Here is a 56,765-nt window from a genome sequence, read left to right on the forward strand (position 1 = left end):
GAAGTCCTGGAGGGCGGCGTGCACGGAAGCGAGGAAGCCCGCGGGCTCCTGATGCGCTTCGAACGGTGCGATTGCCATACCTCAACGCTATAGAAAACGTCTTCGAGTAGCACGGGAAAAGCGGCAATGTGGAGGACTAGTGGTTTGTGTAGGAAGGAAGCGCGGTCCGGCCGCCTGTGGAGGCGGCGTGGAGCGGGCCTTGGCCTATTAAGCCTCTTGGCCGGTCTGTCTGACGGGCGCACGGCTGCGTCAGCAGAATCAGGCTGGAAATGGCCCGAAAGAGAAGGGTCGGGGGAGGAGCCGGCTACCAGGAAGGGGGGAATAGCCCGGAACTCCTCGCTTGAGGAGATAGCGCGTTAAATGCAAAAACGGCTCCGAGGGGAGCCGTTCTTTGTGGGCGATACTGGGATCGAACCAGTGACCTCTTCCGTGTCAGGGAAGCGCGCTACCGCTGCGCCAATCGCCCTGGATCCTTCAGCATCGGCGTCAAAGCACAATGATCGGATTGGAGCGGACGACGGGATTCGAACCCGCGACATCCACCTTGGCAAGGTGGTGCTCTAGCCAGCTGAGCTACGTCCGCATGGAGTGGTGCCGATAAACCGGACCATTTCCGTGGGCGATACTGGGATCGAACCAGTGACCTCTTCCGTGTCAGGGAAGCGCGCTACCGCTGCGCCAATCGCCCATAAAGGGTTTATTGCAATGCTAAGCAATACAGCTGCAAGCACTTTGAAGTACCGTAACCGAGGTGGGGACGGGATTCGAACCCGCGTATACGGCTTTGCAGGCCGCTGCCTCGCCTCTCGGCCACCCCACCGTGGCCTGCAGATTCAGGACCGGCCAGTAGAACTGGCACTTACAGTGACTTGCGAGCGGACGACGGGATTCGAACCCGCGACATCCACCTTGGCAAGGTGGTGCTCTAGCCAGCTGAGCTACGTCCGCATGTGGATTTCATCAAGTTTACCTCCGGTCTGACCGGAACGTTTTCTCGATTTCCAACGAGTAAAGACTCTATAGGACGTTTTCCGCTTCGTCCAATCGAGGGTTCGAGAGCCGGTTTTGCAGCTCATTCCCGCGTCCAGAAGGGGTGCGCAACACGGTCTGAAGTGATGTGAATCTGGACTGGTAGGCCGAGGCACTAGCGCGCCAGCACGACAAAATGCGCCGTTTTTGCGTCGGGGCGAACGTCGGCTAACATTCATAAACGATGCAGGTCCGGTTCGCCGGTGCGGGCATCCAGACGGGCGATTGGCGCAGTGGTAGCGCGCTTCGTTCACACCGAAGAGGTCACTGGTTCGAACCCAGTATCGCCCACCGTCAGAAGCCGGCCCCTTGTCTTTCCACAGGCAAGGGGCCGTTTTCTTTGCGGCAGGAAACCGTCAGCGGTCTCTGACATGATTCTTGGTATGACTGATCCGGCACTGGCCCACAAAACCGATTTCGGGCGGATGTATTCACGCTCAACCACTGAACTGCCCAGTGTGCCGTCCATAACCACCGTCATCTCCCAGGCGCCAGTGGATCTGGGTGGCTGGTTCTCCCATATGGCGGCCACCGCCATGGCGCAGGACCACCGGCTGGCAGAGGCGGCGGGCAATCCGGCGAAACTCCGGGCACTGGCGAAGGAAGCCTCGACGGCGGCGGAACGCTTCCGGGATGCCGCAGCACTGCGCGGCGATCGGGTACATAGCTATTGCGAGCAGGTCTCGCTGCGTGCCCTCGGCCGTCCGCACCGCATGGCCGAGGCCCGCGAGGAACTGAGGGCTAACGGTGAAGAAGCCTTCGCCGCGCGTTTTGACGAGTGGTGGGAGCTGTACCAGGTGGAACCTGTAGCGCCCGAAATCACCGTGTGGAACGCCGAGGTCGGATACGCCGGCACGCTCGATCTCGTAGCCCGCATCGGTGGCCGGCTGTGCCTGATCGATTTCAAGACCAAAGGCACGGACCGCAACGGTCAGGTCAAGCCCATGGACGAAAAAGTCGTTATGCAGCTGGTGGCGGGAATGAAGGCCCAGGAAAGCCTGGTCGACGCCCATGCCGGTAAGTGGGAACCATGGGCGCATGGTGACTCGCCATTGCTGCTGGGCGTTGCCATCGGTGAGACCGAGGTTCGGCCCATGCGGGCCAATCCGGAAGTGCTCAAGTACCACTGGTACAAGTTCTGCGCCTTGCGCCGGGTCTGGGACCTGCAGCTGCAGGTGACCGACGCCGGCCGTGCGCTGCTGCCCATCGGTCCGCCCGCTGCTGTGCTGCGGCCGGTTGCCGGATAAGGCCACTTAGACTGGAACGGACACCCGGCTGAGCGACAGTAAGGAAGATTCACGCATGACCGTCCTGAGTATTCGGATTATCGGGGACCCGGTGCTGCGCACCAAGGCAGAGCCTGTTCGCGACTTCGGCCCGGAGCTGGCCAAGCTGGTGGCCGACATGGACGAGACGATGGAAAGTGTGGAGGGTGCAGGCCTCGCAGCACCGCAGGTGGGGGTAAGCCTGCGGGTCTTTACTTATCTGATCGACGGACAGCGGGGCCACGTCATCAACCCCGTCCTGGAGAACAGCGATGACTTTCAGGAAGACCGGGTGGAAGGGTGCCTCTCGATTCCCGGCCTCGGTTACCCGGTGCAGCGGCGGCGCTGGTCCCGGGTCACAGGCGTGGATGTCAACGGCAACCCCGTTTCCTTGGAAGGCGAAGGCATGCTTGCGCGCTGCTTCCAGCATGAAACGGACCACCTGGACGGTGTCTTGTACATAGATCACCTCTCCGGCGACGATCGTAAAAATGCTCTTCGCTCCATCCGCGATGCCTCCTACAATTCCGTGGCCAAGGAAACAGAGGTTAAGCGCTCCTCCAGCGTTGGCTCCGGATTTACGCGGGGAACGTTCGGGCAGCCCTCAGCATGACGGGAACTCCCAGACCTTTTCGCGTTCTCTTTGCAGGAACGCCGCAGGTGGCGGTTCCATCTTTGGAAAACCTGGTTGAATCAGGTTTCGAGGTAGCGGCGGTATTGACGCGCGAGGATGCGCCGGTGGGACGTAAGAAGACTCTTACGCCCTCACCGGTAGCCGCCCGTGCACAGGAATTGGGCCTGCCTGTCATCCGGGCTAACCGGATTGATGACCAGGCCATGGCCGCGATCGCCAAAACCGAGGCGGATGTAGCCGCCATCGTCGCCTACGGAGGCTTGGTTCCGGAGCTGGCATTGCAGATGCTGCGGCATGGCTGGGTTAACCTGCACTTTTCCTTATTGCCTGCCTGGCGTGGTGCGGCTCCCGTCCAACATGCCGTCATTCATGGTGACGATGTAACCGGCGCATCGACCTTCCAGCTCGAAAAAGGCCTGGACACCGGCCCCGTGTACGGAACCTTGACGGAAACCATTCGGCCGGAGGACACCAGCGGCGAACTGCTGACCCGGCTCTCGAACAGCGGCGCTATCCTGCTCGCCCAAACGCTCTCGGCCATCTCGATGGACAAAGCAGTGGCCGTGCCTCAGTCAGGGGATGTGACCCTGGCTCCCAAACTAGGTCTTGAAGACGGTCATATCGACTGGAAGCAGCCTGCCTTGGCCCTGCGCCGCAGGATCAACGGCGTGACGCCGGAACCCGGCGCATGGACGATGCTGCAGGGGCAACGGTTCAAGTTAGGTCCCGTTGTCCTACGACAGGACAGGCAGGACCTGCGGCCCGGCCAGGTGGAACTGGCCAGCGGAGGCGCTGCCTCTGCCTTGGTGGGCACCGGATCCTGCGCCGTGCAGTTGCAGCAGGTTCAACCGGCAGGAAAGAAAATGATGGCGGCGGCCGATTGGGCGCGCGGTCTTGGACAACGTGAGGATGTGCACTTCGAGTGAGCGGACAGGACAGGCCGCAGGGCAACCGCAGGGGACAGGGCCCCGAACGGCGCCGTAATGCCGCCGGACGCGAACGCAACCGCGGGGGAGAGCGTTCCTTCTCCCAGTCCGCGCCGGCGCAGCGCACGCGCAAGGCGGATCCGGCGCGGCTGGTGGCGTTCGAAGTGCTGCGCGCTGTTGACGCCGACGATGCCTATGCCAACCTGGTGCTGCCTGTAAAGATCAGGCAGCACCGGCTCGACAAGCGTGACGCAGGGTTCGCCACGGAACTGACGTACGGAGCGCTACGCGGTCTGGGCACCTACGATGCCATTTTGGCCCGCTGCGTTGACCGCCCGCTGGCCGAACTCGATCCGGCGGTGCTCGACGCACTTCGCCTCGGTGTCCATCAGTTGCTGGCCATGCGGGTGCCCGCGCACGCCGCCCTGGACCAGACGGTCGGACTGGCCCGCGCTGTCATTGGAGCCGGTCCGGGCGCGCTGGTCAATGCCGTGCTGCGGAAAGTTTCTGCCAAGGAACTCGCCGGCTGGACCGAGGAACTTACTGCCGGACAGAAGGACCCGGTCGCCGCTGCAGCTTTAGTGCACAGCCATCCGGAATGGATAGTCAGGGCGCTGCGGCAGTCTCTCGTCGGACACGGCCGCAGCGTTGGGGAAATCGAGGAACTCCTGGCGGCGGACAATGCTGCACCGGTGGTGAATCTCGTGGCCCTGCCCGGGCTCGGCACACTGGACGAAGCGTTTCAAGCGGGCGCGGAACCGGGCTCCCTGGTACAGGATTCGGCGCTGTTCTCCGGAGGCGACGTGGGACGCCTGGAATCCGTCCGGACGGGAACAACGAGAGTTCAGGATGCCGGTTCCCAGCTGGTCGCCCGCGCCCTGGCCGAAGCCCAGACTCTGACCTCGGGTCCCGAGCGCTGGCTGGATCTTTGCGCCGGACCAGGGGGCAAGGCCGCCCTGCTGGCTGCCCTGGCGGCCAAGAAATCGGCGACCCTGCTGGCGAACGAACCGGCCGAACACCGGGCCGAGCTGGTACGGCAGTCTCTTCGACCCGTAGACAGTGAGGTCTGGGAAGTACGGACCGGGGACGGCCGCGACCTTGGCCAGTTGCAGCCTGAAGGGTTTGACCGGATCCTCGTAGACGCTCCCTGCACCGGCCTGGGTGCGCTGCGGCGTCGACCTGAGTCGCGCTGGCGGCGCAAGCCGTCCGACGTTGCCCAACTGGCGCCTTTGCAGCGCGAACTGCTTGATTCGGCCCTGGCTGCGGTGAAGCCCGGCGGTCTCGTAGCATACGTCACCTGTTCGCCGCACCCAGCGGAGACCACCGCCGTGGTCACCGACGCGTTGCGCCGCCATCCTGACATTGAACTACTGGATTCGGCGTCGGCGTTGGATGCAGTCAGCCTGTCGGGAAGTCTCCAGGCTGGCCATGCACAGACGGTAGGATCCACGGCCCAGCTGTGGCCGCATATCCATGGAACAGACGCAATGTTCCTAGGCTTGCTGCGCAAGAAGACCTCAGACAATTCAGCCGGAAACGCAGAGTAAGGGACCCCGATGGCACAGTGCTGCATACATCCAAGTATTTTGTCCGCCGATTTCGTCAATCTGGAGGCCGAGCTGGGGAAAATCAGCTCCGCCGACGCCGTGCATGTTGACGTCATGGACAATCACTTCGTGCCGAACCTGACCATTGGGTTGCCCGTGGTGGAGCGGATCCAGGAGATCAGCCGGCTTCCGTTGGACGCGCACCTGATGATCGCGGACCCGGACCGTTGGGCGCCGGCCTATGCGGATGCAGGCCTCAACTCGGTGACCTTCCACGTCGAGGCCGCATCCGCTCCCGTCCGTCTGGCACGTGAGCTGCGCAAGCGCGGCGCCAAAGCGGGCATGGCGCTGAAGCCGGGCACCGCCGTCGAGCCCTACCTCGATTTGCTCCCCGAAATGGACATGCTGCTGATCATGACGGTAGAACCCGGGTTCGGCGGCCAAGCCTTCCTCGATGTAACACTTCCCAAGATCCGCCGGGCAGCCTCGGCAATAGCCGGTTCGGGTCTGCCTGTGGCGATTCAGGTGGACGGCGGCGTGACCGAAGAAACGATCCAGCGGGCAGCGGAAGCGGGAGCTAACGTTTTCGTCGCAGGGTCGGCCGTATACGGTGCCGAAGATCCGGATGCCGCCATTTCCGCCTTGCGCAAGTCTGCCGAAACAGCTTGATGTGTCATGTATTACACGACATGACAGGAATATGATGCCTGCAATGCAGGTTGTGGCAGAATAACAACCACAAACAACGTGCTCCGGGGTCGGTGTAAGTCCGAACCGGCGGTTATAGTCCGCGACCCGTCGCCACGGATTCCGCAAGGAATCAGGGCAACGGTTGAGCCGGTGAAATTCCGGTACCGACAGTTAAAGTCTGGATGGGAGAAGCACGTACAGTTGGCAGAACAGCCAGCGGTACGGTTCCGTGCGGAACCACGTCCGCTGCCTGAACCTACCGCACTGTCGTTACCCCGGAGCCGCCGCGGCTTTCGGAAAGGAACGACATGGATTTTCTGCGGTGGCTCTTTGAAGCTCAGATTCCCGTCGCCGGCAGTTCATTGCTGCTGCGCGAAGTCGTAGGGAACATCTTCGGCCTCCTCAGCGCCCTCGGTGGCATGCGCCGCAAGGTATGGGCGTGGCCGGTCGGCATCATCGGCAATGCCCTGCTGCTTACGGTTTTTCTCGGTTCGCTGTTCGGCTCGGCCAATACTGCAAATCTGCTCGGCCAGGCCGGACGCCAAATCATGTTTATCGCTGTGGCGGTCTACGGCTGGCAGCGCTGGCGCCAGAGCAAGCAAGACGGCGCGGGCCACGCGGTAACCCCCCAGTGGGCATCCGGCAAAGCCCGGATCGGTCTGGTGGCAGGTTTGATCCTTGGCACCATCGCTCTGACTCCGCTCTTCGCCGCACTCGGTTCGTACGAACCTGTCTGGGCGGACGCCTGGACGTTTATGGGATCGTTGCTGGCCACCTACGGCATGGCACGCGGCTGGGTGGAATTCTGGCTGATCTGGGTTGCGGTCGACATCGTGGGAGTCCCGCTGCTGTTCAGCGCCGGTTACTACGCGTCGGCCTTTATGTACCTCTTCTACGGTATTTTCACCCTGATCGGGTTCTTCGTCTGGTGGCGGGCCAAGGAACGGTCCAAGCCCGAGGTTGAAACCCTTCTGCCGGATCCCCTCGTCGGCGCCGGGGGCCGATCATGAGCAGCCAGGGATTCTCGCCTGCGGAAAACCGGGCGATGGAGCTGGCACTGGACACCGCGAAGCTTGGATCCCGCGGCGCCAATCCTTTGGTTGGTGCGGCAGTTCTGGACAATACCGGTGAGGTGCTCAGTATCGGGTATCACAGTGGTGCGGGCTCGCCGCACGCGGAAATCGACGCGCTGGCCAACTTGCGCCACCGGATTTCCCAGCAGCAGGATCTTTCCGAGTGCACCATGGTGGTCACCCTTGAACCGTGCAATCACCAGGGCCGCACGGGACCGTGCGCGGCAGCCATCGTCGACGCCGGTATCGGCAACGTCATCTATGCGGCTGCGGACCCTACGCCGGAGGCCACGGGGGGTGGAGACTTCCTCCGCGAGGCCGGCATCGGCGTACGCAGCGGTCTGCTCCAGCAGCGGGCACTTGAGCTGAACCACAGGTGGGTCAGGGCCAAATCGGAAAACCGTCCGTTCACCACCATGCACATTGCCCAGACGCTTGATGGGCTGATTGCAGCGCCGGATGGAACAAGCCAATGGATCACCTCCGCGGAGTCGCGGCAGGACAGCCACGGTATCCGCAGCCGCGTGGGCGCGATCATCGCCGGTACCGGAACCGTCCTGGCAGACAATCCGCGGCTGACTGCTCGGGACGAATCGGGCGCAGCAACGAAGTCGCAGCCGCTGCGAGTGGTGATGGGACTGCGCGACGTTCCCGAAGACTCCGCCATCCGCGGGGATGACGGCCGGTTTGTGCAGCTGCGGACGCATGATCCGGCCGAGGTGCTTGGCGACCTGGTCGGGCGAGGAATCGGACATGCCATGATCGAAGGCGGTGCAGCCGTGGCGGGAGCCTTCCTGCAAGCGGACCTCGTCGACGAACTGGTCCTCTATCTGGCACCCATGCTCCTGGGTAATGGGACCCGGTCCACCGGCGATCTAGGCGTCCGGACGTTGGCTGAGGCCTATCAGTGGCGTTGGGACAACAGCGGCGGCGGCCGCACCTCAAATCTTGGCGCAGATCTGCGCCTTCATCTGGAACCGATGCCGCAAGGCATCCCAAGTGGCAGGAAAGGCCTCTAAATGTTTACCGGAATCATCACCGAGCAGGGCAGCGTGGAATCGCTCGTCCTGAACCCGGCGAAGGACAGCGCTGTCCTGACCATCAAGGCAGGGGAAGCGATCGCCGACCTTGAACTCGGCGGGTCCCTGGCCGTCAACGGCGTTTGCCTGACTGCCGTGGAATCAAAGCCGGGCGTTGTCAGCGTCGACGTCATGGGGGAGACGCTGACCCGGACCACCACCGGTGAGCTCAACGCCGGCGCCAGCGTAAACCTCGAGCGGTGCGTTCCAGCCGGGGGCCGTATGGATGGCCATGTGGTCCAGGGACACGTGGACGGTGTCGGTGCACTGCTCGAACGCGAAAATATGGGCGACTGGGAGCGGTTGCGTTTCAGCGTCCCCTTCCAGCTCGCCCGTTACGTCGCCGAAAAGGGTTCCATCGCGATCGACGGTGTCTCCCTGACGGTGACCACGGTTAGTCCGGTCGAGACAGAGGACGCCTTTTTCGAGGTGGGACTGATTCCCACCACTCTGGCCGAAACGAATCTGGGAGCCAAAGCCACCGGCGACAAGGTCAACCTCGAAGTAGATGTGCTTGCAAAGTACGCCGAACGGTTGCTGGCCTTCTCCCAAGCGGACAAGGCTGCCGCCCGCCACGTAGCAGGAGCGCACTCATGAGCGCGGCAGTGGAACCCCGGATCCGGCTCGACGCTATCGAGCAAGCCATCAGCGCCATCGCGGCCGGCCGGCCGGTTGTGGTGGTCGACGACGAAGACCGGGAGAACGAAGGGGACATCATTTTCGCGGCTGATGCCTCCACGCCTGCCCTGATGGGCTGGACCGTCCGGTACACCTCGGGAGTGATCTGTGTCCCGATGACCGGCAGCCGCGCTGATGAGCTTGGCCTTCCGCCGATGGTTGAAGTCAACCAGGACGCGAAGGGAACCGCCTACACGGTTTCCTGCGATGCCGCCACCGGGGTTACCACCGGCATCAGCTCCACCGACCGTGCACGGACGGCGCAGGTGCTGGCGTCTGAACTGAGTACTGCCAGCCAGCTGCACAGGCCGGGCCATATCTTCCCGCTCCGGGCTGTCGACGGTGGCGTCCTGGCGCGCCGGGGGCACACCGAAGCTGCCGTTGATCTCTGCCGGCTCGGCGGCCGGTCCCCGGTAGGCGTGATCGCAGAGCTCGTGCACGATGACGGGGAAATGATGCGGCTGCCCGCGCTGCGCGACTTTGCCAATGAGCACGGCTGCCCGCTGGTATCCATCGAGGACCTCGTCCAGTTCATCGCGGCGGAAGCAACGGGCCCACAAGCTAGGCAGTCCCTCCAGACACGTGAACCCGCCGGACAGGAGGCGCACCAATGACCACCAGAAACGACCCGTCGCCGGCCGCGGTGTCGGTTCCGCCGGCCTCCCTCGCGCAGGTGACCGGCGGTCCGGCCGTGCAGTTGCCCACGGCTTTCGGCTACTTCACGGCACGGGCATGGACCGACAGTGCCACCGGGGTGGAGCATCTGAGCATCACTTCGCCGGTGCGCCCCGACACCGCTCCGCTGGTTCGGCTGCATTCGGAATGCTTGACAGGGGATGTCTTTGCTTCCTTCCGCTGCGACTGCGGTGAGCAGCTGGACCAGGCCCTGGCTTTGATTGCCGAACAGGGCGGCACCGTGCTGTATCTGCGTGGCCAGGAGGGCCGCGGGATCGGACTGGCCAACAAGATCCGTGCGTACGCCCTGCAGGAGGACGGCGCAGACACGGTTGAGGCCAATGAACAGCTGGGCCTGCCGGTGGATGCGCGCGACTATTCTGCCGCGGCGTCGATCCTGCACGCCATGGGGCTGGGCAGCATCCGGCTTCTGAGCAATAACCCGGCCAAGAGCAGTACGCTCTCCGGCTATGGCATCAGCGTCGTGGAAATGATCTCCTCCGAAGTGCCGTCCCGGGAGCAGAACCTGCGGTATTTGCAGACCAAGCGGGATCGAATGGACCACCGGCTGGCCTTGCTTGAGGACCATCCGGTCCACCAAAGCTGACAACAGCGGCACCTTCCCAGTACTGAAGATGAACCCGCCGCCAATCCTGGCGGGTACGAACATGCACAGAAAGCAGAGAGTAGAAACATGAGCGGACACGGAGCACCGGTTATCGACGTCGCCGAGCTGAACGGCAATGCTGGTGAGCTGAAACTGGCCATCGTTGCAGCCAGTTGGCATACGCAGATCATGGACGGCCTGATCGACGGCGCCCTGCGGGCCGCCAAGGAAGCCGGCATCGCCGAGCCCGCGCTGGTTAGAGTTCCCGGCAGCTTCGAGTTGCCGGTGGCTGCTGCGCGGCTGGCACCGCACTATGACGCGGTGGTGGCCCTCGGCGTCGTTATTCGTGGTGGAACACCACACTTCGAGTACGTCTGCCAGGCAGCCACGGAGGGGCTGACCGATGTCAGCGTGAAAACCGGTACCCCGGTGGGATTCGGGGTCCTGACATGCGATACGGAGCAGCAGGGCCTTGACCGGGCCGGGCTTGAGGGTTCCAACGAGGACAAGGGCCACGAGGCCGTCACAGCCGCATTGGCGACGGCCGCCACCCTGCGCCGGCTCGGAGTCTAAAGGCCTCTGGACAAGGGCATTCGTCACATAGCCCGGGCCGGTTTGCGGCCCGGGCTATGTGCTGGCGTAATCTTGGGAGCGTGAAATCCTTCGAATCCCTTTTTGCCGAGCTGAGCGAGAAAGCGCAGACGCGCCCGGAGGGCTCGGGTACCGTAGCCGAACTGGACTCAGGTATCCATGGCATCGGGAAGAAGGTTGTGGAAGAGGCGGCCGAAGTATGGATGGCTGCGGAGTACGAGTCGGATGAAGCGGCGGCGGAAGAAATTTCCCAGTTGCTCTACCACCTGCAGGTCCTGATGATCGCCAAAGGCCTGACCCTGGCAGACGTATACAAGCATCTGTAGCGGGACACCGCGCCAGAGGTGTTCCGCCCAGCCTGCCCGGGGCAGTTTCCCCAAAACCGGCCGTAGTACGGCCAACCGATCCTCTGCAGAAAGTCATCTTCATGCTACGCGTAGCCGTCCCCAACAAGGGTTCCCTGTCCGAATCCGCGTCCGAAATGCTCACCGAGGCCGGATACCGGCAGCGTCGTGACAGCCGTGAGCTGGTCATGATGGATCCGGACAACGACGTCGAATTCTTCTTCCTCCGCCCGCGCGATATTGCCGTCTACGTTGGCAAGGGCACGCTGGACGTCGGTATCACCGGCCGCGACCTTTTCCTCGATGCACAGGTGGAAGCCGAAGAGCTCCTGAGCCTTGGCTTCGCCATCTCAACGTTCCGGTTTGCCGGCCCCGCTGGCGAATTCTCCGACGTGCAGCAGTTGCAAGGCAGGCGTCTTGCCACCAGCTACGACGGACTGCTGCAAAGCTATCTGACCGAGCGCGGCGTGGATGCCAAGGTTGTCCGGCTGGACGGCGCCGTGGAATCCTCCGTGCGCTTGGGGGTCGCCGACGCGATCGCGGATGTCGTGGAAACCGGAAGCACACTCAAGGCCGCCGGCATGGAGATCTTCGGCGAACCCATCCTCCGGTCCGAGGCCGTCCTCATCGGCCGCCGGGGCGAGGTGCCCGCGGGCCTGGAGGTCCTGATCCGTCGGCTCCGCGGCGTCATTGTCGCCCGCGAGTTCGTGATGATGGACTACGACATCCGCAAGGAACTGGTGGAGCAGGCTGCAGCCCTGACGCCGGGCCTGGAGTCGCCCACCGTCTCCCCGCTGCGCGACTCAGAGTGGGTAGCGGTGCGCTCCATGGTCAGCCGCACGCAGACCAACCGGATCATGGATGAGCTGTATGACCTGGGCGCCCGCGCCATCCTGGTCAGCACTATCCACGCCTGCCGCATCTGATCGGGAAGTACAAAGTGTCTGTAGCAATCCGCGTCATTCCTTGCCTTGACGTCGACGCCGGCAGGGTAGTCAAGGGTGTCAACTTCGAAGGCCTGCGCGACGCCGGAGATCCGGTGGAACTGGCACACCGCTACGACCGTGCGGGGGCCGACGAACTGACCTTTCTGGACGTGACAGCCTCCTCCGGGAACCGCGAGACGACGTTCGACGTCGTTGCGCGCACCGCGGAGGAAGTCTTCATCCCGCTGACGGTCGGCGGGGGTGTCCGCAGCGTCGCCGACGTCGACAGGCTGTTACGCTTCGGTGCCGACAAGGCTTCGATCAACACGGCAGCGGTGGTCCGTCCGGAAGTCATCGATGAGATTACCAACCACTTCGGCTCGCAGGTTTTGGTGTTGTCGCTGGATGCCCGGCGGACAGCTGATTCCTCGGTGCCTTCCGGCTTCGAGGTCACGACGCACGGCGGCAGGCAAGGCACGGGCATTGATGCAGTGCAGTGGGCCAAGGAAGCCGCCGACCGTGGGGTAGGGGAGATCCTGCTGAACTCCATCGACGCCGACGGCACTAAAGAAGGTTTCGATCTGGAGATGATCCGTACCGTGCGTGCCGCGGTGCAGGTGCCGCTGATCGCCTCAGGCGGCGCAGGCAAACCCGAGCATTTCCCCCCGGCCGTGGCGGCCGGTGCCGATGCCGTCTTGGCCGCGTCCGTGTTCCATTTCGGACCCGACGATGCCATCGCCCAGGTGAAGGACGCAATCCGCGCTGCAGGGTACCCCGTCCGCTGAGACCGGACACGTCCGGAGTCAGGGACCGATTTCGGCGCTCTGCAGCAATGCGACAGCATCGGGCTGGCCTTCGAAGGTTACGAGGGCGTGCTGGGTACGGCCATGGGCGTGCATGAGCAGTTCCCCCGGCTCTCCGACGATCGCTACCGACACCGAGGCACGCTTCGCAACGTGCCGGGGGCCATCGGGGCGCACCAGGACAATGCCCAGATCAACTCCGCGATACAGGAGAGCGGCCCGTTTGATTAGGTCGTCCCACAAGGCGTTGGAGTATTCCTCATCCAAGGCGCGCGGTGCCCATCGCGTGGTGGCACGCCTGACGTCTTCGGTGTGCACGAAGTACTCGATAAGGTTTGCGGCAGCATCGACCGATTTGAGCTTCAGCGGCGAGAGCCGGGGCGGGCCGGCGCGGAAGGCCTTCACCAATTTGCTGTAGCCCGCTGTTCCGCGCGATTTGTCCGCCAGCTTCCGGGTGGCTTCGTCTGAAACCTTGGACAAGGGCTTGAATGCCATGCCCAGTTGGGCCGTCAACCGGTGCTCGCGCAGATACAGATGTGCTGCCAGGTCGGCAGTCCGCCAGCCTTCACAGAGCGTGGCGGAGTCCGGGCCGGCTGCTAGCAGAGTCTCGGCCAGAACTTCACGGGACGGGTCAACGAAATGCATCAATCCTGAACCTAGCATGAAGCGGCCATTTTTGGGCCGCTCATAACGTTGTGTGGCCTCGTTGCCGGGCGGCAAACGGCCCACTGCCGAAGCACTAGACTTGAAGGGATGTCCTCCCAGCCTGAATCCCCGAATGTATCCTTGGCCGGCGCCGGCAGCGAAGTCCTGCCCTCCGCCGTTGCAGACCTGCTTAAGCGCGACGCAGCCGGCCTCGTCGCCGCCATCATCCAGCAGCACGACACCGCCGAAGTGCTCATGCTGGGCTGGATGGATGACGAGGCGCTGCGCCGTACGCTCTCCTCCGGGAGGGTGACCTTCTATTCGCGGTCACGCCAGGAGTATTGGCGCAAGGGCGATACATCCGGGCACGTGCAGTGGGTGAAATCCGTGGCGCTGGACTGCGACGGCGATGCCCTCCTGATCCAGGTCGATCAGGTCGGCGCAGCCTGCCATACAGGCACCAGGACCTGCTTCGATGGCCGCAGTGTCGACGTCGTTGTTGGAAACCGTGCCGAAGAAGAACCGCTAGCGAAAGAAAACAAGTAATGCAGGACCTTGGTGTCATCAGCCCCACGCTGGAGGAGTTCCGCTCCCTTGCCCGTGACCGGCGGGTTATCCCGGTCTCCCTCAAGGTGCTCGCTGATGACCAGACACCCATCTCCCTTTACCGCAAGCTCGGCGGCGGGCAGTCAGGAACATTCCTGCTCGAGTCCGCTGCAGTGGGCGGAGTCTGGTCCCGCTACTCGTTCATCGGCACCCATTCCAAGGCCACGCTGACCAGCAAGGACGGCCAGGCACACTGGCTGGGGGAGCCGCCGGCCGGCGTGCCGCTGGACGGCAATCCGGTCGAGGCGCTGCGGCAGACGGTGGAGGCGCTGCGGACGGAACGATTTGACGGGCTTCCGCCGTTAACGTCCGGACTCGTGGGCTTTGTGGGCTGGGAAGCAGTGCGCCGTTGGGAAAAGCTGACAAGCCCGCCCGAAGAGGACCTGCCGCTGCCGGAGCTGGCCATGTGCCTGGTTACGGATATGGCCGTCCACGACAACGCCGAAGGCACCGTTACCCTGATCGCCAACGCCATCAACTTCGATGGCAGCGACGAGCGGGCGGACGACGCCTGGCGCGACGCGGTGGAACGGGTCCGCCGGATGCTGGGCCAGCTCAATGAGCCGCTGGCCCAGCAGATCTCAGTACTGGAAAACAGCGCGCTGTCGACCGATGAACTGATGGATTCCGTCACGCACAGCTGGGCCGAGGAGCAGTACCTGGCGGCGGTCGACCGGGGCAAGGAAGCGATTGTCGACGGCGAAGTCTTCCAGGTGGTGATTTCACGCCGGTTCGAAACGGAGTGTTCGGCCTCGGCGCTCGACGTCTACCGGGTGCTGCGCAACCTCAACCCGAGCCCCTATATGTACCTGTTCAGCCTGGAGGATGCCGACGGCAACGCGTACTCCATCGTCGGGTCTTCGCCCGAGGCGCTGGTCACGGTGACCGGGGACGAAGTCATTACGCACCCGATCGCCGGATCACGCCCCCGCGGCAAAACGGTGGAACAGGACAGGGAGCTCGCTGAAGAGCTGCTCGCGGACCTCAAGGAGCGCGCCGAACACCTGATGCTCGTGGACCTGGCCAGGAACGACATCTCGAAGGTCTGCGATCCGGGAACCGTGGATGTCAGCCAGTTCATGGAGGTGGAGAAGTTCAGCCACATCATGCATCTCGTTTCCACCGTGGTCGGCAGGCTCTCCGATGATAAGTCTGCCTACGACGTGCTGGCCGCGACGTTTCCGGCAGGCACGCTCTCCGGTGCGCCGAAACCGCGGGCCCTGCGCCTGCTTGATGAACTCGAACCACACCGACGCGGCATCTACGGCGGCGTAGTGGGCTATCTGGACTTTGCCGGCGACATGGACATGGCTATTGCCATCCGTTCCGCCCTGCTGCGTGATGGCCGCGCGTATGTTCAGTCGGGCGGCGGAATCGTGGCGGACTCGGATCCCGCCACCGAAGCCATCGAATCCGTAAACAAGGCCGCCGCTCCGCTGCGCGCGGTGACCTTGGCCACTCGGCTGCATGCCGCCGATCCGGCAGCAATCGTCACCGGTGAAGGCAACTGATGGCTGACCGGACCGAAGTGAAGCCGCCGTCGAGATGGCAGCGCAAGAGCACCGTAGTGATGGCCTCCATCCTGGCCTCGCTGGCTGCCTTTGGCGCGACTACCCAGACCTGGCTCAACGTGAGGCTGCCGCAGAGCACGGTGCAGACGCCGGACTTGAGCGTGGCCGGCAGCGAGGCTGCCATCGCGGTCACGGCGCTGGCTCTGGTAGGACTGGCCGCGGCGCTGGCGGCCTCCATCGCCGGGCGGATTGCCAGAATTGTCATTGCGGTGCTGCTGGCGTTGGCCGGAACCGGGATCGCACTCTCCAGCTACCAGGTGATAGCGGATCCGACCGCTGCAGCCTCAACCGCCATTGGTGAGGCCACCGGACAGGTCGGGCAGGCCGCGGAAATCACATCCACTGTATTTCCCGTACTGGCGCTGTTGGCGGGTCTCCTGATGGCCGCTTGCGCGGTATGGCTGGTCCTTGCCGGCCGCCGCTGGCAGGCCAGCAGGAAGTACACCAGTGCAACCGCTCGGCGGGCGGACGGTTCGCCCTCCGACCGCGGCGGTCCGGTGGACGAGAGCGACAGCTGGGACCAGCTCAGCCGGGGCACGGATCCCACAGACTAGGGGACCGGGCAGGCCTAAAGTCATAGTGGCCGGTCCGCTGAAAATCAATGGCAGAATATAGGCAGTACCGTTTCTTCAGGGAGTTAGATAATGGGCAATCACGCCACCGTCACCGAGAAATCATCCAACGAGCAGGCCGTTTCCAGCATTCACGACGAAGTCATCGGCCATGGAAACAGCCCGGCTGCCTGGACCTGTGTCCTGATCATGATCGTCGGCAGCATTGTCTCCGGTATCGGTTTCGTCATGGCTTCGCAACTGGTTTTCTGGGCCGGCGTTGTTGTCATGTTCATTGGCCTGATCGTTGGCTGGATCATGAAGAAGGCTGGCTACGGAGTGGACGGCGACAAGCTTATGAACAGCGGTCACTGAGAGTGACTGTTCTCGACGACATCATCGTTGGGGTCAGGGAAGATCTTGAAACCCGTCGGGCGGAACTTCCGCTGGAGGAGCTAACAAAACGCGTTGCTGCCGCGGCGGCGCCGCGTGATGCCTATGCCGCCCTCGGCGGCCCGGCCAGCCCGCGAACCGAGCTCAAGGTGATTTCCGAGGTCAAGCGCAAGAGCCCTTCCAAGGGCGACCTGGCGCAGATCACAGACCCGGCCGAACTGGCACGACGCTACGAAAAAGGCGGAGCGGCAGTTATCAGCGTGTTGACCGAGCAGCGCCGCTTCGGCGGGTCGCTCGCCGATCTGGATGCCGTGCGCGAGGCCGTCGACATTCCGGTCCTGCGCAAGGACTTCACGGTCGACGAATACCAGATCTGGGAAGCGCGGGCACATGGTGCGGACCTCGTCCTGCTCATCGTTGCCGCGCTGGAAGATTCCCAGCTGCGCGCATTCCTGGACCTGACGCACCGTTTGGGCATGAACGCTCTGGTGGAAACGCATACGGCCGAGGAAATTGAACGTGCCGTCGCCGTCGGTGCCCGGATCATCGGGGTCAACGTCCGCAACCTCAAGACGCTGGACGTGGACCGTTCCATCTTCGCCTCGCTGGCCGAAAAGATTCCGTCGGATGCGGTCATCGTGGCCGAATCCGGCGTACGAAACGCCGACGACGTTGCCGACTACGCGGCGAACGGCGCCAACGCGGTGCTGGTTGGTGAAGCACTGGTGATCGGTAATGCACCGGAGCAAGCCGTAGCCGACTTCGGCGCAGCCGGTACCCGGGCAATCGCGGACCGCGGCCAGGGCAGCTAACACAAGCAATACCGTCTCGGCGGCAGGCCCGGTTCTCCAGGTTCCGGGCCTGCCCGGCCGAGAGGTTCGAAACAGACAGGACGGCCAAGCCATGACGCAGAGCCCCGAGACGCCCGACGCCGGCGAAAAGCCGGACACGGCGGATGCATTCCTTTCCAGCGGGAGTCTCCGCCATGCCCCCGGCCCCTACTTCGGCAACTACGGCGGGCGCTGGATGCCCGAATCCCTGATTGCCGCACTTGACGAACTACAGGACACGTTCGACAAGGCCAAGGCCGACCCGGAGTTCATCGCCCAGGTGGCGGAACTGAACCGGAACTATTCAGGCAGGCCGTCGCTGCTGACGGAGGCCAAGCGGTTTTCGGCCCACGCCGGCGGCGCCCGGATCTTCCTCAAGCGCGAAGACCTGAACCATACAGGCTCACACAAGATCAACAACGTGCTGGGTCAGGCCCTGCTGGCCAAGCGGATGGGCAAGACCCGCATCATCGCCGAAACAGGCGCCGGACAGCACGGCGTGGCAAGCGCGACGGCGGCGGCACTCCTCGGGCTCGAATGCGTTGTTTACATGGGTGCCGAAGACACCCGGCGCCAGGCTCTGAACGTCGCCCGGATGGAGTTGCTCGGCGCCACGGTTATCCCTGTCACTGCCGGATCCCAGACCCTGAAGGACGCCATCAACGAGGCGCTGCGCGACTGGGTTGCCAACGTGCATACCACGCACTATCTACTGGGCACTGCCGCCGGAGCCCACCCGTTCCCCGCGTTGGTGCGCTATTTCCATGAAGTGATCGGCGACGAGGCACGCGAGCAGATCCTCGCCCAGACCGGCCGGCTTCCGGATGCAGTCTGCGCTTGTATCGGCGGCGGATCGAACGCCATCGGCATTTTCCATGGCTTCCTCGACGATCCTTCGGTGGAACTTTACGGCTTTGAAGCAGGCGGCGAGGGCGTCGACACCGACCGCCACGCAGCCACCATTACCCTCGGCCGCCCCGGGGTACTGCACGGCGCACGCTCCTACCTGATGCAGGATGACGACGGGCAAACCATCGAGTCCCACTCCATCTCGGCGGGCCTGGACTACCCCGGCGTCGGCCCGGAACACTCCTACCTTTCGGACATCGGCCGCGCCAAGTACGAACCGGTGACCGACAGCGAGGCCATGGACGCCTTCCGGCTGCTTTGCCGCACGGAAGGCATCATTCCGGCCATCGAGTCCTCGCACGCGCTGGCCGGTGCCCTCCGCGTCGGCAAGAAGCTCACCTCCGGCAAACAGAACCCGCAGGACGTCATCATCGTCGTCAACCTGTCCGGCCGCGGAGACAAAGACGTGGCCACCGCAGCAGAGTGGTTCGACCTGCTCGACGGTAACTCGCCGGAAGCCGAAATCGGCGCTGAAGGAGAACAACTGTGAATTCTGCCGCCATCGCCAGCAAATCAGCTGCAGCCATCGAGAAGGCACGGTCCGAGGGCCGTACCGCACTGATCGGCTACCTGCCCGCCGGCTACCCCGATGTGCAGGGCACCATCGACGCCGCCGTCGCACTGGCCGAAAACGGTGCCGATGTGATCGAGATCGGTATCCCGTACTCAGATCCGGTCATGGACGGCCAGGTCATCCAGACCGCCACCGTGCAGGCCCTCGAAAACGGATTCCGTGTCCACCAGGTATTCGACATCGTGGCCGGCATTACCTCCCGCTGTGAGGCTGCCGTCCTCGTCATGACCTATTGGAACCCGGTCATGCGCATGGGCGTCGACGACTTTTCCCGGCGCCTGGCCGAAGCCGGGGGAGCAGGCCTGATTACCCCTGATCTGATCCCGGACGAAGCAGCCGAATGGTTCGAAGCGTCGGATAAGTACGGACTGGACCGGGTCTTCCTGGTGGCCCCATCGTCGACGCCGGAACGCATGGCGATGACCGTCAAGGCCAGCCGCGGATTCGTCTACGCCGTGTCCATCATGGGCGTGACCGGTGCGCGCACCAGCGTCAGCAGCGCAGCGCAGCAGGTCGTCGAGGCGGCCCACGCGGCCGGCGCCGAGCGCGTCTGCGTCGGCCTGGGCGTTTCGAAGGCCGAACACGTCCGCGAAATCGGGGCTTACGCCGAGGGTGCCATCGTCGGAACCGCGCTGGTCGCCACGCTGGGCGCCGAGGGCGTGGAAGCCGTGGGCAAACTCGCGGCGGAACTGCACAGCGGTACCACCAAAAACTGATCCTCCGCCGCCACCAAAGCCGAACAAAGGACCGCTACCGGTGCAGACGACTACTTCCCTTGTGATCCCGGCGTCGATTCCGAGTCCGGACTGGTCCGGGTTCAGCATCGGCCCGCTGACCATCCACGCGTATGCCCTGTGCATCCTCGCCGGCATTATCGCCGCTTTGTGGCTGACGGACCGCCGGTGGCAGGCCAGGAAGGGACCCGAAGGGGTGGTCTGGGACATTGCCATTTGGGCAATTCCCTTCGGCATCATCGGCGGGCGGCTCTACCACGTCTTCTCGTCGCCGGACGCTTACTTCGGTCCGAACGGTGACCTGAGCCTGATCCCGCAGATCTGGCTCGGTGGTCTGGGAATCTGGGGAGCCGTGGCACTGGGCCTGCTGGGCGCATGGATCGGTTGCCGCCGGGCAGGCGTCAAACTGACTGCATTCATGGACGCAGCGGCGCCCGGCGTGCTGCTGGCGCAGGCCATAGGCCGCTGGGGAAACTGGTTCAACCAGGAACTGTTCGGCAGCCCCACGGACCTGCCCTGGGGTCTGGAAATCGATGCCGACCACGCCAATTTCCCGCCCGGCGCCGAACCGGGCACGCTGTTCCATCCGACGTTCCTTTACGAATCGCTCTGGAACCTGGCCGGCGTTGCCCTGCTGCTGCTGATCGATAAGCGCTTCAAGCTCCGCCGCGGGATGCTCTTCTGGCTCTACGTCGCGTACTACACGCTGGGCCGCGTCTGGATCGAAATGATGCGCATCGACGATGCCGAAATGATCACTCTCTTCGGCGTGACGCAGCGTTTGAATGTCTGGACCTCGCTGTTGCTGTTGGTGGCCGCGCTCGTCATATTCGTGCTGCTGTCCCGGAAACCGCGGACTCCCGAGATGGACTCCGTCTACCTGTCCGGCCGCGAGCCACAGGCGGAAATAGACCCCAAGATCGACGGCGGTGCTCCCGCCGCCGCCCGTAACGCCGGCGCCGACGGCGTTAACACAACAGAAACCGGAAAGAAAAAAACGGACAAAAACGTGTCCGGGGCCACCGGGCGTGTTAGTGTCGCTGATAATTCTTCGGAGACAGGAAAAACCTCCGCGTCCGGCACCAGCGGCACGACTGGGCCCGTGGACTCCGAAGACAAATAGCGCCTCCCGGGCCACCGCCCGGTGAGCTGCAGCATCTGTGCCGACCACACTGATGTGGAATCTCCGTTAGATATCCGTCAACCAGTGCGGGTGCAGCGGATATGACTGCGCTTCTGTCCGGTTTTCCGGAATCAGCAAAATTGTTATGCACCAACCGTGCTGCATAACGTGGGCGAGGTCATACAATTTCCAGTACTAAAGTACGGCCTCGTGCAAGGTGCCGTACTGCGGGGCCAACGGCGTCCCCTTCTCGAGTTCCACTTACGGGAGAAGGAAAACCGTTATGACTCCTCCGTTCAACGGATCCAGTACACCACGCAACTTCGGCGGCGGGAACGGCAGCGCGCAGGTCGCTTCGCCGTTTACCCGATTCGCCGCCTATCCGGAACGCGCGGGCCTCTACGACCCCGCCAACGAAAAAGATGCCTGCGGACTGGCAGTTATTGCCACGCTGCGCGGCGAACCCGGCCACGACATCGTCGACGCAGCCCTGACCGCCCTGCGCAACCTCGAACACCGCGGTGCGGTGGGCGCCGACGAAGGTACCGGGGACGGAGCAGGATTGCTCACGCAGATCCCGGACGAGTTCTTCCGTGCCGTGACAGGATTTGAGCTCCCGAACGCCGGCGAGTACGCCGTCGGAACCGCCTTCCTCCCGAACGATGAGTCCGAAGCCGACGTAGCCCAGGCCGGGCTGGAATCGCTGGCCGAAGAAGAAGGCCTTGTGGTCCTGGGTTGGCGCGAAGTGCCGATTGTCTCGGACCTGGTCGGTGCCATGGCACGGGCCTGCATGCCGCACTTTGTGCAACTTTTCCTTGGGATGGATCCCCGCGGCGGCACGGACACCTCGGAACTCGACGCCAAGGTCTTCCGCGTCCGCAAGCGTGCGCAGAACAAGTTCGGTGTCTACTTCCCGTCCTTATCGTCCAAGACCATTGTGTACAAGGGCATGCTGACCACCGCGCAGCTGGAGCCGTTCTATCCGGACCTCTCGGACAGCCGCTTCAAAACCAAGCTGGGGATTGTCCACTCCCGCTTTTCCACCAACACGTTCCCGTCGTGGCCGCTAGCCCAGCCCTTCCGCACCATCGCGCACAACGGCGAGATCAATACCGTCAAGGGCAACCGGAACTGGATGCGTGCCCGCCAGTCGCAGTTGAGCAATCCTGTGCTCGGTGAGATTCCCGAAGAGCTGTTCCCGATCTGCACCCCCGGGGCCTCGGACTCGGCTTCCTTCGACGAGGTCGCCGAACTGCTGATGCTTTCCGGCAAGCCGATCACCCAGGCCATCATGATGATGATCCCGGAGGCCTGGGAGAACCACGCCACCATGGATCCGGAAAGCCGGGCGTTCTACCAGTACCACTCGATGCTGATGGAGCCTTGGGACGGTCCCGCAGCGGTGTCGTTCACCGATGGCAAGCTGGTAGGCGCGGTGCTCGACCGCAATGGTCTCCGGCCCGCCCGTTACTGGGTCACCGAGGACGGCCTCGTGGTGCTCGCCTCCGAAGTCGGCGTTGTCAACATCGCACCGGAACGGGTAGTCAGGAAGGGACGGGTTTCGCCCGGGAAAATGTTCCTCGTCGACACCGAAGCCGGCCGCCTCATCGAGGACCAGGAGATCAAGTCCGAAATTGCAGCGGCAAACCCGTGGGGCGAATGGGTCAAGGAAAACATGATTCGCCTCGAGGACCTGCCCGAGCGCGAGCACGTGGTCCACACCCCGGCCTCAATTATCCGGCGCCAGCGCACCTTCGGCTACACACACGAAGAGTTGCGGATTCTGCTGGGTCCGATGGCCCGTACCGGCGCGGAACCCTTGGGCGCCATGGGAACCGACACCCCGATAGCGGTGCTTTCCAAGCGTCCGCGGCTGCTGTTCGACTACTTCGTGCAGTCCTTTGCCCAGGTCACCAACCCGCCGCTGGATGCCATCCGCGAAGAGCTCGTCACGAGCATGCGCGGGTCCATCGGCCCGGATGGCAACCTGCTGTCCACCGGTCAGGTGCGCGCCAAGCAAGTGGCGCTGAAATTCCCGGTCATCAACAATGATGAGCTGGCCAAGATTACTGCGCTCGAAACCGATGAGGGTGCCAAGGCGACCCTGAAAGTCCGCGGTCTGTACCGTCCCGACGGCGGCGAGTCGGAACTGCGCGCCCGGCTGCAGGAGATCTGCGAAAAGGTCTCGGCTGCCGTCAACCGCGGGGTCAAATTCATCATCCTTTCCGACCGCGATTCGAATGCCCAGTGGGCACCGATCCCTTCGCTGCTGCTGACCAGTGCGGTCCACCACCACCTTCTCAAGAGTGCCAACCGCACCAAGATTTCCCTGGTGGTCGAGGCAGGTGACGTCCGGGAGGTGCATCACGTTGCCGTCCTGATCGGCTACGGCGCCTCCGCGGTCAACCCGTACCTGGCGATGGAAAGCTGCGAAGAGCTGGTCCGCAACGGCGACATCCAGGGTGTGACCGAAGCCGAGGCTGTTTACAACCTGATCAAGGGCCTGGGCAAGGGCGTCCTGAAAATCATGTCCAAAATGGGCATATCCACCGTCGCGTCCTACTGCGGTGCGCAGACCTTCGAAGCCCTTGGCCTGGCGCAGAGCCTGGTGGACCAGTATTTTGCCGGCACCCAGTCCCAGCTCGGCGGCGTTGGCCTTGATGTCATCGCGGCCGAAACCGCGGCACGGCATGTACAGGCCTACCCGAGCGACGGAATCGAAGATCCGCACCGTTCACTGGAGGTGGGCGGCGAGTACCAGTGGCGCCGCGAAGGACCGCCGCACCTGTTCAATCCGGAGACGGTCTTCCGGCTGCAGCACTCCACGCGAGAGCGCCGCTACGACATTTTCAAGGCCTATACGCAGGGAGTGAATGACCAGTCCAAGGACCTGATGACCCTGCGCGGGCTGCTCAAGTTCAAGACGGGGAACCGCCCGGCCGTGCCGCTGGAAGAAGTCGAATCGGTCGCCAGCATCGTCAAGCGGTTCTCCACCGGCGCGATGAGCTATGGGTCCATCTCCAAGGAGGCCCACGAGACGCTGGCCATTGCCATGAACCGCCTCGGCGCCAAGTCCAACACCGGCGAGGGCGGCGAGGACGTGGACCGGCTGCTGGATCCGGAGCGCCGCTCCGCCATCAAGCAGGTGGCATCCGGCAGGTTCGGCGTCACCAGCCTGTACCTGACCAACGCCGACGACATCCAGATCAAGATGGCCCAGGGCGCCAAGCCCGGCGAGGGCGGGCAGCTGATGAGCCAGAAGGTCTATCCCTGGGTAGCCCGGACACGGCACTCGACCCCCGGCGTCGGGCTTATTTCGCCGCCGCCACACCACGATATTTACTCCATCGAGGACCTGGCGCAGCTGATTTACGACCTGAAACGGTCCAACCCGTCGGCCCGTGTGCACGTAAAGCTGGTTTCGGAGGTCGGGATCGGCACTGTGGCCGCTGGCGTGACCAAGGCGAAGGCCGACGTCGTGCTGATTTCAGGGCACGACGGCGGCACCGGCGCCAGTCCGCTGAACTCGCTCAAGCATGCTGGTGTTCCTTGGGAGCTCGGCTTGGCCGAGACGCAGCAGACACTGATGCTCAACGGCCTGCGTGACCGCGTGGTTGTCCAGGTGGACGGCCAGCTCAAAACCGGCCGTGACGTGGTGATCGCTGCGCTGCTGGGCGGCGAGGAATTCGGCTTCGCCACCGCGCCGCTGGTGGTCTCGGGCTGCATCATGATGCGGGTATGCCACCTCGATACCTGCCCCGTGGGCGTGGCGACCCAGAACCCGGAACTGCGCTCCCGGTTCACCGGGAAGCCGGAATTCGTTGTGAACTTCTTCGAATTCATTGCCGAGGAGGTCCGCGAGATCCTGGCCGAGCTCGGCTACCGGAGTCTGGACGAAGTCATCGGCCATTCCGAGCTGCTCGATGCCGGCAAGGCCATCGACCACTGGAAGGCCGACGGACTGGACCTGGATCCAATCCTGCGCGGCAACCGCTTCGATGCCCACTCGCCGCTGCGAAACACCACACAGCAGAACCATGAGCTGGACAAGCACTTCGACAACCAGTTGATCGCAATGAGCGCCGAGGCACTGACCAACCGGGCGCCGGTACGGATCAGCCTGGACATCGTCAACACTGACCGCTCGGTGGGGACCATGCTCGGCCACGAGGTCACCAAGCGCTTCGGCATCGACACCCTGGCCCAGGACACGATCGACGTGACCCTCAACGGGCAAGCCGGCCAGTCGCTGGGTGCCTTCCTGCCCGCCGGCATCACGCTGCGCCTGCTCGGCGATTCCAACGACTATGTGGGCAAGGGCCTCTCCGGCGGACGCATCATTGTCCGTCCGGACCGGGACAACGTCTTCGCAGCCGAACGCAACGTGATCGCCGGAAACGTTATCGGCTACGGTGCCACCAGCGGCGAGATGTTCCTCCGGGGCCAGGTGGGCGAGCGGTTCCTCGTTCGGAACTCGGGTGCCACCGCCGTCGTCGAAGGCATTGGCGACCATGGCTGCGAATACATGACCGGTGGAACGGCACTGATCCTGGGGCGGACCGGCCGGAACTTCGGGGCGGGCATGTCCGGCGGCGTGGCCTACGTGCTGGAGCTGGACCGGGCACAGCTGAACAAGCAGAGCATGGACAACAAGGAACTGCTGCTGCTCCCGCTGGATGCCGAAGACCGCGGGACCGTTGGCGCGCTGATCAAGCAGCATGCGGAGGAGACCGGTTCCCGGTTGGGCGAGCAGTTGCTGCAGGATCTTGACGCAACCATTTCACGCATGACCAAAGTGCTGCCGCGGAACTACTCGGCGGTGCTGGAAACCCGGGCCACCGCTGAATCCGAGGGACTCGATCCCGACGGCGATGTTGTCTGGTCACGAATTTTGGAGGTAACCGGTGGCTGATCCACGCGGATTCATGAAGGTACGCGAACGCCAGACTCAGCCGAGGCGTCCGGTCCCGGTCCGCATCATGGACTGGAAGGAAGTGTACGAGGCACAGGAAAAGGGCGTGCTGAAGGCCCAGGCCGGACGCTGCATGGACTGCGGCATCCCGTTCTGCCATCAGGGCTGCCCGCTGGGGAACCTGATTCCGGAATGGAATGACCTCACCTGGCGCGGCAAGGGACAGGAAGCGATTGAGCGCCTGCACGCCACCAACAACTTCCCCGAATTCACGGGACGGCTGTGCCCGGCCCCGTGCGAGTCGTCCTGCGTGCTGGGGATCAACCAGCCCGCCGTGACCATCAAGCAGGTCGAGGTATCCATCATCGACGAGGCCTTCGACAACGGGTGGGTCACGCCGCTGGCGCCGGAGCGCCTGACCGGGCAGACTATCGCCGTCGTCGGTTCCGGCCCCGCCGGCCTGGCCACCGCCCAGCAGCTGACGCGGGCGGGACACACCGTCGCAGTGTACGAGCGTGACGACAAGGTCGGCGGCCTGCTGCGCTACGGTATTCCGGACTTCAAGATGGAGAAAGACCATCTGGAGCGGCGTCTGGAGCAGATGCGTGCCGAGGGCACCCGGTTCCGCACCGGCATCGAGATCGGCAAGGATGTCAGCTGGGAGCAGCTGCGCCGCCGGTACGACGCCGTAGTGATCGCTACCGGCGCCACCGTGCCGCGCGACCTGGCCATACCTGGCCGCGAGCTGGACGGCGTCCACTTCGCCATGGAGTACTTGGTCCAGGCCAACCGCGTTGTGGCGGGGGAGAAGGTGGAGAACCAGATCGATGCCCGTGGCAAGCACGTAGTGATCCTCGGCGGCGGCGACACCGGAGCTGACTGCCTCGGCACGGCGCACCGCCAGCAAGCGGCGTCGGTCACCACGCTGGCAATTGGAAAGCAGCCGCCGGCGGAGCGTGCCGCGCACCAGCCCTGGCCGACGTTCCCCACATTGTTCGAAGTGGCTAGTGCCCATGAGGAAGGCGGCGAGCGAACCTACCTTGCCTCCACCGTTGAATACCTGGGCGACAGCGAAGGCAAGCTGCGCGCGCTGAAGGTCGCGGAGACCGAATTCGTGGACGGCAAACGTGTGCCCAAGGCGGGCACCGAACACCAAATCCCGGCGGATCTGGTCTTGCTCTCCCTCGGCTTCACCGGTCCGGAACCTGCAGGTATCGCCGAACAGGTGAAGGCAGAGTTCGACAACCGTGGCAACGTGGTCCGGGACGGTTACTACATGACCAACACGGACGGCATCTTCGTGGCCGGTGACGCGGGGCGTGGACAGTCGCTGATTGTCTGGGCCATCGCCGAAGGCCGCGCCTGCGCTGCGGCCGTCGACAAGTGGCTGACCGGGCAGACGCGCCTGCCCGCTCCGGTGGCTCCGACCGACAGGCCGATAGCCGCCCTGCCGATGTAATGAACCCGGCTGTACGCCGTGGATACGCCCATAACTGCATGAGAGAACTAGGCTAGGTTTATGAGACGAGCGAAAATAGTTGCAACTTTTGGTCCTGCTATTTCCAGCTACGAAAGCACCTTGGAAGTCCTCAAAGCCGGCGTTGATGTTGCCCGCATGAACATGAGCCATGGCGACTACAGCGTGCATCAGGAAACCTACGAGAATGTGCGCCGCGCCGCGGCCGAGCTGGGCAAACCTGTTGGCATCTTCGCCGACCTCCAGGGACCCAAAATCCGGCTCGGCCGCTTCGCGGACGGCCCGCATGACCTGAAGGTGGGGGACACCTTCACTATCACCACCGAAGACATCGAAGGCACGGCCGAGCGGTGTTCGACCACCTTTAAGGGCCTGCCGCAGGACGTCAACGCGGGAGATCCGCTGCTGATCGACGACGGCAAAGTTGCCCTGCGTGCCGTGAAGGTCACCGACACCGAAGTTGTCACCGAAGTGACCGTGGCAGGCACCGTCTCCAACAACAAGGGCATCAACCTGCCCGGTGTCGCGGTCAACGTGCCGGCACTGAGCGAGAAGGACGAAGCGGACCTGCGCTGGGCCATCCGCACCGGCGTAGACATGGTGGCGCTTTCCTTCGTACGCAATGCGGGCGACGTGCGCCGCGTGCACGAGATCATGGACGAGGAAGGCCGGCGCACGCCCGTCATCGCCAAGATCGAAAAGCCCCAGGCCGTGGATGCGCTGGAAGAGATCATTGACGCCTTCGACGCCATCATGGTGGCCCGCGGCGATCTCGGCGTCGAACTGCCGCTCGAGGATGTCCCCGTGGTGCAGAAGCGGGCCATCGAACTCGCCCGCCGCTGGGCGAAGCCCGTGATCGTGGCCACCCAGGTGCTGGAGTCCATGATCGAGAATCCTCGGCCTACCCGTGCCGAGGCATCCGACTGTGCCAATGCTGTGCTGGACGGTGCGGATGCGGTCATGCTCTCCGGCGAGACCAGCGTGGGCGCGTACCCGCTGGAGACGGTCAACACGATGGCCCGGATCATCGAGTCCACGGAGCAGCATGGACTGGACCGTGTCCCGCCGCTGGGCAGCAAGCCCAAGACCCGTGGCGGTGCCATTACCCGTGCCGCCGTCGAAATTGCGAACCAGTTGGACGCGAAGTACCTCTGCACCTTCACCCAGTCCGGGGACTCGGCACGCCGGCTTTCACGTTTGCGTCCAGGCCGGCCGATCTTCGCCTTCACCCCGCTGCAGTCGACCCTAAACGTCATGTCACTGATCTGGGGCATTCAGCCGCTGCTGGTGGAGTTCGTCGAGCATACGGACAAGATGACAGCCCAGGTTGACCGTGTGCTTTACGAGAAGGGACTGGTGGACATTGACGACCTGGTTGTCATCGCCGCCGGTTCCCCTCCCGGAAAGGCCGGATCGACCAACTCGCTGAAGGTCCACCGTGTCGGTGACCTCGCGGACGCCGGTGAGTTGTTGAACGGCTCGAACCCCCGGCACGAGAAGGTGGGTCCCTGGCCCACGTAGGGCAGGTGCAGCATCGCTAAACGCCAGTGGCCGGTCCCGTTCAGGACCGGCCACTGGCGTTCGCGGGGCTAGTTGACCTGGTTGATGATGGTTTCGGCGACTTCGCGCATGCTCAGACGGCGGTCCATGGAGGTCTTCTGGATCCAGCGGAAGGCCTCGGGCTCGGTCAGCCCCATCTTGGTGATGAGCAGGCTCTTGGCCCGCTCCACCAGCTTGCGCGTGGCGAACTGCTCCTGCAGGTCGGACACCTCGGACTCCAGTGCCTTGATCTCTTGGTGGCGGGAGAGCGCAATCTCGATGGCTGGCACCAGATCGGCGGGGGTGAACGGCTTGACCACATAAGCCATCGCACCGGCGTCGCGTGCCCGTTCGACCAGTTCCTTCTGGCTGAAGGCGGTCAGCAGCACCACGGGGGCGATGCGCGCTTTCACAATCTGCTCGGCCGCGGTGATCCCGTCCATGACCGGCATCTTGACGTCCATTAGGACCAGATCCGGCTTGAGCTCGGTGGCCAGTTCGACGGCCTTCTCCCCGTTGTCGGCTTCGCCAACGACGTCGAATCCTTCGCCCCGGAGGATCTCGACAATGTCCAGGCGGATCAAAGTTTCGTCTTCGGCGACGACAACGCGGCGCGTGGGGGTGGACTCGTTTTGCTCAGACACTGGTACTCCTCGATGAGTTTTGTAACCCTTTTGCTGCGGTTCTCGGAAATAGCCTATCGGCATGTAGAGTAGATTCGCGCACTCAAGGAGCATGACAGTCTTCACAAAGGCCTGTTGGTCGCCGGAGATTTTACGGTGAATGTGTTCCTGGCCCGAGTGGCGGAATGGCAGACGCGCTGCACTCAAAATGCAGTATCGAAAGGTGTGTGGGTTCGAGTCCCACCTCGGGCACCGAAATCTAGGGGCAAAACAGGGGTTCGTGTACAGTGGTAGCGAATCGGTGTACACGAGGGGTAGCATTCACGCATGGCAAGCGTGGGGGAACGTAAACGAAAAGACGGCAGCACCGCCTACTGGGTGAGGTGGCGCAACGCCGACGACGGCAAGCAAACCAGCTACACCACGGACGACAAGCAGGCAGCCGAGCTGGTCCAGAGAATACTGAATGCCAACGGGCAATCATTGACAGCCCTCGAGAACATTCTCGAAGAGATCACACCTACCGGCCCCACAGTGGCCGAAGTCATCGAAGAGCATATCGACCTGCTGATGCGTGCCACACCGCAGACGGTGCACAACTACCGGAAAATGCTGGACCTCCACCTATCGGATCTTGGCCGGCTGAACGTTGAAGAGCTCGGCTACCGGGACGTTGCGTTATGGGTGCAGGACATGCAACGGAAGCCCCGCTCAGCGAAGACCATTAGGAACGTGCACGGGCTCCTATCCTCAGCCATGAACACGGCGGTGAAACTGCGCTACCGGGCGGATAATCCGTGCGATGGGATCGCGTTACCGTCCACAGAGTCCAAAGGGGATAAGATGCAGGCGCTCACCTCGGATGAGTACAAGCTGGTTCGGGAGTGCATCACCCCGGAGCATCGCATATTGGCCGATTTTCTGGTGTACACGGGTGCCAGGTTCGGTGAAGCCACCGCCGTAGGCGTCTCGGACATTGATCTTGGGTCCGCGCCGGCGCTGGTGCGGATCAACAAGGCGTGGAAGCGGTCAGGGTCCAGCGGGCATTACATTGCGGAGCCGAAGACTGCGACGTCGAAGCGCACCGTGTCCATCCCGTCCCGGCTCGCGGACGAGCTCCGGGAACATGTCGAGGGTGTTGGCCGTAGCGAGCTCGTGTTCCAGTCGCCGAAGGGCGGGAGGCTGCCGCACGTCCTGTTCTGGCGTGACGCATGGACACCCGCCATACGGGACGCTCAGCGCCTCGGACTGGAAAAGGACCCGACACCCCACGATCTGCGCCACACGTCCGCCAGCTGGCTGCTGGCCGCCGGCCTGCCCCTGTTCGAGGTATCGCGCAGGCTCGGGCACGCATCCGTGGCGATGACAGACAAGGTGTACGGGCATTTCATGCCCGGCTCACAGGGGAACGCGGCCGACATCATGGAAGGCTTGGGCGGGTAGACGACAAAAAGCCCCGCGAACCTGTAAGGATTGCTTACAAGTTCGCGGGGCTGTCGTTTGCTCTACAAGGGTTACTTTGGTTCGGCGCCGAGCCCGATGCGGGTGAGTAGCGCGTTGACTCCGGGGATGGCGGCGATGCGTGCGAGGGCGCCGGCCACGAGCGTCACGGTGGCGGCAGCTGCGAGCAGCCATGCTGTCACGGATTCAGGTAGGACCGCGCCGAGTTCTTCGGCGAGGATGTTGAGCACCTGCGGGATGACGATGAGCACGAGCGCGAAGGCTGGGATGCCCACCTCAAGCACCGTGCGCAAGGTGGCCTTCCACGGGTAGGCGGTCTGGGTTGTTGCGCGGTGGTCAGCCATTATTCGTTCTCCTGTGTGGTGTCGAGTTCTGCTTTTTCGTTGGTGGCAAGGTTGACGGTCACGTTCGCGTCGATGGAACCGATGGCGTTCGAGACACCGCGTTCGGCGGCGGCCTCAGCAGCCTTGGCCACACCCTCGATGAGCTTGGCCTCATCGAACTTCTCCCCACCGGACACAGCCTTGATGGCGCCGATCAAACCAGCGATCTGGCCTTCCAGTGCGGCCTGGCCCTGTTTGAGTGCGGCGACGCCCATGTTGGCTTGGAACGAGTTCAGGCCGGCGTCGATGAACAGGGCGTACAGGCTGCGGTCGCTGCGGCTGGTGTTGTCGTAGTTCAGCAGCAGTGACACGGTGCGGTTCGGGATCTTGTTGATCTTGGCGAACACGTCCTCCGTATCGTTTTTGCCGACGTAGGAGTTGGGGAGGTACGCCATGCGCGCCTCGAAGTCTTCTTTGCTGTCGTACCATGACATGATTTGCTCCATGAGTTGATCGAAACCGGTTTTGATGGGGGTGATGGGTGTCGCGGCCTGCGCCGTGACTTTGGTGTTTGCCTTGGCGGTGCGTAACCAGTTCATTCCGCCGGGGAGTCCTGCGGGGTCGATCTTGCCCTGCGTGGACCACTCAAAGTGTGCGATGTCGAGCTTGTGCCCGTACCCGTCACGGAGTGCGTCACGTAGGACCGGGATGGCGGCCAGCTGTGCCGGCGTCCAGTCGTACGGTGGTAGCCCACTGGATTCCATTTCTACGCCGATGAGACGCTGGTTTCCTTCGTCGCGTGGAATGCCCGGGTAGGATCCTGGGCCGGCGTGGTTGCCCCACCCTGCGGCAATGACGTGGGCGGTGCCGTCCCTGCCCAGTACGATCTGACAAAGCGGTCCTGCTAGGCCAGGCCGCCCGTACATGCATATGTCAAGGGTGGGTGCCCCGTCTGAGTATCGGGCGGAAGGTGTGGCCGTGTGATGCCAGAGGGTGCCTTGGACGGCAACGAAGGACCACCCGTTATAGCCGCGGGTCTTCCACCCTGGATGCGTTTTGACCTTTACCCCGCGGCTGCGGAGGACTTCGTCTAAGTCGGTTAGGAATGCCATGTCTGTCTCCTAGGGCTTGGGTTTGGGGTCTTCGTCGCCCAGAAGATCGTTCAGGATGGGCAGATACTTGGCGAAGATTCGGGCCGTGTCGTCGGTTTCCGCTTTTGAGGCGACAAGGTGTTGTTCCAGTAGTTCCTTGACCTCGGATGATGTTTCGGATGCTTGCTGGGATGATCCGATGGCTTTGTCCAAGTCTTCGCGCATGTTCGTTACATGGGAGTTTTGGACTTGCTTTTTGACTTCGGCGACTTCGCGGGTGTTCTCATCGAGTTTGTGGTTCATGGTGGACAGTGTTTCGCCTTGGGCTGTCATTCGGTCCACGACGCCCGGGTTGTCCTCGTTGCCGACGAGCGCGTCAACGAGTCTCACGAATTTGGAGACGGGTTTCCAGATGCGGGATGCCACCCACAGGACGAAACAGGCGGTGATGATCCAGCCGATGACGTGGTCTTGGAAGAGTGCTTGAATCCATGTGGGCATGGGCGGTCCTTATTCAGTTATGGGGGTTGTTTTGGGGCATGGAAAAGCCCCGGTGTGCCAGCACCGGGGCTCCCTGTTTCCATGTGTCTTTAGCGGGTCATGGTGTGTCCAGCGTAACCTTTACGGCTGGATGATTCACTGCAGTAAGCCGGTTTTATTGCTGGTGTTCGGGCAAAAGAAAAGCACCCCACATGGAGGTGCTTCCCGTCTGGCTTGCTGTGCGGTTATAGGTAGGTTTGGTATGGGGTGAGGTGGCCCCAGTTGGACAGGTACATGGCGAGGTAGATGCCGCCCGCGATGCATAGCCCAACCTTGTGGAGCCCGGCGTCCCTGCGTCCTGCTAGCTGGTTGGGTATGAGCAGGATGAGGAAGATGCCGAAGTAGAGTTCCATCCGGTTCACGGCCTCTGACTGGGTGCCGGCAATGAGGAACATGATGCCGATGAGCACGTACATCCCGTACCGCTGGTAGTGCTGGGACCGGCCCAGCCGCATGGCGTATGCGAGTAGGGCTACCCGTGTGACGATGACAAGGTAGGATCCGAGGCCGACAGCGGCAGCGCCGAGGTAGGTGTCGTAGCGTTCGTTGAGGCTGTTCAGGAACGTGGACAGGAACGACCATTGCGATATGCCGCCAGCCGCGACCAGTGCGACCACGCCGAGGATGAGTGCTTTCTTCTTCGTCGGTTTCGCGTTGCGGGCCAGTAGTTGGATCACGGCTACGAGGATCGCGGACGTGTGGAATGTTGCGGCGATGGCGTTGATGATGACGAACGCGGTTTTGTTGCGGTCCAGGAATGTTGACGCATAGAAGCTGAGGGATATGGCGATGCCCTGCCGAATAATGTTGAACGGTGCCACGAAGAACGCCAGCAGCACGTACAGCAGCAGGGACATGGTCGGGTTCAGCGACTGTTTCTTGATGGCCGCGTAGACGGGGATAACGGTGAGCGCGGAGGTCACCCAGAAGATGATGCTGGGGTTGTCGGTGAAGCCGCGCAGGAACAGGGACAGCGCCGTGTACCCGATTTCCTGCGGGGACGCCGCTAACTGTCCGGACCAGTCCACAGTGGAGAGTTCCTGAAACCGTCTGGCGTACATACCGTAGTCCGTGCCCACCTCGTACCGGACAGCGGAGAACGTGACCATGACCGCAATAATGAAGAAGTCAATCGGCGTCCACCGCAACACCCTCACCCTGCGCAGTCCGGGGCGCTCAGTGGCCCGCTGGGTTTGTGACCTCGGGGTGTTGCGGATGAACTCGGACAGCCAGGACAGGAAGCCTGTCGCGGCGGTGACGGCGAAGTATGGGAGCACCCCGGATAACCCTTTCAACGGTGTGGTTGCCGGGGGACCATGCCTTCCCCCGCCTGCCAGTGTATCGGCAAGGCGGGGGAAGGCTCCTCCTACATGACCAGCAGGGGCCGCCAGAACCCGTAAACGAAGACGCGGCCGCGGTCATTGCTTACATACACGCGGGCATCGGGGTAGGCGGGAAGGAAGTCCAGCAGGATCACCGACCCGTCAGGCAGGACCGCAAACAGGCCGTTAACGTTGCCGCCGCTGGAACCGTTGAACGCCACGAAGTAGTAGACGCCGTTGACGGGGTCGATGGCCCCGTAGTAGGGCATGACACCCCAGTGTTCCCCGCCGATCACGGCGCGCCCGGTGGTGGTGGTCAGGGTTGCCGCCTTGGAACTGTAAACAAATGCCGTGGTCGCGTCTTGCACCGACTGAATGTAGGTGTCGATGGGAACAATGTCCTGACCTTCGGTGCGGATGCGCGTGCCAACATCCAACGCCGTGAAATTCGCCGTTGCCGACGTGATCTTGTTGGAGCCTTGGGTGGTGGTCAGGTCGGTGATGCGGCGCGACGGCAGCCCGCCCGGTACGGGCATGTAACGGTGCGAATTTTTGCCGTGCCAGCGCGGCGTATGCGTCTCCCGGTCGATCTTGTATACGACAAGGTGAACGGTCGAGTCGGACGCGAAGTAAATCCAGTCCTCATCAAAACTGATCTGCACCGCCTGCCACGCCTGATTCGCGCCGAACGCGGGTTTCTGCCATGTCAGCCCGTAGTCGGTGGAGTAGTAGACGTACCCGGCACTGTTAGCGTCGCCGGTGGTCATCCAGACGTGGCCGGGGTTGTACGGGTCAACCTCGATGGCGTGGACGTGCCGCCCGGTGAAACCACCCGGACCTAGCACCCTATCCCAATGCGCGCCGTTGATCGAACGGTACACGGATGGTCCGGCTACGGTGTCGCCGTAATCGCCCCAGTAAATGTACTGGTCATCGCAAGCCAGCGCGGTGCTGATGATGTTGGAACCGGCTTCACCGATCAGCAGCGGCGCGGACCACTCAAACTGGGCGGTACCCGCCTTCGGTGATGCCCGCACGATCATCGGCAGACCGTCCGTGCGCATGATCTGCATGTAGTAGATGCCTTGAAACTTCACCATGGAGACATGGCCCATGCTGGCAATGTCCGTTTGCGCGTCCGCGGGCAGGTTCTTCGCCACCCAGTTCAACGGGTTCAACTGGGTGTTTTCGTTCTGGCTGAGACCGTACTGGTTGACGGCAATCACGGCCTCGGGGAAGACACCGATGATCATTTTGCCGGTGTTCGCCTGCTGCGTCTGCCCCATCGCCTGAGCGGAGGACACGCGCTTATCCGCCGCCTTGATGGCACTGGCTGTGGTGGCACTTAGTGCAGTGTTGACGGGGTTGCCGGGCGTCTCAATGTAGCCGGCCACAGCGTCTTGTGTTGGCACGGTGTTCGGGCCGGGTTCGCCCTGCTGCCCGCGCACGTTCCCGGCGACAACTGTTTCACCGTTGTACTTGGTGAGGACCAGGTCATCGCCCACCACGGCGCCCGTGGTCACGGTCTGCACTGCGGCGGCCTCAGCGTCAGCCGCGGACTGTGCGGCATCCACTGCCGCTGTCTTGGCGACACCCGCTGCAGCTTCAGCCTGCGGGAGGCCGTAACCCTTGTTCGTGGGGATGGACACAACCGTCGTCAAATCCACGGTGGCATCGGCGGGCAGGTGGAATGATGCGGCGGGGATCCGGTTCTTGCCAACCGACAGGTCGAATGTGGCGGTCCACGTCCAATCCGTGGTCAGCATGTCCACATCATCCGTGGCAATCAGACGCACACCCCGTTCGCCGGCGCGGCCCGGGCGGCGCGGCATGGGCGTGCACAAGTAGCCGTCCTTATCCAACAGTCCGATGACGGGTTCGGGGAGGACCGTGACCGGGCCATCCGCTGCGTCGGGGTTCTGCAAGTACGGGACAGCCGGGGTGAACAGGACGCGCCCTGACGCGGGGCCGCCGTCCGGGTCCAAACCATCATCAACACCGTCACCGGATGCGATCAGGAACCGCCCGGCAACAGTGCCGGTAGAAACATTCGTGGGAAGCATGATGCGCCTTTCAGGCTAAGAAGAAATGATGCCGGGTACGGGCCGGTTAGTTCGTCCACTCCACAGGGTCGAGCGCCGTCCAAATGGAACCCGTGGAGCTGTGGTTCAGTTCGATCCCGCCCGTGCCGGATCGGGCAACCACCTGCGCTGTGACCGCCATGCTCGATGACGCGGTGCGCCGGTACACCCAGTAGGCGGGGGCGAACCCTGGCGGGAAGTCAGCAACCTTCACAGTGGTGGTGGGGAAGTCCCCGGACGTGGGTTTCACCAGTCCGCGGATCATAGTTTTCCCGTCCTGCTTGCGGACGGCGGGCGCCGGCGAACCCTCAGCAGCGAACCCCGCAGCCAGAACCAGTGGCACCCAGCCCGTATCCAGGTACGGTCCGGACGATGGTGCGTAGATGGCCAGTGCGTCCGGGGTGGGGCGTGGCGCACCGTCGGAGGACGCGACAAGGTACTGGCCGCCCACCATGGTTTGCGCGGACCCGCCGCCATCGAGGATGTACAGGTTGCGGACACCGAGCCGTTCACCGATGGCAACCATGTGATCGCCCACCGCGCCGGACACGTCAGTGACACCGGGGACGGTGACAATCAGCAGGTTCCCGGCGGTGTCGTCGCCGATCAGCTGCCGGCCGGAGATAACCGCATACCGTGCGTACTGGCGGAACCCTGTGACGGCGCCTTCCCGGTACACTGCGGCGCCCCATGAGAACGAGTTCCACCCGCCCTCGGCAACAACTTGTTCCGGTGTCACCGTTTCGTCGTAAATGCGGAGGGAACCGTCGCGCATAAACACGACGGCTTCCCGGCCGCGGTCCTCATCCGGTTCGTTGTCCCACCCCTTGATGATGGTCCCGTCTTTGATTTGCAGGCCGATCAACTGGTTTTCCCACCAGCCGCCCAACCGGTATCCGGTGGCGTTGATCAGGATCTGCGCCTTGTGCTTCGCGTACCGCTGGTCGAGTGTCGAGCGTGGGGGTGTGGGGCTCAGCGAATCATCGGTCGTGAATTTGCGGACAATGCTGCCGCCCTTGGTGCCGCCGGCAACCTTGGTCACGTAGTGGGCGGGGTAGCCTGCGGCGGCGGGCACGTACTCGGTGGAGTAGGAGACTTTGTTCGCGTTAGCGAGCCGTGTGTTGAACTGGCCGTTCAGTACACCGTCGAGTGCTTGCTTGGACTGGGTGTCCCCGGTAATGAACCCGGCAACAGCCTGATCGGCTGCTGTGTGCGTGTCTGTGCCGGGGGTGGTGAGGTTGGTGGCGATGGCCTGATCCGTGGGAACAGTGTTGGGGCCTGGTTCGCCTTGCCGTCCGCGGACGTTGCCGGCGTTCAAGGTTTGCCCGTTGTGCCGGGTGAGTATCAGGTTGTCGCCGGTGACCGTGCCGGCAGTGACGGACCCCGCCGCATAGGTTTCCGCCCTGCCGGCTGCGTCTTCTGCGTCCTGCGCGGACCCGGCGGAGGCGACGGCGGCGGAGGATGCGGCGGCAACCGCCGCCTCAGCCTGCGGCAGCCCGTAACCCTCGCTGGACGGGACGGGTGCCGTCAACGTCAGGTCGAGTGTCACAGCGTCCTGCGGGACGGCGATAGGGTACGAATCCAGTACCCGCCCATCGGCTTTCACGGTGACACGCCACGTCCAGTCCATGACCGCCAGCGACTCATCATCCGTGGCGATAAGGTACACGCCGCGCTGTGACGGGTAGTCCGGGTTTTCCGGGTCCGGGGTGCACAGGTAGCCCTCATAGTCGAGGACGCCGCGCACCGGGCCGGGCAGCCCGCCACCATAAAACGTGACGGGTGCCGGGGCGGCGGCGGGTGCCGGGATTTTCGACACTTCGGGCACAAAATCCACGGTCACCCGCGCAGGCACAGCAGTGGAACCAGTCACTGTGGGGGCGCCGACGCGTCCCGCCAGGAACCGGCCAACCACTTTGACCGTGGAAATGTTCTCAGGGAACGTCATGGGTGCCTCCTAGAAAGCGGCGTAAGTGATGCTGGAAATGTCCACCGAAGAGGCGGATGTGGGGAGGCTGATGCTCATCTGCCCGTAAGCGCGGATCTGCACTTTCGCCCAGCCGTCCACACCGCCGAGCGGGACGGTGAAGAACGAGCCGGCGCCGACAGGGATTTTGGGGCGCGCCTTATCGGGGACGTCGCCGACGATGATCCACTGGCCGGCAGGCCAGTTCCCGCCGCCCGCGGGCACGAGCGCCCCGGACAGGGATACGATGCCCGCCCTGACCACGCAGCCCGGGGTGTACACGCCGTTGTCTTTCAACGCCACGGATGTGTTGAGTTTCAGCGGTTCAACACCCTGGATGATGGATGAGTCGGGCGCCTGTGTGACCCGGGCGTAGATGACGCCGACGTCGCCGGCGGTTCGGACCCCGGATGAGTCTGAGGATGGGTGTGTGGTCATGCCGTTGACCATTGTTTGGACGGATCCGCCGCCGTCGAGCATGATGGCCTGGTGGCAGCCCTCAGCAGCAGCGAGCGCGGAGAGCCTGTTTCCGCCGGTGCCGGTGTTCGCGGAGGACACGCCGGTAACACTGATGATGAGGATGTCGTGGTCGGCTGTGACACCTATGACCTGCCGGCCGGAGTACACGCCCGGCGTGGTGAGCGACGTGAAGTCGGTGAGCGCTTCAATGTCTTGGGCGATGCCGTCGTGCACGAGCAAAGGCCCGAACCCGAACGTGGTTACCACGCCGTCGGCAAGGACTTCTTGCCCGGTCCACCCGTCTTCCACCTTGTACCCTGCTGCGGTGCCATCTGCCCGGAAGCCGAGTGCGTGCATGCCGCGCTGGTAGGTTTCAAAGTCCCGGTACATGATGCCGTTCTTGATTTGGAGGCCGCGGAGCATGTACTGGGTGGGCCGCTCGAGTGTGTCCCAGCCGGTGGCGTTGAACACGATGTCGGCGCCGGAGCGCCCGGCGAACGACTGCAACGACTCGGCAATCTCCGGGCCGGCTTTGAATGAGTCGCCGCCGGGTGAGGTTAAATGGAAGTCGTTGGCGTACATTTTGTCTATGAGCCCGGGGCGGGGGCGGCCGCCGCATCGGACCCGGACTACCTCGTACGTGTACCCGTGAACGTGTTTCTTGTACACAATGTTCGCGGTGGGAAGGAACGTTTCGGAGTCCACTGGGACGGTGGAGAACGCCTCTGACATGGCTTCACGTACCGGGTTGTCCCCGGCGTCACCGCGCAGGTACGCGGCAAGGGTTTCCTGGTCTTGGACTGCGCCGGTGGCGTTGTAGCCGGGTGCCCCGCGCAGGGTGCCGATATGTTTGAACTGGCCTTTACCGGTGGATGGTGACCATGCGCCGGCCCGGTATTCGTAGAGCCGGGACGGGTTGGACGGGTCGTTCGGGTTGAGCGGGTCCTGCTGCAACCACTTCATGAACGGGCGCGGCGACTGCGGGGGGTCCATGGACACCCACACCATGTCCGGGTTCTCACCCTTATGGGAGAGCAGGGTGCCCAACGTGCCGCCTTCACGGGGGACGGTGATACGCCAGTTGGGGAAGTCCAGGTACGTGGCACCATCGGAGGACGGGCCGAGCATCCTGATTTTCAGCGTGTACCAGCCGCGGTCCACCATGTCCTGCGTGGCTGCGAGCGCGGCTTGGAAGAACCCGTTAGCGTCGGGTGTAACCACGACAGGGTAGGAGGTGTAGAGGGTTCCGCCTGAGGTGTTGGCCCCGTTGAGGGTGAATATCAGTTCGGGTTCTTTGTGGGCCAACGGGACGGATGTAATGTCCGTTAGGCGTCCGGTAACAAGCGGCATGGGGAGCCCCTTTCGGGCGAGGGTCTATGTTTTTGGGCGCGCTATTGGTAGCATTTGGCGCATGAGGAAATTCGGGGGACTCGCTCTTATCGCAGTCGCAGCACTAATCACTAGTAGCGCCACACCACACCAACAGTTGGAACCGGTGGCAGCAGAACGCGTCGTCGTTCAGGCTCCGGCCTCCGTGCACGGCGACATGCTGGACGACGCCAGGCAGCACTTGACCACGATGGGGGATGCCAGCGACGCCGAGCTCATCGCCAAGGCTTACGCGGCGTGCGCGTCACTGCTCATCCAAGGCAAGGACGCCTACCGTGAGGCAACGCTTGAGAAGTATGCCGACGTTGAGGAAGCCCTCGACCATCTGGTGATCGCTGCCGCCGGCAAGCAGTACATCTGCCGCTAGGCGGTTGACCTGTACAGTTTCCCGCTGCTGTCCGCGTAGAGGTTCGGCGCACTCCCCGTGGTGGGGAGGTTGGTTACCCGGACGCCATCACTGGCAACGTCCACGCTGTATGCTCCGGCGAACATGCTGGCCACAGCCCCGGCGAGCACGCCGGCGTTTGAGGATCCGCGCAGGGCCACGGTGCCGCCGTTGCCGCCGACACCGCCACCCGAGTTGAAGGTGACGCCACCGTTCGAGGATGACGGGTCTATGACCGTGTTGCCTGCGGTGATCTTGCCGCCGCTGGTGACGTTCAGGTCGTTCTTGAGTGTGGTCACGCCTTCGACAGAGAGTGTGCCTTTGGTGGCCATTGGCCCTGTCACATCAAGCTTGCCGGAGATGGTTGCCGGGCCTTTCACCGCGAGGTCGCCGGTAATGGTGGTGTTGCCACCAATTTCCGTAACACCGTTCAGTTTCGTTGGCCCGGTGACATCGAAGTTCCCGGTTATCTTCGTGTTACCGGAGACTGTCATTGGTCCGGTGATGGTGGTTGTGCCGGTGAAGTTGATTGTGCCGTCAGCCTGCAACGTGCCCGTAATCGTGGCCGTGCCTGTAACCTGTAGCGCCCCGTTTTCGATGAGCAGAACGGACCCGTCATAGAACCGCATTTGCCCGCGGCCAACAGAGGACGACGACAACGGGGAAGCGTTTTCAAGTCTGCGCAGCCGGCGCAGGATTTCTGCTAGCGTGCCCGCGGTCAGGTCGTTGAACCTACCCATATCATCCGCCCTTCTGCTGGAATTCGATGGTCACCCATTCACCTAGGCTGCCCTTGATTTTCACAATCTCCCACTCCCGGTAACCCTCCGTGATATAAGGGTCCTTCCGCATGTTCCACCGCACAGTCGTGCCCGGTTGGAGTGAACTGATGGGATGGGCGCCGCCGGCAAGAACATCGAAACCCGCCTGCCGGGTAGCCGAGTTATTCGCCCGCAACGATTCACGGGCCAGGCTTTGCAGTTCCCCGGACTTCTTCACGTTCTTGAACGACTCCACCCGTTCGAGACCCGGGTAGAACAGGGTTTCCGTGGTGGAGGACCGGATGAGCGTGTCCACTTCGGTGCCTTCACCAACCGCGTAAACTTTGGTGGCCACTTCGGAGGCATCGGTTTTGATCCACAAACCGCGGGCCTGCGGGTCGTCGGCGGCGAAATCGTATTCCGCCCGCCCGTGCGTGAGGTCGCCGACACGCATAACCCATTCGAGGGTGCCGTTGCCAGCCCACCGTGGCAGGAAGTCCACGTCCGGGCCGCCGTCGGCTTCCATGATGTCGCCGAGCCCTTCGGTGACGGTCATCATGTCGTACCCGTAGTACACGCGGTCCTCAGTGCCGGACTTATCTGAGGGCAGCACCAAGGGGAGGGCGAACCTGCCGGCGCCCCACTGGGCAACAAGCGTTTTCACTGCCTGCGTTTCGAGGGACAGGTTGTTGAACGTCATTTTGGTGTCGGCCAGATCGCCGGACCAGTCGCGTATCATCAGCCGGCGTTCCAGCATGGACCACAGGTCACCGTGGCTGAGCTGTAGTGTTTGATCGTCCATGGTGTAGGTGGCGTCCCAGATGATGCCAGCGTAAACGACGGTGCCGTCCCAGTCGGCGACGATGGCACGTTCCCCGGGGTAGAGGTCGGTTAGCCCGGCCGTTTCGGCTACCATGGGGTCGCCTAGTTTGAAGCTGGCGTTACCGGATTCGCCGTGGTTTTTGGCTCGGCCCCAGGTCATGGATTCTGGTTCCACTTTCACACGGTCGCCCCATGTGATGGTGGAGAGCGTGTAGACGTTCCATGCCATGGGGTCTCCTTAGATGTAGGTGTCGATGAGTTCGCAGGTGACGGTGGCGGTGCCACTGGTCACCGAGATTTCGAGGGTGTCGCGTTGGCCGGGGTCAACGAGCATGATCCTTGAGGATGAGACGCCGCCGGTGACGAGCGCACCGTTGACGCGGAGTCTGCCGTCCCGGTAGTTGATGGTGTGGGGTTGGCTCGATGTGAGTGCCCGTGTGACGGTGAACGCTTGCCCAGCAATTTTGATGGTGTACCCCGGCGCCGAACCTGTGACCGTGAGGAACGGTGTGGCCTGGTAGTTGCCTTTATGGTGGATCGCCGTATTCGCCAACGGGGCGGCGGTAAACGTGCGTTTCTCCCCGAATTTGCGGGGGTCGCGGGCCTTCACCCTGACCTGCCATTGCGCGTACGTGTCCGTGATTGGCGTGAACTTCACCCCGGTGGACCGGACAGCCTGGCACCACAGTTCAGGTCCATGTCCGGCCACTTGGAAGCGGCCGGACATGGCACCGGTCAGCCAGGTCATGGCCTCATGAGTTTCATCGTGGGACTGGGTGTGCAGTCCACCGGTGACGCTGATGAGGCGGGCTTGGTTATAGACAGGGAGTTCGTATTCGCCGTCGGCGTTCGGGCGGTCCGCGTCCTCGCCCTTGGGTTCGGGGGAGTCCCACCAGCCTTCAAGACTGGTGGTCACCCATGTTCCGTACCTGTCGGTGCCGGAGAGTGTGCGTCCAGCCCACATGATCTGGTCAGCCAAGGCGCACCCCGTTCTGTTGGAACTTCCACTGGATTTCGTCTACTACGGCGCGGCGGACCGCGTCGGCGTCGGTGGCGCCTTGAATTACGATGCCGCCGAGGTCGATGCGGGTCCCACCGCCGCCGGCTGCAGCGATCTGCTGTGCTGGGGCGTACATGGAGCCAATCTCCCCGCCGTTCGCGTGAGCGGTCACCCGCCCGGTGCGCAGCTGGTTGCGGAACTGGTAGACAGCCTGCTGGCCGCCCATCAAATCCACTTCCTGCGCGGTGAGCACATGCTCACCCTTGGCACCGATGAACAGTTGGGAGTCAACACCCTTCGGCCCCGGCGCAATATCCAAGTCACCGCCGCCTGCACGTCCCGGCAGTTTCAGTCCGAGCCGTTCAGACACGGAAGCGCCCTCAGGTAATGGTGCGGAGGGGAAGGGGATGCCGTGGGTTTCGAAAGTGCGGATGAACTTGGTGTGCACTTCCTTGTATCCGGGGATGTTCTCAACCGACTCTTTCGTTTCGTCGGCTGTGCGTTTGGCTTGTTCGTCCATCCACGTGTCAATGTCCACACCGTCCGGCACACCAAGGATTTTGCGTGCCAGCGTTTCTGCCGCCTCACCTGTGATGCCGAATTCGCCGGCGGTTGCGATCAGATCGTCATACGTGCCGGACAGTTTCTCCTGCAACACGTCCTGGCCCATGCCTTCCTCAGCCAGTGCTTTGACCTCGGCCATGCCGTCCTGTGCGAGGCCTTGGAACGTGTCGTTAGCCAGCCTGCCGGCCTCGGTGGTCAGGTCGAAGTCCGACTTGTTCTTGTTGAGGGTATTGCCCATTTCGCCGCCGGACTCGTTGATCGTCTTGATCGTCTCAGACACCGAATCAAGTGTCTCTTGGTACTGGGCGTGGGCGTCCCTCGAGTTCATGGTCAGGATTCCGGCAGCGAACAGCTGCTCCAAGAACTTATCCATGTCCTCGATCACGCCACCGAGGGCGACACCCGTTTCCTCGATCGCGCCAGCCATTACCTCTTGAGCGGCGGCAGCAGTCACAGCTTTAGGATCAGCGTCACCCATGGCGGCGTTCAGGATTTCCTGATCCGTTGCCGTCCCGCCAGCGGCGATCGCGGTGGCAATCAGCTGGTCCTTGTACTGCGGGAACAGATCGAGGACATCCTCGAGCTCCATGCCCTGCGCGGTGGCTTCGGTGGCGATCTGCTTGAACGCTTCCGCAGCCTGATCCGTGTTCCCGCCGGTGACCATCTGGCCGAGTGACGAGTCCACGGCGTCAACCGAGTCGACAATGTCCTGCATGTGGGACGGCAAACCGAACGTTTTTGAGAGCGACAACTGGAATTGATTGAACCCATCAAGGGAACCAACATAGTTGACCGCGTCGCCCACACCGTTTATCTCGGTGGACAGGAACCCTGTCCGGGACACCATCTCATCCAAGCTCGCGGTGCTACCGGCGTCACCCATTTTCAGGAGCTCGTTGGTCATCTCCTGAATGGTGGGCACACCACTATCGCGGAGCGCGTTGATGCTCGCACCCGCGATGCCCAGGGCAGCGATCGCGCCCGCGGCTACGCCAGCAGCTTTACCTACCTTGCCGAGCGTCCCGGGGATCTTGGACCCGGAAGCGTTCAACGTGCGGAACGCTTCCCGCGTTTCAGCGATCTTCGGGATCAAAGTGAGCGCGGCACCGCCAAGCAACGCGGCGCCACCGGTGAGCCCGGCGAACACGGTCACCGCGTCCTGCACAGGGTTAGGGAGCGAACCGAACCCGGCCGCCAGTCCAGACACAGCCTCAGCCACACCCTGGACTACCGGCAGCATCACAGCGCCAGCGTCGATCGCGGCGTCCTTGATGCCGTTCCACGCCACCTGGATTTTCGCTTCGGTCGTCTCGTACCGCTTCTGGGCTTCCTCAGCGAGAGCAGAGTTCTCTTCCCATGCCTTAGCGCCGAGGTCCAAGGATTCGGTGAGCAGGTCGCCTGCGCCGGCCAGCCGGAGGATGACCGAGGTTTCTTCCGTGCCCTTGATGCCGAGGTCGGACATGGTTTCGATGACGTTGCCACCGGATTCCTTGATCCCGTTTAGGCCCTTGATCATGGTGTCGGTGGCGCGGACAGGGTCGTTCTCGAACGCGGTGGCGAACTCGGATGCAGACATCCCGGCGACGTCGGCCAGATTATGGAGTCCTTCGCCGCCTTCCATGACGTCCGCGTACATGCGCTGCATGACCCGGGACATGACACCGCCGCCAAGCTGGGCCTCGATGCCTACGGATGCCATGGCGTTAGCCATTGCGAGCAGATCGGATTCGCTGGCGCCCACCAGTTTCATGGCGCCGGAGAGCCGGGAAGCCATGCCCACGATTTCAGCTTCCGTGGAAGCACCGTCGTTACCGAGCGCGACCAGCGCTGCGCCGAAACGCTGCACCCCGCCGGACCCTTCGCGTGCCATGGTACCCATGACGTTGCTGATCTGGGCGATGCTCGTGGCGGCTTCGTCCGCGGTCAGGTTCGTGGTTTCGGACAGGTCGATCATGGTTTTCGTGAAACCGACGACGTCCTCGCGTGCCACGCCTAGCTGGCCGGCGGCCTCAGCCACGCCAGCGATTTCCTCGTGAGTGGCGGGAAGTGTTTTCGCCAGGTCCCGCAGTGATCCTTCGATGGCGGCCATCTGCTCGGGGGTGCCGTCAACTGTTTTCGTGACACCGGCCCATGCGGTTTCCCAGTCCATGGCGGCCTTGGTGGCGGCGCCTAGCCCGGCAACAGCGACGGCACCGAAACCAAGCATCACACCGCCGGCCTGCTCCATGGCCTGATGGTTGTCTTTGACGGACTTCCTGGCTTGCGCGGCTTTCTTGGCTAGATTGTCGGTTTCGGTGGCGGCTTTCCCTAGCCCGGCAACATATCCGCCGACTTGGGCTTCGAGCCTGACGATTACCGAGCGTGCCGCCATGGTGGCCTCCTATGAAGTTTTCAGTGGTTTATCCGGGGGCCGCTCATACGTGGTGTACAGTTTTTCGCCGGGTTCCGGCTTGTACTGCTGCTTGCCGTCCGACTGTGTGGCACGCTCCCGCGCCGCACACGAATGGCACTGGGTTTTATGCGCGTCGTACCAGCCGTCGTTGTCCGGGTGGTGGGCGATGGCGATCGGTTGCCCGCAGGAGCAGAGCCCGTCCTCATACGCGGTGAGGGCGAGGGACAGGACATAGTCTTTGTCCGTCCAGTCGCCGCGGTGGCCGGTGAACCAGTGCATGGGCGGTTTCCCGGTGGCCCGGGCGGTTTTGAGTACGCGGGTTACTCCGGCGAACCTTCGCTGGTGCCAGAGCGCCTGAGCAAAAAATCTGCGTCCACCACCGGCACACTGTTCTGCGCCCGTTGCCGTGCCACCATGATCAACTGCAGCTGCGGTTCGCCGATCGAGTGTTCAAGTTTGCGCACATCGTCCGGAGTGAAGTCCACGCGGGCGCGCTTCCCGCCTGCGGGCTTGACACCGATGATGGCGGCGGCCAGCAGGTCGTACCCGAATTCGGTGTTCGCTTCCACGGGGGTCATGCCCTGGGCGCGTTCCTCATGCTTGGTGCGCATGTCCCGGATTTCCTCACCGGTGAGAGCCCGCACGTACACGGTGAGCATCGAGTTGGCGAACGCTTTGAGTAGCCGCTCGTATTCGCGTTCGAGCTTGCCGAGTTTGGCTTTGTCGCCGGCGGTGCGCTCGACGTCTTCGACGGCTTCTTCGTTCTCGATCCGCCGTTTCAGTGCGGAGAGTTCGGCAACAATGTGGCCGCCCTTGTAAACGTCCGCTGATTCTTCGGGGAGGTGCGCGTCAACGAGCCATGCTTCGACATCGAATGTGGTGGGATCAAGTTCTGTGGTCATGAGAGTTTCAGGCTCCTAAAGAATGGGTTCAGGCCCGGCATAAGGGAAGTGGGCCACCCTGCCCGGAGCCTGAATACAGGCAGGGTGGCCAGTCATTTGGGGGTTAGACGCCGGCTGCGGCGACTTCAACCTCGGTGATCATGTTCTGCGGCAGGAACTCGATGCGGCGCTTGATGTTGCCGTCGTTGTTCACCCGCATCGGGGCATCGGATACGACTTCGCCGCCGAGGTGGATTTCGTCGCCGGCTTCCCAGTCCTCGGTGGAGTCCTTGTCGGTTTCCCGCAGGTAGATCCACACGGTGGTGCCGCGGGTCTTGACCGCCTGGTAGCCGCCGTCTTCGCCCGCGATGTCGGCGCCGCCCGGTGCGTCCAAGTATTCGCGGAGGAACGTGAGCGCCGTGTCATAGTTCGACGCGCCGAGTGCCTGGGAGTTGCCCTTCTGGCATGCGGCTTTCTCGTTGAACCGGTCGGATGCGGTGTTGGTCCAGGTGGCGTCGGAGTCGAGGACGGCGCAGGAAATGTCCTGCCCGGCGTTCAACTCGGTGACGGTGGGGATCCGGTCGGCGGGTGCGGTGGTCAGTAGTGTGAACTTCTTTTTTCCGTCAGCGGAAACCTTCACGGCTTCTCCTCCTGTGGGTTCTCCGGCTGTGCCGGTTCGGTTACTCGGATGGTGGCCGGAGTGGCCCTGACCCGCCGGTGGGAGGGCGGGAGTTTGAAGTCCTTGGAGAACTTGGGGTTCTCTAGGTAATGCTTGGGGACGCGGCGTTTCTTGCCGTCCGGTCCCACGGCGGTGACGAATCCGTCGTCTGCTGGCATGGGTTTGTCTCCTAGTTGGTGGTTAGCCGCCATTGGAGGGGCAGCATGAAACGGGCGGGGGTGACGGTGGTGTCCAAGATGGGGGCCTGTTGGTTGAATCCGTCGGGGTTTGGTTTGACCCTGCCGGTTCCGACACGCAGGTTTGTGAGCGCCGATCTGACGGGGCCGGTGACTGCCCTGCAGATGGCCGGGTTGGCGCCCACGATGGTGGTTTGAAAGTCGAGGATCAGCGTGTCCGTGTCATGGATGCCGCACGCGCTGGGCTCGTCGGGGTTGTTGCCGACGCCGAACCAGTTCACGATGTACGGGAGGATGTAACCGGACGGATCCACAGGAACCTTCGTGGGGACGTACCCGTCGTACACGGTCACCCCGGGAACAGTCTTGAGCGCCGCTTCCACAGCCTGATAGAGGGGGACCGGGTCAACCATTCAAACCTTCCTCCCCGAGCTGCGCCATGGCCTGCTCAAAGGCTGGTGCGCGCCGGTCAGCGGCAGGGCCCATGAACGGTTGCGCCGCCATCTTGCTCGTGCCCAGTTCCACGAAAACTGCATACGATGCGGTCGGTCCGATTTCCACCGTGAGGGTGCCGGAGCGGCCAACCGTGCGCAGGTCGGTGTGGCTGATCGAGCCCTTCAAATTGCCGGTGTCCACTGGTGCCAGGTTCTTCGCGTCCGCCGTAATATCCCTAGCGGTTTTGCGGATGACCAGTTGGGCGCGTGGCCCGGTGCTCTTGGCCGCTTTCTTGATGTCGCCGGCCAGCTTCACGAGTTCCCCGGTGTCAAAGTCCACGGCGGGCCTCCTAAACGGGGTTCTGCTGGGTTTGGTTGTCCACGCACACAAGATGGCGTTCGAACTCGTAGGACCCGAACATGATGTTCAGGATCCGCAGTTCCCGGCCGATCACGTGCACGATGTCACCTTGTTCGCCGGCGCGTAAGTCCGGGCCGCCGACAGGGCAGGCGACAAGGTATTCGCGCAGTGTGGTGGGTTGTTCGGCTGCGGTGGCGCCGCCTTCACGGTTGAGCTCCTGCACCCGCACATCAGCAGTCCACACGGTGACGGACGGATCCCAGTCCGGCGGGAGCGGGTATGGTGCCGGTCCCTCTGAGATGCGTTTGAAGATCGCGGGGGACTGGCGTGTGCCTGCCATGGTTGGGCGGTGATGCTCAGCCCAATTCGCGGGGATCACCTGATAGATGGGGAGGGGTGTCATGGGTACCGCATTTCAGCGCCCTCCGGCCCGGGCACGAACCCGAACGGGATAATGTCAAAGAACCCTGTCTCAGCGGCTGCGTCATCCGCGTCAGCCTTGGCGCGCAGGCTGGCAGCCTTGGCACGTAGCTCCTTGGCCACCGCGGGGCCGTCCGTGGACAGATCCTGCGAGGTGATCTTCTTCGACAGCAGGGTTTCCGTGGTCGCCACCGCGTCGAGCGCGTCGGCGGCGGCACGGTAAATGTTCCCGTCGTTCAGCGACAGGTAGCCGTCAATAATGTCATCCGAGAGGACCGGGGTGGCCTCATCGAGGTCCGCGGTGAGTAGACGAACTTTCCCCAACGGGTAATCAAAGTCAATTGCCATGGTTCCTCCATTGGGGGTAAGTGTTGTGACGGTGCGGGATTCCCAAGGCCACACGGGGCTGATCGAGGGAAAGGTTGCACCCCGCACCGTCACGGTCTAGCGGACTGGTTACGCGGTACCGTCCGAGCCGTACACGGCGGCGGTGAAACCCTGAGCAGCGCCAGTAACGTGGCGGCCGCGGTACCAGATGGTGTCGTCGTTGAACGAACCCTCGTTGACCGGTACGTCGCCGCCGCCCGGGCGTGCACCCTGGTCGCGCTTGACGCGGATGTCCACGTTCTCGTGACCGATCAGGCCCGTCTTCACGACGGCCGGGTTGTCGGTGGACTTCGCCGGGAGCAGCGCCCACGACGTCGCGGCGGAACCTGCGCCGTTCAGGCGGGCGAATTCGCGGGACACCTGCAGGGTGATCAGGCCCTTGAACGGGTTCGGCTGGCGGGTCTTCGTGGTCTTAGACCCGGCGCTGACCGTGGTTTCGATTTCCTGCGCGTTCAGGATCTGCTGAGCACGGAACTGCAAGGCCGGACCAACAACCAGCACGAGCGCGCTGATATCCACGAGCTCGTCGCGGTGGTTGGTCTTGACGGCCTGCGCCTCGATGGCTGCCTGCAGGTTGTCCGCAGTGAGGGCCTTGGTGTCCACGGTTCCGAAGAAGTCGGTGCTGAGGCCGGAGTCGCCGACGATCAGTTCGTAAACCTTGCGGTTCTCCGTGTTGACTGCGGCGTTGCCGAGGACCCGCGGGAAGTCGGCGAGATCGGTGAAGTCACGGGACAGCTGCAGTTCCCACGTGAGGCCGAAGCTCTTACCGGTCTTGCCGGTCTTGATTTCGACGTCCGTTTCGGCGAGGGTGCCGCCCTTGTACTCTTCGCCCTGCGCCACGTCCTCAAAGTATTCGTTGCCGAACAGGTCAACGAGCTTCTTCGGGCGGAAGTCGGACAGTTTCCTGTCCAGGGAGAACGGTTCGTACTCCTTGACGGCCGCCTTCTGCGCCTGCATGGCCTCACGTTCGAGTGCGGCACCGAGCAGCACCGGGAAGTCGGACGTGGTGAACGCTTCCTGCAGTGTGGCCTGGCGGGCGTAGTTGGCCGGGTTCTGGCCGTCGGAGAACAGCTTGGCTGCCTCGAATACGCGCTCAGCCTGCGTGGGGGCGGCCCGGAAGCCTTCCTTAGCGAGAATAGTCATTGGGTGTGCCTTCCTTAGACGCCGGCGGCGGTCTGTGTGGTGTAGCCGATGGGTGCGACTTCGACGGGGCCAGCAGCGGCGGCCTTGGTGCCGAGTGCGACACCGAACAGGAAGTTGCCTGCGGCGGTGGTGTTCAGGGCGCCCGCGGACGTGATGTAGACGGGCATGCCCTCGGATGCGATGGCGCCGGTGACGGTGAGGTCGTATGACCCGTCGAGCCACACGGTGACCTTTTCGCCGGACTTAGCGTCGATCTGGGCGACACCGCAGATGGAGCCGACGCGCACCGGGTCGCCGGACTTGATGTCCCGGGGTGCGGTGACGCTGATGTGCAGTGCGTTGGTGTAACGCTGGTTCTTGGCCATGGGTTACTTACCTCCGTGCAGGGCGGCGACAATGTCGTCGTCGCTGATGGTCTTCTTGGACTCGGTGACGATCGGGGCCGGTTCGCCTACGCCGTGGACGTTGCCTTCACCGTGTGCGGCCTTGTACTCGGCAGCTGCTTCGATGGCGTCGGCCTTGAGGGCTTCGGCGTCGAATGATTCTGCGGCGAGTGCGGCGTTGATGAGCGCCTTGCGTGTGGCCTTCGCTTCGACGTCGCCGAAAGCCTCAGCGACAATCGACTCTGCGGTGGCGCGGGTTTCGTTGCGTGCGGCTTCGGCCAACTTGGTGCGGGCCTCTGCGAGTTCAGCCTCGGCCGTGGTGGCCCGGCTGGCGGACTCGCGCAGGTCGGCGAGTTCCTTATCATCAATGGTTGCCATGTTGGCTTCCTCCTGATTTTCGGTTACCGTCGCCGGGTTCGGGACGGGGGTCTTGGACTCAGCTGCCTGAGTGATGGGGACGTACCGGGTTTCGATACGCACTTCGACGGGGTCGCCGGTGAGCGCGGCAGTGTTCCCGTTGAGGGTGTATCCCTGCTGGTAGAAGCGTTCGACGTCGTCCTCGTAGCTGTTGAACCAGACGTTCGAGTCGTCGAAGTCGATGACGTAGCTGTAACCGTCGGTGCTGGTGCGCAGGGCCACGCGCAACCACTCGCGCAGGTCGTTCGCGGTCGCCTCGGATACCCCATGCTGTTCGACGGCGCGGGTTGCTGCGCGGGCGGATTCGAGGACTTCGGCGATCTTCCCGCCACGCCCTGCTTTGGTCACGAAGTCCACAGACATGACTTCGACGAGCCTCGTGATGACCCGCTTCCCGCTCGAGTCGTCAACCTCGGCGGATGCCCGGATGGACACGCCGATGTCGTCGGCCATCTCTGTGATCACTTCCCGCCAGTTCGGGAACACCTTCGCGTCCGCGTAGGCTGCCTTCTCTTCGGCGACGTACACGGCGTCGGTTTCGAGGACGGCGGCCAGGTCCTTGATGGTGCGTTCGGGCCGGTCGAAGTTCTCAGTGGCAGACGGGTGATCGGCGTACATGTGAACCCCGGCGCTGAACAGCTTGTCTTTGACAGCCTGCTCGATCGTCTTAGCCGGGTAATCGCCGGAGGATCCTTCGCCGGCGTCAATGATTTTGATGCGGATACGCCCGGGCCCTTTGGCGGGGGTGGCGGTGGCCGACAGGTTGACGGCCTCAGTGATGAGTGTCGGCATGGGCCGGCCTCCTATGTTGGGGGTTCGGGGTGTACACTTCGCGGGCATGGGGATGGACAACGCGAATGATGGGCCGGAGGAGTGTCCGGGGCACGCGTGGGTGCTCGGCTCGATCCAGTTGCGCGGCACTGGCGCGGCAATGGTGATGCACTGCCGATACTGCGGGGCGGTCAGCTACCGGGGATCACAACAGGACTAAGCGGCGAGCCGGTGCAGGTCCTGCACGCTGACGGGGACGATGGAGTCGCGCCACCCTTCGGTGTGCCGAGTCTTCGCCAGGTCGTCCCATGTGATCGAACCGTCGTTGAGCATGCGTAACCGTTCGGGGCCCATGATGGTGAGCTGTGAGTCTGGGGTGAGCCCGTCGAACCATTCCCGGGAGTCGCGGATGATGGGTTCGGGTTCGTCGATGTCGAATCCGAGTTCCCGCCACGTCTTGGTTTTGGGGATCCGGTCGCACCTGCAGTTCTGGTGTCCTTCTGGTCCGGCTTGTTCGACCGGGAATTCTTGGCCGTGCATGGCCAAACAGGCGGGACATGTGCGGGCGGATAACGTGGCGCCCCACAACCATCCGGCGGTGACGTCCTTGTTGGCTTCGTCCGCGGCCTTCGTAGCGGCTCTATGTGCGTCTAAAGTCTCTGTTCTGGCGATGGTCATGGCCCGTTGGAGTCCGCCGTTGAAGTCGTTCTCTGTTTGCCTCATGATGCGGCGGGCGGTGGTGCGCGGGTTGTCGCCTACTGCGATGCCGCGGACGAGGTTGCGCCGCATGACCATGATGGAGTCGTCGGAGAGTGGCCGGGTGAGCGAGTGAATGCGCTCAGTGGTCCTGAGCACCATGGCGTCCATGGTCGCATCCGACACCCGGGAGAACGTGGGCAGGGTGGCCACCTGATGCGCGGCAGGCAGCTGGGATTGGATGACCTGTATTTGGCTGGCGGCGGCGTCCAGCATAGTTCGCTGGACGTCCGCCTGCACAGTCACGGATGTCATGTCGGCGAGCTCGTCCAACCGGTCCACGGCGAGCGCGAGGGCCGCCCGTAGGCGTTGGTTCCGTGACACTTGGTGCCCGGTGACGGTGCCGTCTTTTGCGTCCGCTAGGAGGTCGGTGAGAGCGTCACTGAACTCGGGTGCGAGGGTGTCCCAGGCGTCGATCCACGCAGTTATCAAGGCGAGGGTTTGCCCGTCGATGACCCTGCCGAGTTCGATGCGGCGGGCGTCGATGAGTGCCAGCGTTTTCTCTGTCACAGCCATGACGCACCGCCCTAGACGAATGATTCTGTTTGCTGCCCGTCACGGAACCTGTCCGTGGCGGCTGTGCCCGCGTTCACTGTCGGGTCGATGAAGTTGCCGTCATCGTCCGTCAGTTTTTCAATGATTTCGTCCGCGTCCTTCACATCAAGTGCGTGGAGGATCAACCGGAGCGTTTCAACCTTGGGCAGCACCTGGGTTCCGTCGGCCTTGACTATGGCTTCCATGAGAATGTCGAGCGGGGTTTCATCGAGCGCCGGCCACACGAACTCAACCGTGGTTTCCGCTTTGCCGTGCAGGACGGCGATGAGCCTGTCGCCGTCGCGCTCCACCTTGCCCTTGAGCGGTCCACGCGGAGCGATGATGGCTTGTTCGATGACGTAGCCGAGGATGGCTGCCATGGTTTCCTCGTGCACTTCTTGGCGTGCCCGCATTTCGAGGCGTTTCACGAGGTCCATGGTTTGCGCGGTGGCCCTAGATCCAACCTGGCCGGGGTCTGCCAGCAGGTCAATGACGCTGACACCGAGGGCGGCGGCGATCATGGCTGCCAGCGGGCGGCCGGACTCAGAATCGAGTGTGGCGCCGGACTTGGGCATGGCCTCCAACGTGTGGCCCTCAGACATGTTCGCGGTGGAACCGGCGGGCACGTTCGCCAGGTTGGCGATGGCCCGCGCTTTCTGCGAGTCCGGGACACCCTTCTTGGATGCTGTGTAGGCGATCTTGGCGAGCGCCTTCATGAGCAGCGCCCAGTCTTCCAAGAACTCCTTGTAGGCACGGGCCCAAGGGAGTGCGGCGTAGGCGTCGCCGATGCCCCACTTCCAATCCTCGAGCCCGTTCACTTTCTCGTGGTAAACCGGGGCGTCCCAGTACACTGGGACGTCGCCCAGTTTCTTGGGCTTCGTCAACGGCTGGTATTTGAGTGCCGGGTAGTAGGCTTTCTTCTCCACATCGGTGGTGCCGAACGTCTGGGTGGCAACGGTTTCCGTCCACACGCGCAAATAGTAGTGCGGGGTCGCCTTATCGCCCGGGGCGGTGATTATCTCGGTTATCTCATCGAATGGCAGGGTGCGGATCCGGACCCGTCCATCCAATGGGTTGGTGAAGTGGACGAAGAACCGGTTGCCGTCCGTGCCCGTCGCCTTGGACCAACGCTCCCGCGCCTGGGAACCGGAGAACACTTCTTTGGTGCCCTCATCGTCCAGGAATCCTTGCAACACTTCGTTCACGTCTTTGTCGCGGGCGGCGATCTGCACACCCTGCCCCCACACGTACGCGTGCCGGATGGCGAGCCCGCGTTTGATGAGCGGGTTGGCGATAGCCATCAGCCTGCCATTCGAGGCGATGTTCTTGAGCCCTTCACGGGTGAACTCCCGGGCGTAATCAGCGCCGAGCCGCTGCCAGCCAGCATCTTCTGCCGCCAACTGCAGTTGCGCGATGGACTCGGTGGCCACCTCTAACCGGTGGGTGATGGTTTCGTACACGCCTTCGCTGAGGGTGACGGTGCCGGTTTCCTGCACGGGCTTGGTGAACCATTCCCTGATGCCCATGCGGGACTCCAATCAGTAGGGGCTGATGCTCCAGCCGTTAGCGTTTTGCATGTCGTACACGTCGGGTTCCACCACGTCGCCGATACCGGCGGTGAGCGGCATGAGCAGCAGCCGGTTGACGGCTTGTGACATGGCGTCGATGGTGTCGTCGTGGGATCCGTTGGGGAAGTTCTTCGCTTCCTCCACCAGTTCCTCGACGTTGGGCAGCAGGTCCGCGGTGGGGAGGACCACGTTGCCGGAGAACACGAGCGGGGAGACAGCGTTGGCGCGAGCCGTTTTGCTGCCCTCGGGTTCGATGGGGATGAGCCCCACGAGCGTGGATTGCAGGGCGTTGATGATGGCCGGGCCGTTCGCCTTGTCCTCGATGAACTTGGCGACGGCTTGCGGCCACTTCGCGGACATCGTCTTGACTGCTTCGACTGAGGCGTTGAAGTTGAGCCGTTCGCGGACCATGTCCAGCAGGTAGCCTTTGGTGCCCACTCGGAGCCACACTTGCCCGACAACATAGTCGGATGACTGTTTGTCTTTGAACGTGAAGTCCCATGATTGGACGAGCTCTTGGTCGGGGCGTTCCATGCCGGGCACGGTGTGGCGCCCGTCCGCGTGGTCGATCCAGATGGGTTGTGTGTAGCGTGCCCATTCTGCGGGGAACACGCCGCCTTCGTCCGGGCTGGGTCGGCCTTGGTAGAGGGATGCCCAGGTGCGGGGCCCGGCGGTGGCTTTACGGTTCTCCCACTGCATCTGGGTCCTACCGCGGGCGCTGACCATGAATTCGCCGGGCTGGCGTCCGAGCGGGTCGGTTTCGCCTTTGTCTGGGCGGTGGTCGGCTTGGGCGGGGATGTTGAGGAACTTCCAGCCTGCAGCCTTGTCGCGGTCTAGGAGCCGGCCGGCGAGGTCGTCTTGGTGCCAGCGGGTGAGGATGACGACGACGGGCGCGCCGGGTGCGAGGCGGGCGGATGCCGCGTCGGTCCACCAGTCCCACACATTGTCGCGGTAGACCTCGGAGTCGGCTTCTTTGCGGTCTTTGATGGGGTCGTCGATGATCATCATGTCGGAGGGTCGGCCGGTGACGCCGGCGCCGATACCAACACTGAGGACGCCGCCTTCGTGCCCTGCGACCTGCCACTCTGAGACGCTGCCGTTGTCGTTGGCGATGGTGAGGCCGATGTCGGGGTTTGAGGTGATCCTGTTGCGGATGGCGCGGCCGTTGCGGTTGGCGAGGCCTTGCGCGTAGGAGGCGGTGACGATGCGCAGGTCAGGGTTTTGGGTGAGCGCCCAGATGGGGAAGTCGTTGGCCACCCGCACGGACTTGCCCTCCTGGGGTGCCATGGAGATGATGAGCCGCGAATCGGGGGTGTTGAACGCTTCCACGAGCGCCGCGTCGATCAGGTCGAGGGCGGGGGTTTGAATGGTTTTGGGGTTCGTGGCTTTGGCGAGGTCGCCGGGGGTAGCCCATTTTGGTTCTACCGGTTCGAACATGCGGGCTACGCTCTCCCACATGTCGGTCACGGGTGGCTCCTAGGCTGCGCGGTTGAGGCGTTTGATGGCTGCGTCGAGCATGCGGCAGGACATGCAGTTTTGGGCGCCGTGGCCTGCCGCGTGTGGGGCGTCGCAGTGCGGACATGACAGCCATTCGCCGGACGGGGATGTGAGCATGATGCGCCCGCATTTGCAGGTGACGGGGCGCATGTCCGCCGGTTCGGGGTCTTTGGTTGCCATTGGGTGCCTCGCTTGACGTGGGAGGGGTGATTACCACATAGGGCCTGCCATACGTGGGTTTGTGGTAAGTGTTTGCCCGTTTCTTTGTGCTTCCGGTGAAGGCTGGGCGATAATCTCCGGTGAGTATGAAGCGCGGTAACGGGCGCTAACCGGTCGGCGTCGGTGCCGACTGACCTCACTAGCGGATCTTCATGAAAGACAGCCAAGAGTGAGTGCCGCAGCAAGGGATCGAACCTTGGACCCGCGGATTAAAAGTCCGCTGCTCTAC

General features: G+C 63.2%; 55 protein-coding genes, 8 tRNA genes and 1 riboswitch (1 of these 64 running past the window's edge). Of the genes, 29 read left to right on the top strand and 34 right to left on the bottom strand.

Annotated elements, in window-relative coordinates:
• Positions 1–394 precede the first annotated feature (394 nt).
• From B0G38_RS10020 to B0G38_RS10040, 5 genes are all read right to left on the bottom strand, one after another.
• A tRNA-Val gene (locus B0G38_RS10020) sits at positions 395–466 on the bottom strand.
• A gap of 40 nt (positions 467–506) precedes the next feature.
• Positions 507–583: transfer RNA gene (locus B0G38_RS10025), tRNA-Gly, on the bottom strand.
• Positions 584–616: 33 nt separating this feature from the next.
• Positions 617–688: transfer RNA gene (locus B0G38_RS10030), tRNA-Val, on the bottom strand.
• 61 nt (positions 689–749) lie between these two features.
• Positions 750–820 (bottom strand) — tRNA-Cys (locus B0G38_RS10035).
• A 54-nt stretch (positions 821–874) separates the two neighbouring features.
• Positions 875–948 (bottom strand) — tRNA-Gly (locus B0G38_RS10040).
• Between the two features lie 300 nt (positions 949–1,248).
• Here B0G38_RS10040 and B0G38_RS10045 point away from each other — a divergent pair.
• The 15 genes from B0G38_RS10045 (at position 1,249) to hisF (ending at position 12,849) form a co-directional block, all read left to right on the top strand.
• Positions 1,249–1,320: transfer RNA gene (locus B0G38_RS10045), tRNA-Val, on the top strand.
• A 92-nt stretch (positions 1,321–1,412) separates the two neighbouring features.
• Complete coding sequence (locus tag B0G38_RS10050) at positions 1,413–2,276, top strand: PD-(D/E)XK nuclease family protein (protein WP_264669313.1); 864 nt, start codon at positions 1,413–1,415, stop codon at positions 2,274–2,276.
• A 55-nt stretch (positions 2,277–2,331) separates the two neighbouring features.
• Positions 2,332–2,907: a peptide deformylase gene (gene def / locus B0G38_RS10055; protein ID WP_264669314.1), complete on the top strand. Its 576-nt coding sequence runs from the start codon at positions 2,332–2,334 to the stop codon at positions 2,905–2,907.
• On the top strand, positions 2,904–3,854 hold the full coding sequence (fmt, locus tag B0G38_RS10060; RefSeq protein WP_264669315.1) for a methionyl-tRNA formyltransferase: 951 nt from the start codon (positions 2,904–2,906) through the stop codon (positions 3,852–3,854). The genes def and fmt overlap by 4 nt, the downstream gene beginning before the upstream one ends.
• Positions 3,851–5,401 (top strand): RsmB/NOP family class I SAM-dependent RNA methyltransferase, encoded by a 1,551-nt coding sequence (locus B0G38_RS10065; protein WP_264669316.1) that lies wholly within the window; start codon positions 3,851–3,853, stop codon positions 5,399–5,401. The genes fmt and B0G38_RS10065 overlap by 4 nt, the downstream gene beginning before the upstream one ends.
• Positions 5,402–5,410: 9 nt before the next feature.
• On the top strand, positions 5,411–6,070 hold the full coding sequence (gene rpe / locus B0G38_RS10070) for a ribulose-phosphate 3-epimerase (RefSeq protein WP_264669317.1): 660 nt from the start codon (positions 5,411–5,413) through the stop codon (positions 6,068–6,070).
• Between the two features lie 75 nt (positions 6,071–6,145).
• Positions 6,146–6,289, top strand: a riboswitch (FMN riboswitch).
• Positions 6,290–6,399: 110 nt separating this feature from the next.
• Positions 6,400–7,101 carry a nicotinamide riboside transporter PnuC gene (pnuC, locus tag B0G38_RS10075; RefSeq protein WP_264669318.1) on the top strand — a complete coding sequence of 234 codons (702 nt, stop codon included), beginning with the start codon at positions 6,400–6,402 and terminating at the stop codon, positions 7,099–7,101.
• Positions 7,098–8,183, top strand: a complete 1,086-nt coding sequence (gene ribD, locus B0G38_RS10080; RefSeq protein WP_264669319.1) for a bifunctional diaminohydroxyphosphoribosylaminopyrimidine deaminase/5-amino-6-(5-phosphoribosylamino)uracil reductase RibD — start codon at positions 7,098–7,100, stop codon at positions 8,181–8,183. Before pnuC ends, ribD begins: the two co-directional genes overlap by 4 nt.
• Positions 8,184–8,840 (top strand): riboflavin synthase, encoded by a 657-nt coding sequence (locus B0G38_RS10085; RefSeq protein ID WP_264669320.1) that lies wholly within the window; start codon positions 8,184–8,186, stop codon positions 8,838–8,840.
• The gene (gene ribB / locus B0G38_RS10090) at positions 8,837–9,535 is read left to right on the top strand and encodes a 3,4-dihydroxy-2-butanone-4-phosphate synthase (RefSeq protein WP_264669321.1); all 699 of its coding nucleotides are present in this window, start codon (positions 8,837–8,839) and stop codon (positions 9,533–9,535) included. Before B0G38_RS10085 ends, ribB begins: the two co-directional genes overlap by 4 nt.
• Positions 9,532–10,203, top strand: coding sequence for a GTP cyclohydrolase II (gene ribA, locus B0G38_RS10095; protein WP_264669322.1), 672 nt, complete (start codon positions 9,532–9,534; stop codon positions 10,201–10,203). Before ribB ends, ribA begins: the two co-directional genes overlap by 4 nt.
• An 87-nt stretch (positions 10,204–10,290) precedes the next feature.
• The gene (ribH, locus tag B0G38_RS10100; protein ID WP_264669323.1) at positions 10,291–10,776 is read left to right on the top strand and encodes a 6,7-dimethyl-8-ribityllumazine synthase; all 486 of its coding nucleotides are present in this window, start codon (positions 10,291–10,293) and stop codon (positions 10,774–10,776) included.
• A gap of 80 nt (positions 10,777–10,856) precedes the next feature.
• Positions 10,857–11,120 carry a phosphoribosyl-ATP diphosphatase gene (locus B0G38_RS10105; RefSeq protein WP_074702518.1) on the top strand — a complete coding sequence of 88 codons (264 nt, stop codon included), beginning with the start codon at positions 10,857–10,859 and terminating at the stop codon, positions 11,118–11,120.
• A gap of 101 nt (positions 11,121–11,221) precedes the next feature.
• A complete protein-coding gene (hisG, locus tag B0G38_RS10110; protein WP_264669324.1) occupies positions 11,222–12,064 on the top strand; it encodes an ATP phosphoribosyltransferase in 843 nt (280 codons plus the stop codon).
• Between the two features lie 14 nt (positions 12,065–12,078).
• Complete coding sequence (gene hisF, locus B0G38_RS10115; protein WP_264669325.1) at positions 12,079–12,849, top strand: imidazole glycerol phosphate synthase subunit HisF; 771 nt, start codon at positions 12,079–12,081, stop codon at positions 12,847–12,849.
• Between the two features lie 18 nt (positions 12,850–12,867).
• Here hisF and B0G38_RS10120 read toward each other — a convergent pair whose 3' ends face one another.
• The gene (locus B0G38_RS10120; protein ID WP_264669326.1) at positions 12,868–13,512 is read right to left on the bottom strand and encodes a TIGR03085 family metal-binding protein; all 645 of its coding nucleotides are present in this window, start codon (positions 13,510–13,512) and stop codon (positions 12,868–12,870) included.
• A 108-nt stretch (positions 13,513–13,620) separates the two neighbouring features.
• Here B0G38_RS10120 and hisI point away from each other — a divergent pair, with 108 nt between their 5' ends.
• The 11 genes from hisI (at position 13,621) to pyk (ending at position 28,713) form a co-directional block, all read left to right on the top strand.
• Positions 13,621–14,058 carry a phosphoribosyl-AMP cyclohydrolase gene (hisI, locus tag B0G38_RS10125; RefSeq protein WP_264669327.1) on the top strand — a complete coding sequence of 146 codons (438 nt, stop codon included), beginning with the start codon at positions 13,621–13,623 and terminating at the stop codon, positions 14,056–14,058.
• Positions 14,058–15,629: an anthranilate synthase component I gene (locus B0G38_RS10130; protein ID WP_264669328.1), complete on the top strand. Its 1,572-nt coding sequence runs from the start codon at positions 14,058–14,060 to the stop codon at positions 15,627–15,629. The genes hisI and B0G38_RS10130 overlap by 1 nt, the downstream gene beginning before the upstream one ends.
• Positions 15,629–16,243 (top strand): Trp biosynthesis-associated membrane protein, encoded by a 615-nt coding sequence (locus tag B0G38_RS10135; RefSeq protein ID WP_264669329.1) that lies wholly within the window; start codon positions 15,629–15,631, stop codon positions 16,241–16,243. The genes B0G38_RS10130 and B0G38_RS10135 overlap by 1 nt, the downstream gene beginning before the upstream one ends.
• 90 nt (positions 16,244–16,333) lie before the next feature.
• Positions 16,334–16,615 (top strand): HGxxPAAW family protein, encoded by a 282-nt coding sequence (locus B0G38_RS10140; RefSeq protein WP_264669330.1) that lies wholly within the window; start codon positions 16,334–16,336, stop codon positions 16,613–16,615.
• Positions 16,616–16,617: 2 nt separating this feature from the next.
• Entirely contained in the window at positions 16,618–17,445 is an 828-nt protein-coding gene (trpC, locus tag B0G38_RS10145; protein WP_264669331.1) for an indole-3-glycerol phosphate synthase TrpC, read from the top strand.
• 91 nt (positions 17,446–17,536) lie between these two features.
• Entirely contained in the window at positions 17,537–18,862 is a 1,326-nt protein-coding gene (gene trpB / locus B0G38_RS10150) for a tryptophan synthase subunit beta (protein ID WP_264669332.1), read from the top strand.
• On the top strand, positions 18,859–19,662 hold the full coding sequence (gene trpA / locus B0G38_RS10155; RefSeq protein WP_264669333.1) for a tryptophan synthase subunit alpha: 804 nt from the start codon (positions 18,859–18,861) through the stop codon (positions 19,660–19,662). Before trpB ends, trpA begins: the two co-directional genes overlap by 4 nt.
• Before the next feature lie 40 nt (positions 19,663–19,702).
• A complete protein-coding gene (gene lgt / locus B0G38_RS10160; RefSeq protein ID WP_264669334.1) occupies positions 19,703–20,803 on the top strand; it encodes a prolipoprotein diacylglyceryl transferase in 1,101 nt (366 codons plus the stop codon).
• Between the two features lie 283 nt (positions 20,804–21,086).
• Positions 21,087–25,715, top strand: a complete 4,629-nt coding sequence (gene gltB, locus B0G38_RS10165; RefSeq protein WP_264669335.1) for a glutamate synthase large subunit — start codon at positions 21,087–21,089, stop codon at positions 25,713–25,715.
• Positions 25,708–27,174, top strand: a complete 1,467-nt coding sequence (locus B0G38_RS10170) for a glutamate synthase subunit beta (protein ID WP_264669336.1) — start codon at positions 25,708–25,710, stop codon at positions 27,172–27,174. Before gltB ends, B0G38_RS10170 begins: the two co-directional genes overlap by 8 nt.
• Positions 27,175–27,234: 60 nt before the next feature.
• A complete protein-coding gene (gene pyk, locus B0G38_RS10175) occupies positions 27,235–28,713 on the top strand; it encodes a pyruvate kinase (RefSeq protein WP_264669337.1) in 1,479 nt (492 codons plus the stop codon).
• 68 nt (positions 28,714–28,781) lie between these two features.
• On the opposite strand, the gene B0G38_RS10180 is transcribed toward pyk, so the two are convergent.
• Positions 28,782–29,375, bottom strand: a complete 594-nt coding sequence (locus tag B0G38_RS10180) for an ANTAR domain-containing response regulator (RefSeq protein ID WP_264669338.1) — start codon at positions 29,373–29,375, stop codon at positions 28,782–28,784.
• A 150-nt stretch (positions 29,376–29,525) separates the two neighbouring features.
• Here B0G38_RS10180 and B0G38_RS10185 point away from each other — a divergent pair.
• A tRNA-Leu gene (locus B0G38_RS10185) sits at positions 29,526–29,606 on the top strand.
• Positions 29,607–29,681: 75 nt separating this feature from the next.
• A complete protein-coding gene (locus B0G38_RS10190) occupies positions 29,682–30,797 on the top strand; it encodes a tyrosine-type recombinase/integrase (RefSeq protein ID WP_264669339.1) in 1,116 nt (371 codons plus the stop codon).
• Between the two features lie 71 nt (positions 30,798–30,868).
• Here B0G38_RS10190 and B0G38_RS10195 read toward each other — a convergent pair whose 3' ends face one another.
• The 7 genes from B0G38_RS10195 to B0G38_RS10225 form a co-directional block, all read right to left on the bottom strand.
• Entirely contained in the window at positions 30,869–31,159 is a 291-nt protein-coding gene (locus tag B0G38_RS10195) for a hypothetical protein (RefSeq protein WP_264669340.1), read from the bottom strand.
• Complete coding sequence (locus B0G38_RS10200) at positions 31,159–32,250, bottom strand: peptidoglycan recognition protein family protein (RefSeq protein ID WP_264669341.1); 1,092 nt, start codon at positions 32,248–32,250, stop codon at positions 31,159–31,161. The genes B0G38_RS10195 and B0G38_RS10200 overlap by 1 nt, the downstream gene beginning before the upstream one ends.
• 9 nt (positions 32,251–32,259) lie before the next feature.
• Entirely contained in the window at positions 32,260–32,730 is a 471-nt protein-coding gene (locus tag B0G38_RS10205; protein WP_264669342.1) for a DUF2746 domain-containing protein, read from the bottom strand.
• Positions 32,731–32,954: 224 nt separating this feature from the next.
• Entirely contained in the window at positions 32,955–34,046 is a 1,092-nt protein-coding gene (locus B0G38_RS10210; RefSeq protein WP_264669343.1) for an EpsG family protein, read from the bottom strand.
• Between the two features lie 89 nt (positions 34,047–34,135).
• Positions 34,136–36,154, bottom strand: a complete 2,019-nt coding sequence (locus B0G38_RS10215; protein ID WP_264669344.1) for a hypothetical protein — start codon at positions 36,152–36,154, stop codon at positions 34,136–34,138.
• 46 nt (positions 36,155–36,200) lie between these two features.
• The gene (locus B0G38_RS10220) at positions 36,201–38,120 is read right to left on the bottom strand and encodes a phosphodiester glycosidase family protein (RefSeq protein ID WP_264669345.1); all 1,920 of its coding nucleotides are present in this window, start codon (positions 38,118–38,120) and stop codon (positions 36,201–36,203) included.
• 9 nt (positions 38,121–38,129) lie between these two features.
• A complete protein-coding gene (locus B0G38_RS10225) occupies positions 38,130–39,947 on the bottom strand; it encodes a phosphodiester glycosidase family protein (RefSeq protein WP_264669346.1) in 1,818 nt (605 codons plus the stop codon).
• A 145-nt stretch (positions 39,948–40,092) separates the two neighbouring features.
• On the opposite strand from B0G38_RS10225, the gene B0G38_RS10230 reads away from it, so the two are divergent.
• On the top strand, positions 40,093–40,353 hold the full coding sequence (locus B0G38_RS10230; protein WP_264669347.1) for a hypothetical protein: 261 nt from the start codon (positions 40,093–40,095) through the stop codon (positions 40,351–40,353).
• On the opposite strand, the gene B0G38_RS10235 is transcribed toward B0G38_RS10230, so the two are convergent.
• The 20 genes from B0G38_RS10235 to B0G38_RS10330 all read right to left on the bottom strand — a co-directional run.
• Positions 40,350–41,111 (bottom strand): hypothetical protein, encoded by a 762-nt coding sequence (locus tag B0G38_RS10235; RefSeq protein ID WP_264669348.1) that lies wholly within the window; start codon positions 41,109–41,111, stop codon positions 40,350–40,352. The genes B0G38_RS10230 and B0G38_RS10235 overlap by 4 nt on opposite strands.
• Before the next feature lies 1 nt (position 41,112).
• Positions 41,113–42,183 (bottom strand): hypothetical protein, encoded by a 1,071-nt coding sequence (locus B0G38_RS10240; protein WP_264669349.1) that lies wholly within the window; start codon positions 42,181–42,183, stop codon positions 41,113–41,115.
• A 9-nt stretch (positions 42,184–42,192) separates the two neighbouring features.
• Positions 42,193–42,933, bottom strand: coding sequence for a hypothetical protein (locus B0G38_RS10245; protein WP_264669350.1), 741 nt, complete (start codon positions 42,931–42,933; stop codon positions 42,193–42,195).
• Positions 42,926–45,889, bottom strand: coding sequence for a phage tail tape measure protein (locus B0G38_RS10250; protein ID WP_264669351.1), 2,964 nt, complete (start codon positions 45,887–45,889; stop codon positions 42,926–42,928). Before B0G38_RS10250 ends, B0G38_RS10245 begins: the two co-directional genes overlap by 8 nt.
• Before the next feature lie 9 nt (positions 45,890–45,898).
• On the bottom strand, positions 45,899–46,189 hold the full coding sequence (locus tag B0G38_RS10255) for a hypothetical protein (protein WP_264669352.1): 291 nt from the start codon (positions 46,187–46,189) through the stop codon (positions 45,899–45,901).
• Positions 46,190–46,230: 41 nt separating this feature from the next.
• Positions 46,231–46,812: a hypothetical protein gene (locus tag B0G38_RS10260; protein WP_264669353.1), complete on the bottom strand. Its 582-nt coding sequence runs from the start codon at positions 46,810–46,812 to the stop codon at positions 46,231–46,233.
• Positions 46,813–46,915: 103 nt separating this feature from the next.
• Complete coding sequence (locus B0G38_RS10265; RefSeq protein ID WP_264669354.1) at positions 46,916–47,431, bottom strand: phage tail tube protein; 516 nt, start codon at positions 47,429–47,431, stop codon at positions 46,916–46,918.
• Positions 47,428–47,628 (bottom strand): hypothetical protein, encoded by a 201-nt coding sequence (locus B0G38_RS10270; RefSeq protein WP_264669355.1) that lies wholly within the window; start codon positions 47,626–47,628, stop codon positions 47,428–47,430. Before B0G38_RS10270 ends, B0G38_RS10265 begins: the two co-directional genes overlap by 4 nt.
• Positions 47,629–47,639: 11 nt before the next feature.
• A complete protein-coding gene (locus B0G38_RS10275; protein WP_264669356.1) occupies positions 47,640–48,059 on the bottom strand; it encodes a hypothetical protein in 420 nt (139 codons plus the stop codon).
• Positions 48,052–48,420, bottom strand: coding sequence for an HK97-gp10 family putative phage morphogenesis protein (locus B0G38_RS10280; protein WP_264669357.1), 369 nt, complete (start codon positions 48,418–48,420; stop codon positions 48,052–48,054). The genes B0G38_RS10275 and B0G38_RS10280 overlap by 8 nt, the downstream gene beginning before the upstream one ends.
• Positions 48,421–48,430: 10 nt before the next feature.
• Entirely contained in the window at positions 48,431–48,781 is a 351-nt protein-coding gene (locus B0G38_RS10285; RefSeq protein WP_264669358.1) for a DUF6093 family protein, read from the bottom strand.
• 59 nt (positions 48,782–48,840) lie between these two features.
• Positions 48,841–49,209: a hypothetical protein gene (locus tag B0G38_RS10290; protein ID WP_264669359.1), complete on the bottom strand. Its 369-nt coding sequence runs from the start codon at positions 49,207–49,209 to the stop codon at positions 48,841–48,843.
• Between the two features lie 108 nt (positions 49,210–49,317).
• Complete coding sequence (locus tag B0G38_RS10295) at positions 49,318–50,391, bottom strand: Mu-like prophage major head subunit gpT family protein (RefSeq protein ID WP_264669360.1); 1,074 nt, start codon at positions 50,389–50,391, stop codon at positions 49,318–49,320.
• Positions 50,392–50,405: 14 nt separating this feature from the next.
• Positions 50,406–50,756: a DUF2190 family protein gene (locus B0G38_RS10300; protein ID WP_264669361.1), complete on the bottom strand. Its 351-nt coding sequence runs from the start codon at positions 50,754–50,756 to the stop codon at positions 50,406–50,408.
• 3 nt (positions 50,757–50,759) lie between these two features.
• Positions 50,760–51,983: a hypothetical protein gene (locus tag B0G38_RS10305; RefSeq protein WP_264669362.1), complete on the bottom strand. Its 1,224-nt coding sequence runs from the start codon at positions 51,981–51,983 to the stop codon at positions 50,760–50,762.
• Between the two features lie 195 nt (positions 51,984–52,178).
• Positions 52,179–53,234 carry a phage head morphogenesis protein gene (locus B0G38_RS10310; protein WP_264669363.1) on the bottom strand — a complete coding sequence of 352 codons (1,056 nt, stop codon included), beginning with the start codon at positions 53,232–53,234 and terminating at the stop codon, positions 52,179–52,181.
• 11 nt (positions 53,235–53,245) lie between these two features.
• On the bottom strand, positions 53,246–54,778 hold the full coding sequence (locus B0G38_RS10315; RefSeq protein ID WP_264669364.1) for a hypothetical protein: 1,533 nt from the start codon (positions 54,776–54,778) through the stop codon (positions 53,246–53,248).
• 12 nt (positions 54,779–54,790) lie between these two features.
• Positions 54,791–56,278, bottom strand: a complete 1,488-nt coding sequence (terL, locus tag B0G38_RS10320) for a phage terminase large subunit (RefSeq protein ID WP_264669499.1) — start codon at positions 56,276–56,278, stop codon at positions 54,791–54,793.
• 18 nt (positions 56,279–56,296) lie between these two features.
• Positions 56,297–56,497, bottom strand: a complete 201-nt coding sequence (locus B0G38_RS10325) for a hypothetical protein (RefSeq protein ID WP_264669365.1) — start codon at positions 56,495–56,497, stop codon at positions 56,297–56,299.
• 213 nt (positions 56,498–56,710) lie between these two features.
• Positions 56,711–56,765, bottom strand: a tRNA-Lys gene (locus B0G38_RS10330) (it continues 17 nt past the right edge of the window).

The sequence above is a fragment of the Crystallibacter permensis genome (assembly GCF_025960875.1).
GTDB lineage: Bacteria > Actinomycetota > Actinomycetes > Actinomycetales > Micrococcaceae > Crystallibacter > Crystallibacter permensis.

What these genes read in the sequence shown, in the direction of transcription:
- trpB (WP_264669332.1), top strand. Translation starts at nt 17,537, where the DNA reads ATGACGCAGAGCCCCGAGACGCCCGACGCCGGCGAAAAGCCGGACACG.
- B0G38_RS10085 (WP_264669320.1), top strand. Translation starts at nt 8,184, where the DNA reads ATGTTTACCGGAATCATCACCGAGCAGGGCAGCGTGGAATCGCTCGTC.
- B0G38_RS10140 (WP_264669330.1), top strand. Translation starts at nt 16,334, where the DNA reads ATGGGCAATCACGCCACCGTCACCGAGAAATCATCCAACGAGCAGGCC.
- terL (WP_264669499.1), bottom strand. Translation starts at nt 56,278, where the DNA reads ATGTGGGAGAGCGTAGCCCGCATGTTCGAACCGGTAGAACCAAAATGG.
- B0G38_RS10270 (WP_264669355.1), bottom strand. Translation starts at nt 47,628, where the DNA reads ATGCCAGCAGACGACGGATTCGTCACCGCCGTGGGACCGGACGGCAAG.
- pnuC (WP_264669318.1), top strand. Translation starts at nt 6,400, where the DNA reads ATGGATTTTCTGCGGTGGCTCTTTGAAGCTCAGATTCCCGTCGCCGGC.
- B0G38_RS10310 (WP_264669363.1), bottom strand. Translation starts at nt 53,234, where the DNA reads ATGGCTGTGACAGAGAAAACGCTGGCACTCATCGACGCCCGCCGCATC.
- B0G38_RS10200 (WP_264669341.1), bottom strand. Translation starts at nt 32,250, where the DNA reads ATGGCATTCCTAACCGACTTAGACGAAGTCCTCCGCAGCCGCGGGGTA.
- rpe (WP_264669317.1), top strand. Translation starts at nt 5,411, where the DNA reads ATGGCACAGTGCTGCATACATCCAAGTATTTTGTCCGCCGATTTCGTC.
- B0G38_RS10295 (WP_264669360.1), bottom strand. Translation starts at nt 50,391, where the DNA reads ATGACTATTCTCGCTAAGGAAGGCTTCCGGGCCGCCCCCACGCAGGCT.
- ribA (WP_264669322.1), top strand. Translation starts at nt 9,532, where the DNA reads ATGACCACCAGAAACGACCCGTCGCCGGCCGCGGTGTCGGTTCCGCCG.
- B0G38_RS10260 (WP_264669353.1), bottom strand. Translation starts at nt 46,812, where the DNA reads ATGACCACAGAACTTGATCCCACCACATTCGATGTCGAAGCATGGCTC.
- B0G38_RS10220 (WP_264669345.1), bottom strand. Translation starts at nt 38,120, where the DNA reads ATGACGTTCCCTGAGAACATTTCCACGGTCAAAGTGGTTGGCCGGTTC.
- B0G38_RS10225 (WP_264669346.1), bottom strand. Translation starts at nt 39,947, where the DNA reads ATGCCGCTTGTTACCGGACGCCTAACGGACATTACATCCGTCCCGTTG.
- B0G38_RS10275 (WP_264669356.1), bottom strand. Translation starts at nt 48,059, where the DNA reads ATGGTTGACCCGGTCCCCCTCTATCAGGCTGTGGAAGCGGCGCTCAAG.
- B0G38_RS10190 (WP_264669339.1), top strand. Translation starts at nt 29,682, where the DNA reads ATGGCAAGCGTGGGGGAACGTAAACGAAAAGACGGCAGCACCGCCTAC.
- hisI (WP_264669327.1), top strand. Translation starts at nt 13,621, where the DNA reads ATGTCCTCCCAGCCTGAATCCCCGAATGTATCCTTGGCCGGCGCCGGC.
- fmt (WP_264669315.1), top strand. Translation starts at nt 2,904, where the DNA reads ATGACGGGAACTCCCAGACCTTTTCGCGTTCTCTTTGCAGGAACGCCG.
- ribB (WP_264669321.1), top strand. Translation starts at nt 8,837, where the DNA reads ATGAGCGCGGCAGTGGAACCCCGGATCCGGCTCGACGCTATCGAGCAA.
- B0G38_RS10300 (WP_264669361.1), bottom strand. Translation starts at nt 50,756, where the DNA reads ATGGCCAAGAACCAGCGTTACACCAACGCACTGCACATCAGCGTCACC.
- def (WP_264669314.1), top strand. Translation starts at nt 2,332, where the DNA reads ATGACCGTCCTGAGTATTCGGATTATCGGGGACCCGGTGCTGCGCACC.
- B0G38_RS10240 (WP_264669349.1), bottom strand. Translation starts at nt 42,183, where the DNA reads ATGGCATGGAACGTCTACACGCTCTCCACCATCACATGGGGCGACCGT.
- ribH (WP_264669323.1), top strand. Translation starts at nt 10,291, where the DNA reads ATGAGCGGACACGGAGCACCGGTTATCGACGTCGCCGAGCTGAACGGC.
- B0G38_RS10285 (WP_264669358.1), bottom strand. Translation starts at nt 48,781, where the DNA reads ATGGCAGGCACACGCCAGTCCCCCGCGATCTTCAAACGCATCTCAGAG.
- B0G38_RS10255 (WP_264669352.1), bottom strand. Translation starts at nt 46,189, where the DNA reads ATGCACTGGTTCACCGGCCACCGCGGCGACTGGACGGACAAAGACTAT.
- B0G38_RS10250 (WP_264669351.1), bottom strand. Translation starts at nt 45,889, where the DNA reads ATGGCGGCACGCTCGGTAATCGTCAGGCTCGAAGCCCAAGTCGGCGGA.
- B0G38_RS10290 (WP_264669359.1), bottom strand. Translation starts at nt 49,209, where the DNA reads ATGGCAATTGACTTTGATTACCCGTTGGGGAAAGTTCGTCTACTCACC.
- B0G38_RS10205 (WP_264669342.1), bottom strand. Translation starts at nt 32,730, where the DNA reads ATGCCCACATGGATTCAAGCACTCTTCCAAGACCACGTCATCGGCTGG.
- B0G38_RS10305 (WP_264669362.1), bottom strand. Translation starts at nt 51,983, where the DNA reads ATGCCGACACTCATCACTGAGGCCGTCAACCTGTCGGCCACCGCCACC.
- hisG (WP_264669324.1), top strand. Translation starts at nt 11,222, where the DNA reads ATGCTACGCGTAGCCGTCCCCAACAAGGGTTCCCTGTCCGAATCCGCG.
- ribD (WP_264669319.1), top strand. Translation starts at nt 7,098, where the DNA reads ATGAGCAGCCAGGGATTCTCGCCTGCGGAAAACCGGGCGATGGAGCTG.
- B0G38_RS10130 (WP_264669328.1), top strand. Translation starts at nt 14,058, where the DNA reads ATGCAGGACCTTGGTGTCATCAGCCCCACGCTGGAGGAGTTCCGCTCC.
- B0G38_RS10195 (WP_264669340.1), bottom strand. Translation starts at nt 31,159, where the DNA reads ATGGCTGACCACCGCGCAACAACCCAGACCGCCTACCCGTGGAAGGCC.
- B0G38_RS10325 (WP_264669365.1), bottom strand. Translation starts at nt 56,497, where the DNA reads ATGGCAACCAAAGACCCCGAACCGGCGGACATGCGCCCCGTCACCTGC.
- B0G38_RS10235 (WP_264669348.1), bottom strand. Translation starts at nt 41,111, where the DNA reads ATGGGTAGGTTCAACGACCTGACCGCGGGCACGCTAGCAGAAATCCTG.
- B0G38_RS10135 (WP_264669329.1), top strand. Translation starts at nt 15,629, where the DNA reads ATGGCTGACCGGACCGAAGTGAAGCCGCCGTCGAGATGGCAGCGCAAG.
- pyk (WP_264669337.1), top strand. Translation starts at nt 27,235, where the DNA reads ATGAGACGAGCGAAAATAGTTGCAACTTTTGGTCCTGCTATTTCCAGC.
- B0G38_RS10215 (WP_264669344.1), bottom strand. Translation starts at nt 36,154, where the DNA reads ATGCTTCCCACGAATGTTTCTACCGGCACTGTTGCCGGGCGGTTCCTG.
- gltB (WP_264669335.1), top strand. Translation starts at nt 21,087, where the DNA reads ATGACTCCTCCGTTCAACGGATCCAGTACACCACGCAACTTCGGCGGC.
- B0G38_RS10315 (WP_264669364.1), bottom strand. Translation starts at nt 54,778, where the DNA reads ATGGGCATCAGGGAATGGTTCACCAAGCCCGTGCAGGAAACCGGCACC.
- B0G38_RS10050 (WP_264669313.1), top strand. Translation starts at nt 1,413, where the DNA reads ATGACTGATCCGGCACTGGCCCACAAAACCGATTTCGGGCGGATGTAT.
- B0G38_RS10120 (WP_264669326.1), bottom strand. Translation starts at nt 13,512, where the DNA reads ATGCATTTCGTTGACCCGTCCCGTGAAGTTCTGGCCGAGACTCTGCTA.